59 protein-coding genes and 1 tRNA gene (2 of these 60 running past the window's edge) are annotated in these 54942 nt (G+C 64.8%); 31 read left to right on the top strand and 29 right to left on the bottom strand.

Annotated elements, in window-relative coordinates:
• The 10 genes from D7S89_RS22970 to flgL all read left to right on the top strand — a co-directional run.
• Nucleotides 1–493, top strand: partial view of a flagellar hook assembly protein FlgD gene (locus D7S89_RS22970; protein WP_121281175.1) — the 3' portion only. 248 nt of this gene lie to the left of the window's left edge; only the last 493 of its 741 coding nucleotides appear in the window; its start codon lies beyond the left edge, outside the window; the stop codon is at nt 491–493.
• Between the two features lie 37 nt (nt 494–530).
• Nucleotides 531–1799 carry a flagellar hook protein FlgE gene (gene flgE, locus D7S89_RS22965; RefSeq protein ID WP_121281174.1) on the top strand — a complete coding sequence of 423 codons (1269 nt, stop codon included), beginning with the start codon at nt 531–533 and terminating at the stop codon, nt 1797–1799.
• Between the two features lie 43 nt (nt 1800–1842).
• On the top strand, nt 1843–2601 hold the full coding sequence (flgF, locus tag D7S89_RS22960) for a flagellar basal-body rod protein FlgF (RefSeq protein ID WP_121281173.1): 759 nt from the start codon (nt 1843–1845) through the stop codon (nt 2599–2601).
• A gap of 49 nt (nt 2602–2650) precedes the next feature.
• Nucleotides 2651–3439 carry a flagellar basal-body rod protein FlgG gene (flgG, locus tag D7S89_RS22955; protein ID WP_121281172.1) on the top strand — a complete coding sequence of 263 codons (789 nt, stop codon included), beginning with the start codon at nt 2651–2653 and terminating at the stop codon, nt 3437–3439.
• 37 nt (nt 3440–3476) lie between these two features.
• On the top strand, nt 3477–4202 hold the full coding sequence (locus D7S89_RS22950; protein ID WP_121281171.1) for a flagellar basal body L-ring protein FlgH: 726 nt from the start codon (nt 3477–3479) through the stop codon (nt 4200–4202).
• Nucleotides 4203–4264: 62 nt separating this feature from the next.
• On the top strand, nt 4265–5371 hold the full coding sequence (locus tag D7S89_RS22945) for a flagellar basal body P-ring protein FlgI (protein ID WP_245983174.1): 1107 nt from the start codon (nt 4265–4267) through the stop codon (nt 5369–5371).
• Between the two features lie 46 nt (nt 5372–5417).
• Nucleotides 5418–6425, top strand: coding sequence for a flagellar assembly peptidoglycan hydrolase FlgJ (gene flgJ / locus D7S89_RS22940; RefSeq protein ID WP_121281170.1), 1008 nt, complete (start codon nt 5418–5420; stop codon nt 6423–6425).
• A 403-nt stretch (nt 6426–6828) separates the two neighbouring features.
• The gene (locus tag D7S89_RS22935; RefSeq protein ID WP_121281169.1) at nt 6829–7584 is read left to right on the top strand and encodes a flagellar brake protein; all 756 of its coding nucleotides are present in this window, start codon (nt 6829–6831) and stop codon (nt 7582–7584) included.
• Between the two features lie 131 nt (nt 7585–7715).
• On the top strand, nt 7716–9662 hold the full coding sequence (gene flgK / locus D7S89_RS22930; RefSeq protein ID WP_121281168.1) for a flagellar hook-associated protein FlgK: 1947 nt from the start codon (nt 7716–7718) through the stop codon (nt 9660–9662).
• An 11-nt stretch (nt 9663–9673) separates the two neighbouring features.
• Nucleotides 9674–10912 (top strand): flagellar hook-associated protein FlgL, encoded by a 1239-nt coding sequence (flgL, locus tag D7S89_RS22925; RefSeq protein ID WP_121281167.1) that lies wholly within the window; start codon nt 9674–9676, stop codon nt 10910–10912.
• 125 nt (nt 10913–11037) lie between these two features.
• Here flgL and fliR read toward each other — a convergent pair whose 3' ends face one another.
• The 13 genes from fliR to fliF all read right to left on the bottom strand — a co-directional run bounded on the left by fliR (nt 11038) and on the right by fliF (nt 22882).
• Nucleotides 11038–11820: a flagellar biosynthetic protein FliR gene (gene fliR / locus D7S89_RS22920; RefSeq protein WP_121281166.1), complete on the bottom strand. Its 783-nt coding sequence runs from the start codon at nt 11818–11820 to the stop codon at nt 11038–11040.
• A gap of 22 nt (nt 11821–11842) precedes the next feature.
• The gene (fliQ, locus tag D7S89_RS22915; protein ID WP_121281165.1) at nt 11843–12112 is read right to left on the bottom strand and encodes a flagellar biosynthesis protein FliQ; all 270 of its coding nucleotides are present in this window, start codon (nt 12110–12112) and stop codon (nt 11843–11845) included.
• Between the two features lie 17 nt (nt 12113–12129).
• Nucleotides 12130–12831 (bottom strand): flagellar type III secretion system pore protein FliP, encoded by a 702-nt coding sequence (gene fliP, locus D7S89_RS22910; protein WP_425470889.1) that lies wholly within the window; start codon nt 12829–12831, stop codon nt 12130–12132.
• Nucleotides 12832–12912: 81 nt separating this feature from the next.
• Nucleotides 12913–13479: a flagellar biosynthetic protein FliO gene (gene fliO / locus D7S89_RS22905; protein ID WP_121281163.1), complete on the bottom strand. Its 567-nt coding sequence runs from the start codon at nt 13477–13479 to the stop codon at nt 12913–12915.
• Entirely contained in the window at nt 13476–13952 is a 477-nt protein-coding gene (fliN, locus tag D7S89_RS22900) for a flagellar motor switch protein FliN (RefSeq protein ID WP_121281162.1), read from the bottom strand. Before fliN ends, fliO begins: the two co-directional genes overlap by 4 nt.
• Nucleotides 13945–14943 (bottom strand): flagellar motor switch protein FliM, encoded by a 999-nt coding sequence (fliM, locus tag D7S89_RS22895; RefSeq protein WP_121281161.1) that lies wholly within the window; start codon nt 14941–14943, stop codon nt 13945–13947. The genes fliN and fliM overlap by 8 nt, the downstream gene beginning before the upstream one ends.
• Nucleotides 14944–15034: 91 nt before the next feature.
• The gene (gene fliL, locus D7S89_RS22890; protein ID WP_121281160.1) at nt 15035–15529 is read right to left on the bottom strand and encodes a flagellar basal body-associated protein FliL; all 495 of its coding nucleotides are present in this window, start codon (nt 15527–15529) and stop codon (nt 15035–15037) included.
• A 284-nt stretch (nt 15530–15813) separates the two neighbouring features.
• On the bottom strand, nt 15814–17325 hold the full coding sequence (locus D7S89_RS22885; protein WP_121281159.1) for a flagellar hook-length control protein FliK: 1512 nt from the start codon (nt 17323–17325) through the stop codon (nt 15814–15816).
• 67 nt (nt 17326–17392) lie between these two features.
• Nucleotides 17393–17845 (bottom strand): flagellar export protein FliJ, encoded by a 453-nt coding sequence (fliJ, locus tag D7S89_RS22880; RefSeq protein WP_121281158.1) that lies wholly within the window; start codon nt 17843–17845, stop codon nt 17393–17395.
• Between the two features lie 20 nt (nt 17846–17865).
• Nucleotides 17866–19428 (bottom strand): flagellar protein export ATPase FliI, encoded by a 1563-nt coding sequence (gene fliI, locus D7S89_RS22875; RefSeq protein WP_121281197.1) that lies wholly within the window; start codon nt 19426–19428, stop codon nt 17866–17868.
• Nucleotides 19425–20099 (bottom strand): flagellar assembly protein FliH, encoded by a 675-nt coding sequence (gene fliH / locus D7S89_RS22870; protein WP_121281157.1) that lies wholly within the window; start codon nt 20097–20099, stop codon nt 19425–19427. Before fliH ends, fliI begins: the two co-directional genes overlap by 4 nt.
• Nucleotides 20092–21087, bottom strand: a complete 996-nt coding sequence (gene fliG, locus D7S89_RS22865) for a flagellar motor switch protein FliG (RefSeq protein WP_121281156.1) — start codon at nt 21085–21087, stop codon at nt 20092–20094. The genes fliH and fliG overlap by 8 nt, the downstream gene beginning before the upstream one ends.
• Nucleotides 21077–22882 (bottom strand): flagellar basal-body MS-ring/collar protein FliF, encoded by a 1806-nt coding sequence (gene fliF, locus D7S89_RS22860; protein ID WP_121281155.1) that lies wholly within the window; start codon nt 22880–22882, stop codon nt 21077–21079. Before fliF ends, fliG begins: the two co-directional genes overlap by 11 nt.
• A 267-nt stretch (nt 22883–23149) precedes the next feature.
• Here fliF and fliE point away from each other — a divergent pair, with 267 nt between their 5' ends.
• From fliE to D7S89_RS22835, 5 genes are all read left to right on the top strand, one after another.
• Nucleotides 23150–23491 carry a flagellar hook-basal body complex protein FliE gene (gene fliE / locus D7S89_RS22855; protein ID WP_121281154.1) on the top strand — a complete coding sequence of 114 codons (342 nt, stop codon included), beginning with the start codon at nt 23150–23152 and terminating at the stop codon, nt 23489–23491.
• 225 nt (nt 23492–23716) lie between these two features.
• A complete protein-coding gene (gene fliS, locus D7S89_RS22850) occupies nt 23717–24151 on the top strand; it encodes a flagellar export chaperone FliS (RefSeq protein ID WP_121281153.1) in 435 nt (144 codons plus the stop codon).
• Nucleotides 24148–24477 (top strand): flagellar protein FliT, encoded by a 330-nt coding sequence (locus D7S89_RS22845; protein WP_121281152.1) that lies wholly within the window; start codon nt 24148–24150, stop codon nt 24475–24477. Before fliS ends, D7S89_RS22845 begins: the two co-directional genes overlap by 4 nt.
• Nucleotides 24478–24574: 97 nt before the next feature.
• Nucleotides 24575–26110, top strand: coding sequence for a flagellar hook-length control protein FliK (gene fliK, locus D7S89_RS22840; RefSeq protein ID WP_121281151.1), 1536 nt, complete (start codon nt 24575–24577; stop codon nt 26108–26110).
• Entirely contained in the window at nt 26107–26484 is a 378-nt protein-coding gene (locus D7S89_RS22835; protein WP_245983154.1) for an EscU/YscU/HrcU family type III secretion system export apparatus switch protein, read from the top strand. Before fliK ends, D7S89_RS22835 begins: the two co-directional genes overlap by 4 nt.
• 130 nt (nt 26485–26614) lie before the next feature.
• Here D7S89_RS22835 and D7S89_RS22830 read toward each other — a convergent pair whose 3' ends face one another.
• From D7S89_RS22830 to D7S89_RS22795, 8 genes are all read right to left on the bottom strand, one after another.
• A complete protein-coding gene (locus D7S89_RS22830; RefSeq protein WP_121281150.1) occupies nt 26615–27163 on the bottom strand; it encodes an SRPBCC family protein in 549 nt (182 codons plus the stop codon).
• 225 nt (nt 27164–27388) lie between these two features.
• Complete coding sequence (bcaP, locus tag D7S89_RS22825; RefSeq protein WP_121281149.1) at nt 27389–28792, bottom strand: branched-chain amino acid transporter BcaP; 1404 nt, start codon at nt 28790–28792, stop codon at nt 27389–27391.
• A 278-nt stretch (nt 28793–29070) separates the two neighbouring features.
• Nucleotides 29071–29727, bottom strand: coding sequence for a response regulator transcription factor RqpR (gene rqpR / locus D7S89_RS22820; RefSeq protein ID WP_121281148.1), 657 nt, complete (start codon nt 29725–29727; stop codon nt 29071–29073).
• A 3-nt stretch (nt 29728–29730) separates the two neighbouring features.
• Complete coding sequence (locus tag D7S89_RS22815; RefSeq protein ID WP_121281147.1) at nt 29731–30618, bottom strand: sensor histidine kinase; 888 nt, start codon at nt 30616–30618, stop codon at nt 29731–29733.
• Nucleotides 30619–31057: 439 nt separating this feature from the next.
• Complete coding sequence (locus D7S89_RS22810; protein ID WP_121281146.1) at nt 31058–31828, bottom strand: ferredoxin--NADP reductase; 771 nt, start codon at nt 31826–31828, stop codon at nt 31058–31060.
• 180 nt (nt 31829–32008) lie between these two features.
• Nucleotides 32009–32650, bottom strand: a complete 642-nt coding sequence (locus tag D7S89_RS22805) for a LysE family translocator (RefSeq protein WP_121281145.1) — start codon at nt 32648–32650, stop codon at nt 32009–32011.
• Nucleotides 32651–32807: 157 nt separating this feature from the next.
• Nucleotides 32808–33614 (bottom strand): endonuclease/exonuclease/phosphatase family protein, encoded by an 807-nt coding sequence (locus tag D7S89_RS22800; protein ID WP_121281144.1) that lies wholly within the window; start codon nt 33612–33614, stop codon nt 32808–32810.
• Between the two features lie 30 nt (nt 33615–33644).
• Nucleotides 33645–34139 (bottom strand): hypothetical protein, encoded by a 495-nt coding sequence (locus D7S89_RS22795; protein WP_121281143.1) that lies wholly within the window; start codon nt 34137–34139, stop codon nt 33645–33647.
• A 243-nt stretch (nt 34140–34382) separates the two neighbouring features.
• On the opposite strand from D7S89_RS22795, the gene D7S89_RS22790 reads away from it, so the two are divergent.
• The 5 genes from D7S89_RS22790 to D7S89_RS22770 all read left to right on the top strand — a co-directional run bounded on the left by D7S89_RS22790 (nt 34383) and on the right by D7S89_RS22770 (nt 40185).
• Entirely contained in the window at nt 34383–35360 is a 978-nt protein-coding gene (locus D7S89_RS22790) for an AAA family ATPase (protein ID WP_121281142.1), read from the top strand.
• Between the two features lie 224 nt (nt 35361–35584).
• On the top strand, nt 35585–36694 hold the full coding sequence (locus tag D7S89_RS22785; RefSeq protein WP_121281141.1) for an NAD(P)/FAD-dependent oxidoreductase: 1110 nt from the start codon (nt 35585–35587) through the stop codon (nt 36692–36694).
• A gap of 139 nt (nt 36695–36833) precedes the next feature.
• Nucleotides 36834–37145, top strand: a complete 312-nt coding sequence (locus D7S89_RS22780; RefSeq protein ID WP_121281140.1) for a high-potential iron-sulfur protein — start codon at nt 36834–36836, stop codon at nt 37143–37145.
• Between the two features lie 328 nt (nt 37146–37473).
• Nucleotides 37474–38571, top strand: coding sequence for an NAD(P)H-dependent flavin oxidoreductase (locus tag D7S89_RS22775; RefSeq protein WP_121281139.1), 1098 nt, complete (start codon nt 37474–37476; stop codon nt 38569–38571).
• Between the two features lie 465 nt (nt 38572–39036).
• On the top strand, nt 39037–40185 hold the full coding sequence (locus tag D7S89_RS22770) for a branched-chain amino acid ABC transporter substrate-binding protein (RefSeq protein ID WP_121281196.1): 1149 nt from the start codon (nt 39037–39039) through the stop codon (nt 40183–40185).
• A gap of 135 nt (nt 40186–40320) precedes the next feature.
• On the opposite strand, the gene D7S89_RS22765 is transcribed toward D7S89_RS22770, so the two are convergent.
• Nucleotides 40321–41535, bottom strand: a complete 1215-nt coding sequence (locus D7S89_RS22765; protein WP_121281138.1) for an MFS transporter — start codon at nt 41533–41535, stop codon at nt 40321–40323.
• Nucleotides 41536–41678: 143 nt separating this feature from the next.
• Between D7S89_RS22765 and D7S89_RS22760 the strand changes: the two genes are divergently transcribed.
• The 3 genes from D7S89_RS22760 (at nt 41679) to D7S89_RS22750 (ending at nt 44568) form a co-directional block, all read left to right on the top strand.
• Nucleotides 41679–42356 carry a HugZ family pyridoxamine 5'-phosphate oxidase gene (locus D7S89_RS22760; protein WP_121281137.1) on the top strand — a complete coding sequence of 226 codons (678 nt, stop codon included), beginning with the start codon at nt 41679–41681 and terminating at the stop codon, nt 42354–42356.
• 389 nt (nt 42357–42745) lie between these two features.
• Nucleotides 42746–43045 (top strand): H-NS histone family protein, encoded by a 300-nt coding sequence (locus D7S89_RS22755; protein WP_121281136.1) that lies wholly within the window; start codon nt 42746–42748, stop codon nt 43043–43045.
• A gap of 326 nt (nt 43046–43371) precedes the next feature.
• A complete protein-coding gene (locus D7S89_RS22750) occupies nt 43372–44568 on the top strand; it encodes a cation diffusion facilitator family transporter (protein ID WP_121281135.1) in 1197 nt (398 codons plus the stop codon).
• A 14-nt stretch (nt 44569–44582) separates the two neighbouring features.
• On the opposite strand, the gene D7S89_RS22745 is transcribed toward D7S89_RS22750, so the two are convergent.
• The 3 genes from D7S89_RS22745 to D7S89_RS22735 all read right to left on the bottom strand — a co-directional run bounded on the left by D7S89_RS22745 (nt 44583) and on the right by D7S89_RS22735 (nt 46426).
• Nucleotides 44583–45041, bottom strand: a complete 459-nt coding sequence (locus D7S89_RS22745; protein ID WP_121281195.1) for an Lrp/AsnC family transcriptional regulator — start codon at nt 45039–45041, stop codon at nt 44583–44585.
• A 90-nt stretch (nt 45042–45131) separates the two neighbouring features.
• Nucleotides 45132–45785 (bottom strand): 3'-5' exonuclease family protein, encoded by a 654-nt coding sequence (locus D7S89_RS22740; protein ID WP_121281134.1) that lies wholly within the window; start codon nt 45783–45785, stop codon nt 45132–45134.
• Complete coding sequence (locus tag D7S89_RS22735) at nt 45782–46426, bottom strand: MBL fold metallo-hydrolase (RefSeq protein ID WP_121281133.1); 645 nt, start codon at nt 46424–46426, stop codon at nt 45782–45784. The genes D7S89_RS22740 and D7S89_RS22735 overlap by 4 nt, the downstream gene beginning before the upstream one ends.
• A 654-nt stretch (nt 46427–47080) precedes the next feature.
• Here D7S89_RS22735 and D7S89_RS22730 point away from each other — a divergent pair.
• Nucleotides 47081–47641, top strand: a complete 561-nt coding sequence (locus D7S89_RS22730; protein ID WP_121281194.1) for a septal ring lytic transglycosylase RlpA family protein — start codon at nt 47081–47083, stop codon at nt 47639–47641.
• A 75-nt stretch (nt 47642–47716) separates the two neighbouring features.
• Here the strand turns inward: D7S89_RS22730 and rsmI are convergent, their stop codons facing one another.
• The gene (gene rsmI / locus D7S89_RS22725; protein ID WP_121281132.1) at nt 47717–48598 is read right to left on the bottom strand and encodes a 16S rRNA (cytidine(1402)-2'-O)-methyltransferase; all 882 of its coding nucleotides are present in this window, start codon (nt 48596–48598) and stop codon (nt 47717–47719) included.
• A 37-nt stretch (nt 48599–48635) separates the two neighbouring features.
• On the opposite strand from rsmI, the gene D7S89_RS22720 reads away from it, so the two are divergent.
• The 5 genes from D7S89_RS22720 to D7S89_RS22700 all read left to right on the top strand — a co-directional run bounded on the left by D7S89_RS22720 (nt 48636) and on the right by D7S89_RS22700 (nt 51121).
• Nucleotides 48636–49076: a YraN family protein gene (locus D7S89_RS22720; protein WP_425470886.1), complete on the top strand. Its 441-nt coding sequence runs from the start codon at nt 48636–48638 to the stop codon at nt 49074–49076.
• A 147-nt stretch (nt 49077–49223) separates the two neighbouring features.
• On the top strand, nt 49224–49811 hold the full coding sequence (locus tag D7S89_RS22715) for an SIS domain-containing protein (RefSeq protein ID WP_121281130.1): 588 nt from the start codon (nt 49224–49226) through the stop codon (nt 49809–49811).
• A 20-nt stretch (nt 49812–49831) separates the two neighbouring features.
• Nucleotides 49832–50629 carry a BON domain-containing protein gene (locus D7S89_RS22710; RefSeq protein WP_121281129.1) on the top strand — a complete coding sequence of 266 codons (798 nt, stop codon included), beginning with the start codon at nt 49832–49834 and terminating at the stop codon, nt 50627–50629.
• On the top strand, nt 50629–50985 hold the full coding sequence (locus D7S89_RS22705; protein WP_183085315.1) for a c-type cytochrome: 357 nt from the start codon (nt 50629–50631) through the stop codon (nt 50983–50985). Before D7S89_RS22710 ends, D7S89_RS22705 begins: the two co-directional genes overlap by 1 nt.
• A 60-nt stretch (nt 50986–51045) precedes the next feature.
• Nucleotides 51046–51121, top strand: a tRNA-Ala gene (locus D7S89_RS22700).
• Nucleotides 51122–51261: 140 nt separating this feature from the next.
• On the opposite strand, the gene D7S89_RS22695 is transcribed toward D7S89_RS22700, so the two are convergent.
• From D7S89_RS22695 to D7S89_RS22685, 3 genes are all read right to left on the bottom strand, one after another.
• Nucleotides 51262–51705, bottom strand: a complete 444-nt coding sequence (locus D7S89_RS22695; protein WP_121281192.1) for an SRPBCC family protein — start codon at nt 51703–51705, stop codon at nt 51262–51264.
• 95 nt (nt 51706–51800) lie between these two features.
• Nucleotides 51801–52589, bottom strand: a complete 789-nt coding sequence (locus D7S89_RS22690; RefSeq protein ID WP_245983153.1) for a DUF2182 domain-containing protein — start codon at nt 52587–52589, stop codon at nt 51801–51803.
• Nucleotides 52590–52640: 51 nt separating this feature from the next.
• Nucleotides 52641–53408: a DUF899 domain-containing protein gene (locus D7S89_RS22685; protein ID WP_121281128.1), complete on the bottom strand. Its 768-nt coding sequence runs from the start codon at nt 53406–53408 to the stop codon at nt 52641–52643.
• A 130-nt stretch (nt 53409–53538) separates the two neighbouring features.
• On the opposite strand from D7S89_RS22685, the gene D7S89_RS22680 reads away from it, so the two are divergent.
• Nucleotides 53539–54756 (top strand): helix-turn-helix domain-containing protein, encoded by a 1218-nt coding sequence (locus D7S89_RS22680; protein ID WP_121281127.1) that lies wholly within the window; start codon nt 53539–53541, stop codon nt 54754–54756.
• Nucleotides 54757–54764: 8 nt separating this feature from the next.
• Nucleotides 54765–54942, top strand: partial view of a Vgb family protein gene (locus D7S89_RS22675; protein ID WP_121281126.1) — the start only. 503 nt of this gene lie beyond the right edge of the window; only the first 178 of its 681 coding nucleotides appear in the window; its start codon is at nt 54765–54767; its stop codon lies beyond the right edge, outside the window.

Raw genomic sequence — 54942 nt, 5'->3', positions numbered from 1 at the left:
GATCAACACCGTCACGGGCATCAGCCAGCTCAACACGACGCTGACGTCGCTGGCTTCGCAGCTGTCGGCGGGCCAGAACGCGCAGGCTTCGCTGCTGATCGGCCAGAACGTGCTCGTGCCGGGCTCCACCGCGACCGTCGCGAGCGGCGCTTCGCCGGGCTTCGGCGTGCAAGTGGCGTCGAACGTCTCGGATCTGACGGTTACGATCAAGAACGCTGGCGGTCAGGTCGTCAACACGGTCGATCTCGGCGCGCAGCAGGCCGGCATGGTGCCGGTCAGCTGGAAGCCGGTCGATTCGTCGGGCAACACGCTGCCCGACGGCACCTACACGATTTCGGCAGTCGGCCGGAGCGGCACCGGCTCCACCACCGCGGAAACCACGCTGACGGGCGGACAAGTGCAGAGCGTCGTTCAGCAGAGCGGCGGTGCAACCGGCCTGCTGCTCCAGAACGGCAGCACGGTGAACATGTCGAGCGTCGTCGCGATTCTCTAATTTCTCTTTCTCCAAAGAACATCGAAGGGAGACCGAAATGGGCTACCAACAAGGTTTGAGCGGTCTGGCCGCATCGTCGAACGATCTCGACGTGATCGGCAACAACATCGCGAACGCGAACACGGTCGGCTTCAAGCAAAGCCAGGCTCAGTTCGCCGACGTCTACGCGAACACGATCGCGACCTCGGTCAACGATCAGATCGGTATCGGCACGCAGCTCGCCAACGTGCAGCAGAATTTCTCGCAAGGCACGATCACGACGACGGGCCAGGCCCTGAACGTCGCGATCAACGGCACGGGCTTTTTCCAGATGTCGAACAACGGCTCGCTGACGTACTCGCGCAACGGCGTGTTCCAGCTCGACAAGAACGGCTTCATCACGAACGCGCAAGGGCTGAAGCTGATGGGCTACACGGCCAGCGCCGGTGGTGTCGTCAACACGGCCCAGACGGTGCCGATCCAGGTGCCGACGACGAACATCCCGCCCGTCACGACGCAAAACATCGTCGCGCAGATGAACCTGAACGCGCAGGATACGGTGCCGACCGTCGCGCCGTTCTCGGCCACCAACAACCTGACTTACAACTACCAGACCTCGATCCAGGTGTTCGACAGCCTCGGCGGCTCGCAGCAAGTGAACATGTACTTCGCGAAGGCCGGGGCGAACCAGTGGAACGTGTACGCCGGCACGTCGACGGGCACGATCAACCAGGTTGGTCAGGTCAACTTCAGCACGTCGGGTGCGCTCGTCGCGCCGACCACGCCGATGCCGGCGCCTGTGCCGCCGTCGACGACTCCGCAGACCACGAGCCCCTCCACGGGCGAGCTCACGTTCACGATCCCGAACACGGACGGCAGCGCGACGCCGCAGTCGATCACGCTGAACCTGAACGGCTCGACGCAATTCGGCAGCAAGGACGGCGTGACGAACCTGACGCAGGACGGCTTCGCGTCGGGCCAATTGACGAACTTCTCGATCGGCGCGGACGGTACGCTCACGGGCAACTACTCGAACGGCCAATCGCAAGCGCTGGGCCAGATCGTGCTCGCGAACTTCAACAACCCGAACGGTCTGCAAGACCTCGGCGGCAACGAGTATCAGCAGACGGCGGCCTCGGGCGTGCCGCAGATCTCGGCGCCGGGCAGCACGAACCACGGCACGCTGACGGGCGGCGCGGTCGAGCAGTCGAACGTCGACCTGACGAGCCAGCTCGTGAACCTGATCACCGCGCAGCGCAACTATCAAGCCAACGCGCAGACGATCAAGACGCAGCAGACCGTCGACCAGACGCTGATCAATCTGTAAGCGTCGGCGAGCCGACACGACGAGACTTCGAGACTAGCGAGTCATGGACCGACTGATCTATACCGCGATGACGGGCGCCGCGCAGGCGCTCGAGCAACAGGCCGTCGTCGCCAACAACTTGGCGAACGCGTCGACGACGGGCTTTCGTGCCCAGCTGGCGACGTTCCGCTCGGCGCCGATGGGTTTCGGCGATGGCACGACGATCAACAACGACACGACGCGCACGTTCGTGTTGTCGTCGACCCCGCGGGCAGACCTGACCCCCGGTCCGATCTCGCAGACGGGCAACCCGCTCGACGTCGCGATCCAGGGCCCGGGCTGGCTCAGCGTGCAGACGGCCGACGGCAACGAAGCGTATACGCGCGCCGGCAATCTGCACGTCGACGAGAACAGCCAGCTCGTGACCGCCACGAACCAACCGGTGCTCGGCAACGGCGGCCCGATCTCGGTGCCGCCCGGCGCCGAGGTGACGATCGGCAAGGACGGCACGGTTTCCGCGCTGACCCCCGGCGATCCGCCGACGGCCATCGTGGTGCTCGATCAATTGAAGCTCGTCAACCCCGAATCGAACACGATGGTGCGCGGTGACGACGGTCTGTTCCGGACCGCCGACGGCCAGCCGGCCGACGCCGACCAGACGGTCGCCGTCGCGTCGGGCGCGCTCGAGGGCAGCAACGTCAACTCGGTGGCCGCGATGGTGTCGATGATCACCAACGCGCGGCAATTCCAGATGCAGACGAAGCTGCTCGAAACCGCCAATCAGAACGAGCAGTCTGCCAACCAGCTGCTGCAGTTCAGCTGACCGGTTCGATCGACCGGCTCGCTATTTCAGGATCAGGAGAAGATTTACCGTGAATCGCTCACTTTATATTGCCGCCACCGGCATGAATGCGCAGCAGGCGCAGATGGACGTCATTTCGAACAACCTCGCGAACGTCAGCACGACGGGTTTCAAGGGCTCGCGCGCGGTGTTCCAGGACTTGATGTACCAGACGCTGCGCCAACCGGGCGCCAACTCGACGCAGCAAACCGAACTGCCCTCGGGCAGCCAGATCGGCACCGGCGTTCAGCAGATCGCGACCGAGCGCTTGTATACGCAAGGCGCCACGACGCAAACGGGCAACTCGAAGGACCTGGCGATCAACGGCAACGGCTTCCTCCAGGTGCAAATGCCCGATGGCACGACGGCCTACACGCGCGACGGCTCCCTCCAGACCAATGCGCAAGGTCAGCTCGTGACCTCGGGCGGCTACCAGATCATCCCGACGATCACGATTCCGCCCAACGCAACCGGGCTGACGATCGGCAGCGACGGCGCGGTCACCATCACGCAGGCAGGCACGTCGACGAGCACGACGATCGGCCAGTTGCAACTCGCGACGTTCATCAACCCGGCCGGTCTCGACTCGAAGGGCGAGAACCTGCTCGCCGAGACGGCTTCGTCGGGCGCGCCGAACGTGACGACGCCGGGCCTGAACGGCTCGGGCACGCTGATGCAGGGCTATATCGAAACCTCCAACGTGAACGTCGTGCAAGAGCTCGTCAACATGATCCAGACGCAGCGTGCATACGAAATCAACAGCAAGGCGGTCACGACCTCGGACCAGATGCTTCAGACCTTGAGCCAGATGCCGGTTTAAGGGCAGGTAGCAATTGAAAGACAGGCGGTAGACGAAGATGTCGCAATCGAGCCGAATCCCGTTTCGCGCGCGCACGCTGCGTGCAGCCCTCTCGCTGGTTTATGCGGGCGCTCTCGCGAGCACGCTCACGGGTACGCTCGTCGGTTGCGCGCAGATCGAGCATCGCGAGCCCATCACGCAGCAGCCGATGACGGCGGCGCCGCCGGTGCCGCCGCAGCTGCAGCCGCCGGGGTCGATCTACAACCCCGGCTACGCAGGCCATCCGTTGTTCGAGGACCAGCGTCCGCGCAATGTGGGCGACATCCTCACGGTCGTCATCGCCGAGAAGATCAACGCGACGAAGTCGTCGGCCGCCAGCGCGAGCCGCAACAGCAACATGACCAGCTCGGTACCGACGATCGGCTTCCTGCGCGGGCTGGTCAATCACTTCGACGTCAACGCCTCGGGCGCCAACGGGTTCAACGGCACGGGCGGTGCCAACGCGTCGAATACCTTCGACGGCACGATCACCGTGACGGTCACAAACGTGCTGCCGAACGGCAACCTCGTCGTCAGCGGCGAGAAGCAGATGCTGATCAACCAGGGCAACGAGTTCGTGCGCCTGTCCGGCGTCGTCAATCCGAACACGGTGTCGGGCGAAAACACGGTCTTGTCGACGCAGATCGCCGACGCGCGCATCGAATACTCGGCCAAGGGCTACATCAACGAGGCCGAGACGATGGGCTGGCTGCAACGCTTCTTCCTCAACCTCGCGCCGTGGTGATCATGCACAACGCTTTTCTTATGCGCACGGGCGCCGTGCTTCGCCGCACGCTCACGCTCGTCATGGTGCCGGCCCTGTTGGCCTGTGCCGGCGCGGCGCATGCCGAGCGCCTCAAGGACCTCGTCCAGATCCAGGGCGTGCGCGACAACCCGCTGATCGGCTATGGGCTCGTCGTCGGTCTCGACGGCACGGGTGACCAGACGATGCAGACGCCGTTCACGACGCAGACGCTCCAGAACATGCTCGCGAACCTCGGCATCTCGCTGAACAACGGGCAAGCCAGCGGCGGCTCGTCGGCCAGCAACATGCAGCTCAAGAACGTCGCGGCCGTCATGGTCACGGCAACGCTGCCGCCGTTCGCCCGGCCCGGTGAGGCGATCGACGTGACGGTGTCCTCCCTCGGCAACGCCAAGAGCCTGCGCGGCGGCACGCTCCTGATGACGCCGCTCAAGGGCGCCGACGGTCAGGTCTACGCGCTTTCCCAGGGCAACATCGCCGTGGGCGGCGCTGGGGCCAGCGCCAACGGCAGCAAGGTACAGATCAACCAGCTCGCCGCGGGCCGCATCACGGGCGGCGCCATCATCGAACGCGCGGTGCCCACGCAAGTGGCGCAGGCGGGCGGCGTGATGCAGATGGAGCTGAACGACATGGACTACGACACGACGCAGCGCATCGTGGCGGCGGTCAACAACGCGTTCGGCAGCGGCACGGCCACGCCGCTCGACGGCCGCACGATCCAGGTGCACGCGCCGGCCGATCCCGGCCAGCAGGTCGCGTTCATGGCGCAGCTCGAGAACCTCGACGTCCGTCCGGCGCAGGCTGCCGCGAAGGTGATCCTGAACGCGCGTACCGGGTCGATCGTGATGAACCAGATGGTGACGCTGCAAAGTTGCGCGGTCGCGCACGGGAATCTGTCGGTGGTCGTCAACACGCAGACCGTCGTCAGCCAGCCCAATGCCTTCTCGAACGGCTCAACCGTCGCGACGCCGCAGTCGCAGATCCAGCTGAAGCAGGACAACGGTGCGCTCAAGCTCGTGACGGCTGGGGCCAACCTGGCCGAGGTCGTGAAGGCGCTCAACGCGCTCGGGGCGACACCGGCCGATCTGATGTCGATCTTGCAGGCGATGAAGGCGGCCGGCGCGCTGCGCGCGGACCTCGAGATCATTTAAACGCCCGTCCTCATCGTCAACGTGAGCAGGGCTTGGGAGCAAACCGATGAACAACGCGAACGCACCTACCAACGCAGGCACCGGCGTCGACCTGTCGCAGCGCTTTGCGCTCGACATGTCGGGCTTCGACGCGTTGCGCGCGCAAGCGGGCACGGCACCGCAGCAGAACCTGAAGGTGGTCGCGCAGCAGTTCGACGCGGTGTTCATGCAGATGATGCTCAAGAGCATGCGCGATGCGACCCCGCAAGACGGCCCGCTCGATTCGCGTGACGGCACGCAGTTCACGTCGATGCTCGACCAGCAGCTCGCGCAACAGATGTCGTCCAAGGGCATCGGCGTGGCCAACGCCCTGATTACGCAGCTTTCGCGCAATGCGGGCCTCGCCGGCGGCGGGGCGGCCGGCTCGGCGGGTGGGGCGGCAGGTTTGACGGGCATGCTCGGCGCCGCGAATGGCGGGGCGAACAACGCCGGCAACACGGCCATGATGAACGCCTTGGCGCACGCTTATGCGAACGCCAACGCGAACGGCTCGCTCGCGTCGAGCAAGGGCTACACGGCGCAAAGCGCGCTGACTCCGCCCACGCGCGGCAACGGCGGCTCGGCGAAGGTCGACGCGTTCGTCGAAAAAATGGCCGCGCCGGCCCAGGCCGCGAGCGAGGCGACGGGTATCCCGGCGCGCTTCATCATCGGCCAGGCCGCGCTCGAGACGGGCTGGGGCAAAGGCGAGATCAAACACGCGAATGGCGCGACGAGCCATAACGTATTCGGCATCAAGGCGACCAAGGACTGGACCGGCAAGACGGTCTCGACCGTCACGACCGAATACGTGAATGGCCAGCCACACAAGGTCGTCGAGAAGTTCCGCGCCTACGACTCGTATGCCGAGGCGATGACCGACTACGCGAGCATGCTGAAGAACAACCCGCGTTACGCATCGGTGATCAACACGTCGCGCGACGCGGCGAGCTTTGCTCATGGCATGCAGCGCGCCGGCTATGCGACCGATCCGCATTACGCGAAGAAACTGATTTCGATCATGCAGCAAATGGTTTGATGCTTCGATGATTTGCCGGAAAATATCGAACGCGCAAACGTTAAAAATCGATTTTTCAGCGCCTCGACTTTTCTTTCAAATCACCAGTTTGCGTCTTTCGATTGAGATCGGCGCGCCGGATATTTTCATCCCTGCGCCAATTTAGAAGTACCCCTCCTATTTTGCGAAGTGGCATCGGCAGCGCCGCGCCACACGACGCAAACGACGCTACGACGGGCCTTAGCGGCAAACAACGGCTTGCCCGTCCCCTTGGCACGTCCAAAAAAATTTCGCGCTTACCTCTAAACTTTGCAGGTTTGTTGCCGCTAATCAGACTGTCCCAGTCCGGATCGAAAAAACGCGATCCGGACGCATGTGCGTCGGTGCCCTCTAGGCGCGACGCAACCACGCATACGCCAAGTCCATGGATACCAATCAGTCGAATGGCCCGACGGAGGATACAGCCGCACTCAACAGCGATTTCGGTCGACGCAATCCGCTCGAAGTCGGCGTTCAGCTGCGTAATTTGGCCAATCGCGGCGATTTCCTGACCATTCAATACCAGAACGGTCAGCTCGTGACGCGCATTCTCGATGTCGACGTGCGAGGTCGTACGTTCGTGTTCGACTGGGGCGCGCTGGCCGAGCAGAACAAGGGGGTGCTGTCCGCGCCCAACTGCACGTTCCGTGCGTCGCCGGACGGCGTGCGCCTCGAGTTCTCGACCGTCACGCCCACCGAGACGCGCTTCGAAGGCATGCCGGCGTTCGAAGCGCCGTTCCCCGACGTGCTGTACTACGTTCAGCGGCGCGAGTATTTCCGTGTCGATGCCCCCGTGCTCGACCCGTATTACTGCCGCGGCCGGCTGCCCGAAGGCGACGCGTTCCGCTTCGAAGTGCACGACCTGTCGCTGGGCGGCATCGGCGTGCGTACGACCGACGAGCGCGTGGCCAACCTGCCGATGGGGGCGACGCTGCACGACGTCGAGGTGCATCTGGCCGGCCATGGCATGCTGTCGCTCGATCTGGAGCTCGTGTCGATGCGGGCGACCGACCTGCCGAACGGCGGCCGGCGCTTCCAGCTCGGCATGCGCTTCGTTTCATTGCCTGGCAGCGCCGAGAACACACTGCAACGCCTGATCACGCAACTCGAGATGCGGCGCCGCTCGCTCGTGCGGGCGTAAGGCAGGCTTCGGGTTGGCGCGCGCGACCGACATTGCGCGCCAACCCTTAACTTTTTCCGCGCTCGAGCCGATATACATGTGTTCCCTCAACGCGGCGGCGGCTCTTGCCCTTCGCCCCTTCAGGAAGACGCATGTCCAACAACATCTTCAACATCGGCCTGTCCGGGCTTAGCGCCGCCCAGTGGGGCTTGACGACGGCTAGCCAGAACATCAGCAATGCGTCGACGCCGGGCTACACGGTAGAAAACCCCGTCTATTCGGAATCGAGCGGGCAATACACGGGCTCGGGTTACCTCGGCGGCGGCGTGACGACGGCCACCATCCAGCGCAATTACAGCCAATACCTGTCGACCCAGCTCAACAACGCGCAGTCGACGAACAGCGCGCTGACGGCCAACTACAACATGGCCTCGCAGCTGAACAACCTCGTCGGCAGCCCGACCGCCGGTATCTCGGCGGCGATCACTTCGTACTTCACCGGCTTGCAGAGCATCGCGAACGCGCCGTCCAACGTCGCCACGCGCCAAAGCGCGATCAGCGCAGCACAATCGCTCGCGACGCAGATCAACGCGGCCGGCGCACAGTACGATCAGATGCGTCAGAGCGTGAACCAGCAGCTGACCGCGACCGTCAACCAGATCAACGGCTACTCCACGCAGATCGCACAGCTGAACAGCCAGATCGCCGCCGCCAGCGCGCAAGGCCAGCCGCCGAACCAGCTGCTCGACCAGCGCGATCAGGCCGTCGCGAACCTCGCGCAGGACGTCGGCGTATCCGTCGTGCAGAACTCGAGCGGCTATAGCGTATTCCTCGGTAACGGACAGCCGCTCGTCGTCGCCAACGCGAGCTTCAACCTCGGCACCTCGAACTCGCCGACCGATCCCAGCGAACTGGCCGTGACCTATAACGGCATGGCGGGCGCGAAGCCGGCACCGGCACCGCAGGTCATGGCGAGCAGCGCGCTGACGGGCGGCACGCTGGGCGGCCTGCTCGCGTTCCGCAGCCAGACCCTCGATCCGGCCGAGTCGCAGCTCGGCGCGATCGCCACGAGCTTCGCCGCGCAGGTCAATTCGCAGAATGCGCTGGGCCTCGATCTGTCGGGCAACCCGGGCGCCAATCTGTTCACGGCCGGCACGCCGACCGTCTATGCGAACGCCAACAACACGAGCGCCGCGACGATGACGGTCGGGTTCGCGAACGCGGCGCAGCCGACCTCGGACGACTACGCACTGTCGTTCGACGGCACGAACTACACGCTGACCGACACGACGAGCGGTGCTGTCATCGGCTCGACGACGACCGCGCCGGCCGGCGCGACGATGGGCGGCCTCGTGCTGAACGTGGCGGGCGCGATGAATGCCGGCGATTCGTTCACGATCCAGCCCACGCGCGGTGCGCTCAACGGGTTCGGCCTCTCGACCACCAATCCGTCGGCGATCGCGGCGTCTTCGCCTGTCCTGGTGTCGGTGCCGACCACGAACACGGGCACGGCTACGGTCACGCAAGGCGTGGTCACGGCCGGCTACTCGATCGGGGGCACGACGACGCTGACCTACAACTCGGGCGCCAATACGCTGACCGGCTTTCCGGCGGGTTCGATGGTGTCCGTCAACGGTGCGGCGCCCGCAGCGCCGCCGGCCACGTACACGCCCGGCGCGACCTACACGGTCACCGGCGGTACCCTGAAGAACGTGAGCTTCACGGTCAGCGGCGCGCCGGCCAACGGCGATACGTTCACGATCGCGCCGAATACGGGTACCAACGACGGCCGTAACGCGCTGGCGATCTCCAAGCTCGTGACGAACACGTCGCTGGCGAACGGCACGTCCACGCTGACGGGCGCCTACGCAAGCTACGTGAACACGGTCGGCAATGCGGCGAGCCAGCTGAAGTCGGCACAGACCGCACAGTCGGCACTCGTCACGCAGATCACGTCCGCACAGCAATCGGTGTCGGGTGTGAACCTCGATCAAGAAGCGTCGAACCTGTTGCAGTATCAGCAGCTCTATCAGGCGAACAGCAAGGTGATTCAGACCGCTCAATCGATGTTCCAGACCCTCATGGGCATCTTCCAATAAGGGGCCAGGCGATGCGTATCTCGACTTCGCAGTTCTACAACCAGAACGTCCAGACGATGGGCAATCAGGAGAGCCAGCTCAATCAGCTGTATCAGCAGCTCTCGAGCGGGCAAGCCCTGACGACGCCCGGCGACAACCCGCTGGCCGCCGCACAGGCCGTGCAGCTGACGATGAGCACGGCTACGCTGACGCAGTACACGGCGAACCAGAATTCCGCTCTGTCGTCGCTTCAGCTCGAAGACAAGACGATCGGAACCGTGGCGAACGTGATGACGACGATCAGCTCGCTGCTGACGCAGGCCGGCGACGGCACGCTGAGCGACGCGAACCGTGCCTCGATCGCGCAGTCCCTCCAGGGTTATCGCAGCCAGCTGCTGACGCTCGCGAACACCAGCGACGGCGCCGGCAACTACATTTTCTCGGGCTTTCAGACGACCACGCAGCCGTTCGTCAACGTGACGGGCGGCGGCGTCAACTATCTGGGCGACAACGGCCAGCGCCTGGCTCAGGTCGCCGACACGCGCCAGATCACGACCAACGACAGCGGCGCGAGCGTGTTCATGACGGTTCCGTCGATCGGTACGAGCCCGGTTTCGGCTGGCGCCGCGACGAACACGGGCACGGGGACGATCGGTCGTGCGACGATCACGAACCCGGCCGTGGCGACCAACAGCCACAACTACACGGTCACGATCGGCGGCACCGCCGCAGCGCCGACGTATACGGTGACCGACAACACCGTCGCGCCGCCCACGACGACGCCGCCCGCCGCGTTTTCGTCGGCTTCGCCGATCGCGCTGGGCGCCGGCATGAGCGCGACGATCTCGGGTGCGCCGAACCCTGGCGACACGTTCTCGGTGACGCCGTCGACGACGCCCGCCAACAGCAGCTTGTTCTCGACCCTCGACTCGATCATCTCGGCGCTGAACACGCCGGCCGACGGCAACCCGGCCGCTAAAGCGACGCTCCAGAACGCGCTGACGACGGGCACGTCGCGCTTCCAGAATTCGCTGACGAACATCACCGTCGTGCAGGCGTCGGTGGGCGGCCGCGAGCAGGAGCTGCAAGCGCTGCAAACGACGACGAACAACAACTCGCTGCAAGCGCAGAACAACCTGTCGAACCTCACGAGCGTCGACATGGTGTCGACGATCAGCCAGTTCGAACTGACGCAGAACGCACTTCAAGCGGCCCAGAAGAGCTTCGTGCAGATTCAGAGCATGTCGCTGTTCCAGTACATCAGCAGCTGACGGGGACGAGTCGCGCAGCAGGTGCGCGACGCTCGGCCGGCGATCGGTTCAGACCGATCGCCGGCCGTTTTCTTTTGATCGGCGGGAAAGCGAAGCAGGGGGGAGCGCGAAGCCGTGCGATGGCTTCAATGCAAGGCAGTCGCCACGCGCCCCATCTGATCGATACCCATATCGAACAAGCGGGCGAAAAACGGAATCATGTTCGGCAGCATCAGCTGAATGAGCAGCAGGCCCACGAGCAGCGTGACCGAAAAGCCGATCTGAAAGACGCCGATCTGCGGCGCTGCGCGGTTCAGGATGCCGAGTGAGAGGTTCGCGATCAACAGCGCGATGACGACGGGCAGTGCAAGCAGCAGCCCCGCCGAGAAGATAGCGTTGCCCCAGAGGACGAGCGTCCTGAAACCCGTTGCACCAAGCAGGCCCGCACCGATCGGCACCGACTGGAACGACGCGACCAGCGCCGAGACCATTTGCAGATGCCCGTCGAACGCGAGAAACGCGAGGATTGCGATGGCGTTCAGGTAGCGCGCGAGCACTTCGGCCGAGGTGTTCGAACCCGGGTCGAAGAACGTGGCGAAGCCGAGCCCCATTTGCAGGCCGACGAGCGCGCCCGTCATTTCGATGGCCGCAAACACGAGCTGCATCGTGAGGCCGAGCGCCGCGCCGATCAGGAACTGATTGACCATGATCCAGACGCCCGCGGACGAAAACACGGTCACTTGCGGTAGCGGTCCGAGTGTCGGCGCGACGATGAGCGTCACGAACGCGGCAAGCGCGATCTTCACCCGTGCCGGAATCGCCGTATGACCGACGATGGGCCCCGTCGCGACGAGCGCCGCGATGCGCACGAACGGCCACAGAAAGGCTGTGAGCCAGGCGTTCAGCTGCGCGTAGGTGACAGTGAACATCGCGTGAGAGGTTCGCCGGACGCTATCCGGCCATCGACGGGATGCTCGTCAGCATCTGCCGCATGTAGTCGAGCACGATCGAGAGCATCCACGGCCCCGCGATCACGAGCGTGATCGTCACGGCCATCAGCTTGGGGATGAACGAGAGCGTCGCTTCGTTGATCTGCGTGGCGGCCTGGAAGAAGCTCACGAGCAGGCCGACGGCGAGCGATACGAGCAGCGGCGGCGCGGTCAGCAGCAGGGCGACGTACATCGCGCGATGCGCGAGCGTAAGGACGGATTCGGGCGTCATGGCGAGCGGTTCCTCGATCAGGCGAAGCTCTGCGCAAGCGAGCCGATCAGCAGCTGCCATCCGTCCACGAGCACGAACAGCATCAGTTTGAACGGTAGCGCGATGGTGACCGGCGAGACCATCATCATCCCCATCGACATCAGCACGCTTGCGACGACCATGTCGATGATGAGGAACGGGATGAAGATCGTGAAGCCGATCTGGAAGGCCGTCTTCAGTTCGCTCGTCACGAACGCGGGGACGAGCAGCGACAGCGGCACGTCCTCAGGGCCTTGCATGGCCGGCGCGTGCGAGATCTTCGCGAACAGGGCGAGGTCGGCCTCGCGCGTCTGGCGCAGCATGAACGTCTTGAACGGCGCCACGCCCCGCTGCACGGCCGTCTCCATCGGAATCGTGCCTTCGGAGAACGGCTTGTAGCCGTCAGTGTAGGCTTTGTCGAGCACCGGCGACATCACGAACATCGTGAGGAACAGCGCAAGGCCGACGAGGACCTGATTGGGGGGCGTCGTCGTGGTGCCCATCGCCTGGCGCAGCAGCGACAGCACGATGATGATGCGCGTGAAGCTCGTCATCATCAGCACCATCGCCGGCAGGAACGACAGCATCGTGAGCAGCAGCATCGTCTGCACGCTCAACGAGTAGGTCGTGCCGCCGTTCGGGCCGGGGCTCGTGTTGAAAGCGGGCAGCCCCGCCGCTTGCGCGAACGAGAGCGACGGCATCAAGGCGAGGACGACGAGCGGCAGCGCGGGTGCCGCGGCTCGCGCAAGACGCGCAATCCGCAGGTGGGAGCACAACGACATTTACTTGCCTCCGCCGGAGGGACGGGAAAAGCGCTTCTTCGCTTCGCCCGCGAGGGCGGCGCGAAAGCGCGTGCCGAACGTGCCGGGCGGCAATGCCGAGGCGTCCGGATCGGAAGATTGCCCGGGGCCGCCGTGGCTAGAGCCGGAGTGGCCGGTTGAGCCGGCCGGCAGGGTGTGGAGCAGGCGCACATTGCCGGGCGCGGCGCCGAGCACGAGCCACGTGTCGCCCACTTCGACGACGGCCACGCGTTCCTTGCCGCCCAACGACACACCGCCGATCGTGCGCACGAGGCCGCCGCGCGCGCCCGGCTGCAGGCCGAAGCGGCGCGCGAGCCAAGCGCATGCGAACACGAGTGCGACGACGACGGCCAGACCAACCAGGGTCTGCAGTACCGCGCCCACGCCGAGCGACGGAGCGGCCGTGCCGGCGCCGACGCCGGAGGCGATGCTGGCGGCATGGTTCACCGCGTTCATGTCGGCCGCTTGCGCGGTAAAGGGCGCGCTTGCCAGCATCGCCGCAGCCTGGACTGCGAGCGTGGCCGGCAGGCGGCGCGCTGCCGTGTTCATCGATTGAGCTTCCGGATGCGTTCGGACGGCGTGATGATGTCGGTGAGCCGGATGCCGAACTTGTCGTTGACGACGACGACTTCGCCCTGCGCGATCAGACAGCCGTTGACGAGCACGTCCATCGGTTCGCCGGCGAGGCCGTCGAGCTCGACCACCGAGCCCTGCGCGAGTTGCAGCAGGTTGCGGATGGCGATCTTCGTGCGGCCCAGCTCCACCGTCATTTGGACGGGGATGTCGAGGATCATGTCGATGTCGTTGCGCGTGGTCGTCGGCTCGACTTTCGACAGTGGCTGGAACACGCCAGCCGCGGCGGTGGGCGCCGTGTTCGTATTTTGCTCGGCCAGCGCGCTCGCCCAATCGTCGAGACTCGTCTCATCGCTGGCGGCCACCGCTGCCTTCGCGGGCGTCGCCATGGCGGCCATTTCCGCCGCGAACTCGGCGTTCTCGTCCGGCGTCGCGTTCAGGTCACTCATATCCACCTTCCTTCACTGTTTCGGCCGCGCTGATCATCTTCTGCACGCGCAGCGCGTATTGACCATTGAAAATTCCGTAGCCGCATTCCATGACCGGCACGCCGTCCACCTTCGCGACGATCGACTCGTCGATGTTGATCGGCAGCACATCGTTCACGCGCATATTCAGGATCTCCTCGAACGTCGTCGGGATCTGCGCGAGATCGGCCGTCAGCTCGACCTCGGCCGACTGCACCTGCTGCGACAGCACGCGCACCCAGCGGCGGTCGACTTCGAGCGCTTCACCCTGGATCGGAGAGGACAGCACGTCGCGGATCGGCTCGATCATCGAGTACGGCATGCAGATGTGCAGCGTGCCGCCGGTCGGGCCGAATTCGATCGAGAACTGCGTGACGATGACGATTTCGTTCGGCGTCGCGACGTTCGCGAACTGCGTGTGCATCTCCGAGCGCACGAATTCGAACTGCAGCGGGCGCACGCTTTTCCACGCCGTCGTGTAGTGCTCGAACACGAGGTTCAGCAGCTTGCCGATGATGCGCTGCTCGGTGGCCGTGAAGTCGCGCCCTTCGACGCGCGTGTGGAAGCGGCCGTCACCGCCGAACAGGTTGTCGACGACGAAGAACACGAGGTTCGGGTCGAACACGAACAGCGACGTGCCGCGCAGCGGCTTCACGTGCACGAGGTTCAGGTTCGTCGGGATCGGCAGGTTACGCGTGAACTCGCTGTACTTCTGTACCTTCACCGGCCCGACCGAGATCTCGGCCGTGCGGCGCATGAAGTTGAAGATGCCGATGCGCAGAAGACGCGCAAAACGTTCGTTGATGATTTCGAGGCCGGGCATGCGGCCGCGAACGATGCGCTCTTGCGTGGCGATGTTGTACGGGCGAACGCCCGCTTTGTCGCCATGCTCGGCGTCGCCATCGGATTCGCCGGTTACGCCCTTGAGGAGTGCATCGACTTCCTCTTGGGACATGAACTCTTCGTGGCCCATTCCTTTCCTCGTCCCTGAGTTTTCGGTTGGTAAGAAGCGGCTGTGGATCGGTCAAGTGCGAGCCCGGCCGCTGGTGCGCCTGGGCTGCTCGCTACTGGACCACGAATTCGGTAAAGAGGACCTTTTCGACGCGCACGGGCGGCGTGCCGGCATCGGTCGGCTGCTCGATCAGCGCTTCCAGTTCGTCCGCGAGCTTGCGCTTGCCGTCGAGCGTCGAGAGGTCTTCGGGATGCTTGTTCGACAGCGCGAGCAGGATACGGCTGCGGATCTCGGGCATGTGCTGCGTGAGGTGCTCCTGCATCTTCTCGTCGGCGAGCTTCAGCGACAGGCCGACGCGCAGATAGTGCTGGCCGTCGTCGGACAGCAGGTTCACGGTCATCGGCTCCAGCGCGAAGAACACCGGCGGCGGAGGCGGCGGGGCGGCGACGGTCCGCGAGACGCCCGCTTTTTGCAGGAAGAAGTACATGCCCGCCGCCGCGGCGCCGGCTGCGGCGAGCGCGATCAGCACGATGATCAGGAGGCGTTTGATACCGCCCGACTTCGTCGGCGTGGCAGTGATTTGCTGGTTTACGGTCGTGGAGGCCATGACGTTGCGTTGCGTAAGTGCGGTAGGGTGAATTGTTCGCTAAAGCCGGCCTCGGCGATAAGCCGAAAAGAGGGGGGATTGCACGCCATCTCATGCGTTTGGGGCATCGCGGGCGGAACCTGGCCTGGTGAGCCGCGAACGCAGCGTCGCCGCGCACGTCACGGGCGGCGATGAAGGTCAGGCAAGGAGAATGGGCTGGCAAGCGCGCGCTGCGGCGCGGGCCGTGGAAGGCCTCGCGTCACAGCGCGCTGCGTGTAGGGCACTGGGTGCGGGATAGGCGACGTTCAGGCGAACGTATCGACGATGCCGACTGTGCGCCGCGGCGTGGCGATGTTCGTGGCGGACACCGCTTCGCCCACCTCGTCGCCCGACGAATTGCCGCGGTTCTTGCCGCCCCCCTGGCCGCCGCCGTTTTGCTGCTGATTGGCCTGGCGGGCGAAGCCGTCGCTGACGCTTGCGCTGCCCAGGCCGAGCCCGCCTGCTTCGAGCGCGTCGCGCAGCTTCGGCAGCGCGGCCTCGATCGCTTCGCGCACTTGTGGGTGTTGCGAGACGAACAGCGCGTGCGCGTGATTTTCGGCGACTTGCAGCACCACTTGCAGCGGGCCCAGATCGGGCGGATTGAGTGTGAGCTCGGCGCTCTGCTGATGCGCGCTCGACAGGAACACGACCTTCTGGCTCAGTGCGTCTTCCCAATCGGGCGTGCCGACTGGCGGCGCCAGCGAAGCAGCGGCGTTGGCGCCGGCGGCCTGCACGTTCGGCGTGCTCGCTTGGGTCGCGGCGTTGGCGGCGTTCGAGGCGGCTGCCGCTTGCGTGGCGGCGAGCGCCGCACGTGTGGCTTCGGCCGTATCTTTGAGCGCGGCAAAGCTGCCCGCGCTGTCGTTCGTCCCGGCCGCGCCCGCTGCCAGCGCCTGGGCCGCCTCGGCAGCCGTGCCGTCCTGCGCCGCAACGGCGCCTTGCGCTGCGGCTTTGCCGGCGTCGGCGGCATTGGCTGCCAGTGCGTTGCCGTTCTTGCCTTGGCCCGTCAGCGCGCTCAGCGTCTTGTAGGCGAGCGGCGGCGCGCCGATGCCGTTGCCGAGGTTGCCGGTGTTCACGTTCCCGGTGTTGCCGAGCGCAACCGTGCCGGAGGGGGAGGCCGCTGCGCCCGTTGCCGTCGCGCCCTGCATGCCCATCTGAGCCGCGAGGGCTGCCTCGAGCGCTGCGCGCACGGTCTTGGGTTCGGCCGTCGTCTTCTGGCCGGCGTCGGTGCCGTTGGCGGATGCCACGGACGTGGTGCCCGTTGTGGCGTTTGCAGCCGTCGTGTCGGCGCTCTGTTGCGTTTGAGCCTGTGCGGCAGCAGCCGCCGCCGCGGCCGCGGCCGCAGCGGCTTGAGTGGCCGGGGAATTCGGATCGTTCGCCGCGTTCTGGGCTTGATTGGCCTGCTGGTCGTTCGACGCGGTGCCCGAGGTCTTGCCGTTCGTGCCCGCTTGCGACGTCTGGCTCGTCTGCGTGCTGCCGTTCGAGGCGCTGTTCGATGAGCCGTTCGATGCATTCGACGAGGTGTCGCCGTTTGCGCCGGAACTGGCGTTGCTCGACGCGTCTTTGCCGCTGGCCGCTTGCGAGGCGTTGCTGTCGGCTGGCGCGCTGGGCGCCGGTCCGGCATTCTTGGCGGCCGGCGGTGCCGGCGGCTGATGCGCGTCGATGCTTTGCTGCAAGGTCTGCGCAAACGGCGTCGCAGCCGCCTGGCCCGCGCTCGAAGCGGGGCTCGCGGCACTGCTGCCGACGCCGGTAATGGCGCCGAGGAAGGACAAGGGCGACATAGCTATGCCTCTTCTTTATAGGTCTCGCATTCGTGAAGCGTCCGCCATGCGGCGCTTCGACGGTCGGTTAATTCACATTTTCATGCCGCATGCGCAGCATCTTGGCGGCGTGCTCGTCGGCGTCACGTTGCTCGCGACGCGCGAGCACGCGCGCTTCGGCCGCGTCGCCGCGCGCTTGCAGGACTTCGTACGAGCCGAGCTTGCGCTTCTGGCGCTGCCACTCGGGCTTGGCCGCCTCGACACGCGAAGTCGCCGTGGCCAGCAGGCGCCGTTGCTGCTCGATCGCCATGTCGAGCGTATCGATGAACGCCTGGAAGTTGCGCCAGTTGCCCGCGGGCATGCCCGTTTGCGCCGATTGCGAAAAACTCGCGTGGTATTCGTCCCGGTAGCGAATCAGCGCCTCGAGCTGCGCCTCGACGTCCGCACGCTCGCGCTGCACGCGGCCCAACTGCTTGGCCGCGCTGTCGACATCGTTCTGTGCCAGATCGATGAGCGTCTTGATCGGAAAGTGCTTCGACATCGCCGAACTCCTTCAGCCCTTCATTCAAACAATGCATCGAGCATGGTGAGGCTCGACGAGAACGGTGCGCATTCGCGAAAACCCTGCTGCAGGAACGCTTCCATGCGCGGATACAGCGCGATCGCATGGTCGAGCAGCGCGTCGCGCCCGCTCGAATAAGCGCCCACGTTGATGAGGTCGCGATTGCGCTGGTAGCGCGAGAGCAGTTGCTTGAACGCACGCACGCGCTCCAGATGATGCTCGTCGATCAGCGCCGTCATCGCCCGGCTGATCGATTGCTCGATGTCGATCGCCGGATAGTGTCCCGATTCGGCCAGCGCGCGTGACAGCACGATGTGGCCGTCGAGAATCGCGCGCGCCGAGTCGGCGATCGGGTCCTGCTGGTCGTCGCCTTCGGTGAGCACCGTGTAGAACGCGGTAATCGAGCCGCCGCCGGCCGGGCCGTTGCCGGTCCGTTCCACGAGCGCCGGAAGCTTCGCGAAAACGGATGGCGGATAGCCCTTGGTCGCCGGGGGTTCGCCGATTGCGAGCGCGATCTCGCGCTGCGCCATCGCATAGCGTGTGAGCGAGTCCATCAGCAGCAGCACGTGCTTGCCTTGGTCGCGGAAGTATTCGGCCAGCGAGGTCGCATAGGTTGCGCCCTGCATGCGCATGAGCGGTGAGACATCGGCCGGCGCCGCGACGACGACCGAGCGCGCGAGCCCATCCTCGCCGAGGATCTGCTCGATGAATTCCTTCACTTCGCGGCCACGCTCGCCGATCAGGCCGATCACGATCACCTCGGCGCTCGTGTAGCGCGCCATGGTGCCGAGCAGCACCGACTTGCCGACCCCCGAGCCGGCGAACAGACCCATGCGCTGGCCACGTCCGACTGTCAGCAGAGCGTTGATCGCGCGCACGCCGACGTCGAGCACCTGATGGATCGGCTCGCGTTGCAGCGGGTTGATCGACGGTGCCGAGAGCGGCGCGTCGACCTCGGTGTTGAGGGGGCCGAGCCCGTCCAGCGGGCGGCCCGACGAGTCGACGACGCGCCCGAGCATGCCCCAGCCGACCGGCAGGCGCTTGGCGCCCGCCAGCGGATCGGCAAGCGGTGCGCTCTCGCGCGGATAGACACGCGCGCCGGGCAGCAGGCCCGCGACTTCGGTCGTCGGCATCAGAAACAGGCGCTCGCCGGCAAAGCCGACCACTTCGGCCTCGGCCATCTCGCGCGTGCTGCCCGGGGGCAGCTCGATCATGCATTCGGCCCCGACGGCGAGCCGCAGGCCAATGGCCTCGAGCACGAGGCCAGCCGCGCGCGTGAGGCGTCCGCAGTTCGAGAGCGGCCGCGCGAGGGCGTTGCGGCGGCGCAAGCCGTCCAGACGTGCGCGCCAGGCGTTCAGGTGCGGGTTGTTCGCGAGCGCCGGATCGTGCTGCACGGCAACGATATCGTGGGCCGAGCGCTCGGCGCTGGTGCGAGCGCCGGCAGCAGCGGCTGCCGCCTCTGCCGCTGGCGCATCTTCAGGGCCGAACGATGCGAGTGCGAGCTCGACCTCGAGCGGCGACAAGCCGTTCGCGAACAGGGCTTCGGCCGTTTGCGCGCTCACCACGGGCTCACTTTGCCGAGCGCGGCCGCCACGCGCTGCCAGCGCGTGCCGACGGTCGCGTCGATTTCACCGGTCGCCGCCTGAGCACGGCAACCGCCGCGCTCGATCGTCGAATCGGTACGTACATTCCAGCCGAGCGTCTCGAGCTCGGCTTGCAGATAGGCTTCGACGATCGGCGAATCGGCCGGGTTGACGATCAGTTGCGGTGCGCCCGAGAGTGGCGGCTCGGCCGCCAGCACTTCCCGCGCGCAGGCCACGAGGGCGGCCGGATCGTGCGCGATGTGCTGACGCACGACCTGCTGGGCGATATCGAGCGCCAGCGCGACGAGCGTCTCGGCCATTTCGTTCTGCGCGCCGTCGAGCGCGGCCTTGAAAGCATCGGCCAGCCCAGCGAGCCGTGTGGCTTCGGCATGGGCTTCCAGACGGCCCTTCTCGAGGCCTTGCGCGTGCCCCTGGTCGAAGCCGGCCTGGTAGCCGAGTGCCTGGCCCGCTACATGGCCCGAGGCGAGACCCTGTGCGTGCGCGTCGTCGCGCAGGCGCTGGAGCTCGGCTTCGAACGCGCTGTTGTCGACGGGTTCGGGCGGAGGGGGCGGTGGCGGGTCGAACGATGCCATCTCCCAGCGCTGATACGCTGTGACCGGCACCTTCGACGGACGCCCGGAATCAGACATAAGCATCTTCCGCCTTGCCGCCGATCACGATCTGGCCGCTCTCGGCCAGATTGCGCACGATCTGCAGGATACGGCGCTGTTGCGTTTCGACTTCGGACACGCGAACCGGGCCGCGCGCGTCGAGATCCTCGGCGAGCAGTTCGGCGGCACGTTGCGACATGTTCGAGAGGAACTTCTGACGCAGCGCGGGCGGCGCACCCTTGAGCGAGATGATGAGCGCCTCGGATTCGACTTCCTTGAGCAGCAGTTGGATCGCGCGGTCTTCGAGGTCGAGCAGGTTCTCGAACACGAACATCTGGTCGATGATCTTCTGCGCGAGGTCCGCGTCGTACTGCTTGACGTTCTCGAGCACCGATTCCTCGTGCACGCTCGTCATGAAGTTCAGGATTTCGGCCGCCGTGCGGATGCCGCCCATCGGGCTGCGCTTGAGGTTGTCGCTGCCCGAGAGCAAGCCTGTCAGCACGTCGTCGAGCTCGCGCAGCGCGGCCGGCTGAATGCCGTCGAGGGTCGCGATCCGCAGCAGCACGTCATTGCGTAGCCGCTCGGTGAAGCTCGCGGTGATCTCCGAGGCCTGATCGCGGTCCAGGTGCACGAGGATCGTCGCGATGATCTGCGGGTGCTCGTTCTTGATCAGCTCGGCCACGGCCGGCGAATCCATCCACTTGAGGCCTTCGATGCCGCTCGTGTCGCTGCCTTGCAGGATGCGGTCGATCAGCGCGCCGGCCTTGTCTTCGCCGAGCGCCTTCGTGAGCACCGAGCGGATGTAGTCGCCCGAATCGAGCGACATCGCCGTGTGCTGCTCGGCTTCCTTCACGAAGTCTTGCAGCACCGTCTCGACCTGCTCGCGCGTCACGTTCTTCAGCGCGGCCATCGCGGCGCCGATCTTCTGCACCTCGCGCGGCGCGAGGAACTTGAACACTTGCGCGGCCTCTTCCTCGCCGATCGACATCAGCAGGAGCGCGCTCTTCACTACGCCTTCAGCGCTCATCAGACACCCAATTCTTGACAACCGTCGCTACGATCTTCGGATCCTGACGCGCGATGGTCCGCGCGTAATCGAGGTTCCGTTCGAATTTGTGCTTCTCGTTTTCGAAGGCGAGCAGGTTGAGCTCGACATCGTCGCCTTCGAGCGCGCCAGCTGCGGCGCCTGCGGCGTTTGTCGGGATGCCGTCGAGCAGCACGGGCTCGTCGGGGCTGCCCACGCCGGCCGCAGCGCCTTCGGCAGCTTGCTCGGGCGGCGGGAACGCGCGCTTGAGTGCGGGCTTGACCATCGCCAGGTAGATGACGAGACCCACGAGACCGATGCCGAGCCACTTGGCGGCCTGGATCGCCATCGAGACGATCTCGGGCTGGCGCCACCACGGCAGGTCCGCGAGCGGATCGACGTCGGCAGAGAATGCGCTGTTGACGATGTTGACCGAGTCGCCGCGTTTGACGTCGTAGCCCATCGCGTCCTTCACGAGCTGCTCGACCTGTGCGAGCTTCTCGGGGGGGAGCGGCTGCATCGTCGCATGGCCCTTCGCATCGACGACGCGCTGGTAATTGATCACGACGGCCGCAGACAGGCGCTTGACGCCGCCCATCGACTGCTCGGTGTGCGAGACGCGCTTGTCGAGCTCGTAGTTCGTCGTGGCATCCTTGCGTTCGCTGAGCGGCGTCGTGGGCGCCGACGCCGCGCTCGCGCCGCTGGCTGCGACGATCGGCGCCGAAGCCGGCTGCGGCGGCGTGTTCGACAGCGCGCCGGGCACGCCACCGGCGGCGCTTTGCGACGTTTCGGTGGCCGAGCTCGTCTGCTGGCTGCGGATCGCCGCCTGCTGCGGGCTGCCGTTCGGGCCGTACGTTTCGGCCGTCTGCTCGTGCTGCGAAAAATCGATATCGGCGCTCACCTGCGAGTGGGCGTTGCCGCTGCCGAACAGCGGCGCGAGGATCGCGTCGATGCGTTGCTGCGTGTTGCGCTCGACCTGCTGGACATATTTGAGCTGCGTCGCGTCCAGCCCCGAGCCCGAACTCGGCTGCGTGAGCAGGTTGCCGTCCTGATCGACGATCGTGACGTTCTTGACGGGCAGGTTCGGCACGCTCGAGGACAGCATGTGGGTGATGGCGAGCACCTGTCCTTCATCGAGCGTGCGGCCGGGATACAGATTGACGAGCACCGACGCCGACGGCGCTTCGCGCTCGCGCACGAATACGGTCGGCTTCGGAATGGCCAGATGCACGCGCGCCTGGCGCACGACGGAGATCGACTGGATCGTGCGCTCGAGTTCACCTTCGAGCGCGCGCTGATAATTGACCTGTTCGGCGAACTGGCTGATGCCGAACTTCTCGTTGTCCATCAGTTCCATGCCGACCGAGCCGCTCTTGGGCAGGCCCTGCGCAGCCAGACGCAGCCGCGTTTCGTTGACCTGGTCGGCCGGAATCAGGATCGCGCCGCCGCCGTCGGAGAACTTGTAGGGAACGTTTGCTTGCTGCAATGCAGCAATGATGGCGCCCCCGTCCTGATCCGACAGGCTGCTGTAAAGGACGCGATAGTCGGGCGAGTGGGTCCACATGACGAGCGCGGCGACGACCGCGACCAGCACGGCAACAGCGAAGATCAGTGGCGCGCGCGGGTTGCTGCGCATTTGCGAAAGCGACGAAAACCGCTGCGCGAAACCGCCGAGGTCAGCTGCGCCCGTACCGGCGCCCGTGCCCTGGAGCGCGCCAGCCGGGGCGGCGCCCGGCTGTGCGCCCGCGAGGCCCATGCGGGCATCGGGGTTGATCAAAGAGTTGGCCTGCGAATCCATGCGTCGGGGTTCTCCGGGGATGCGGGGGTGTCTCGGCGGGCCATGCGGAACAGCCACTGACGGACACTTTCACGAGGGGCATTATCCATACGGGCGCGCAAGCCTATCAGTCGAATAGAAGCGGGTTTTCCCCCTAGTTTCCCGGGTTTGCAAATGGATGCGCGGGCTATGCTCCTCTCCGTGATCGGGTAGTGGTCAGACGAGCCTCTAGCGCCCGGACGCCGCCCCCCCGATCCTTGCTTTGTCCTTTTTCTCCATGGAGACACCATGACCGTGCCAGTCAATCCGCTGACGTCTGCGTTGCAGCAAATGCAGTCGATGGCGACCGAGGCAGCAGGCAGCAAGGCAGCCCCTTCGCTCGGCGAACAGACGGCGCCAGTCGGCACCGGCAGCTTCGCGCAAGCGCTCAAGCACTCGCTCGACAAGATCAGCGGCGATCAGCAAAAGGCGATCGGCGAATCGCAGGCGTTCGAACTCGGCGCGGCGAACGTGTCGCTCAACGACGTGATGGTCGACATGCAGAAAGCCAACGTCGGCTTTCAGTTCGGCTTGCAGGTGCGCAACAAGCTCGTGACCGCCTACAACGACATCATGCAGATGTCGATTTGACGCGCGAGCCGCTTGCCGCGCGATTGTCCAGAGGGTTTCGTCGAGGTGCCTAAAGCTTTGGCGCGGTAATCCGATAACCGCGTTATAAGGTGCGACGCCAACTGGCCGCACCGCCCGGCGCGGCCTCAAGGCCGCTCTGCCAGCAAGGTTGCAACCGTTGGCGGAGCGAGGTTGCACCCGTTTCGTCAACCACTGCAACCGTCCCAACAAGAAGGAGTGGCGCCAATGTTTTCCCAAGGACACGCTGGAGCGAGCGCGTACGCGCGCGTCGGCGTCGAGACAGGGGTGATGGGCGCGAATCCGCATCGTCTGATTCTCATGCTGTACCAAGGCGCGAGACAGGCGATCGCTCGCGCGCGCATGCATATGGAGCAGGGCAATATCGGCCCGCGCGGCGAAGCGATCGGCAAGGCAATCGACATCGTCACCAGCGGCTTGCAGGCATCGCTGAATCTGGAGGTGGGAGGCGAGATCGCGCAGCGACTCGACGCGCTCTACACTTACATGTCGCGACGCTTGTTGCAGGCGAACATCGAGCAGAGCGATGCGATGCTGCTCGAAGTGGACGGTTTGCTCGCGACACTCGAAGAAGCCTGGATCGGCATCGGCGCTGAAGTTGCGAAGGCGGCCATGTCAGCCCAGGCGGATAGCCAACGATGAATTCGAAATCAGACTATTTCGAGCGCTACGAAGCGATTGCGGCGATTTCGGCCAGGATGCTGGTCGCCGCCCGCGATGCGCTTTGGAACGACCTGCTCGAATTGCAGGACGAGTACCGTCGGCACGTCGATGCGCTGCTTGACGCCGATGCGGGCGTCGCGCTCGACGAAGGCGAGCGCCTGCGCAAGTACGATCTGATTCGCCAGATTCTTGCCGACGATGCCGCGATCCGCGATCTCGCCAATCCGAGCGTCGCGCGGCTCTCGGCGCTGTTTTCGGCGCAACGCCCGGCACATGTGCTGAAAGAAATGTACGGCGTGGGCTAAGCGCTCCGTCACGCACCGCGAACAGGCCGGTTTCGGCATTTTTTCTCCCATCCGCCGCGTGACGCGGCATCGAAGCAGGCCCAGTTAAGGACGCGGCATGACTGGAATCGACACGGCGATCGCCTCTGCGATCGCGAGCCGCATCGACAGCCTGCTCGACGGCGTCACCGCGGGCTCGCGCACGGCGGCTGCGCAGACGGGGACCTCCGCGCTCAGCGCCGACACGCCCCTTGATGTCGCCGGCGCCGTACCGCTCGCCGACACCGCACCACCGGCCTCCGCCCAGGCCGTACTCTCCGAAGTCGCTCTCACGCTCGACGCGATCTCGCGTTTTGGCGGCGAAGCCACGCCCGCCGTCATCGGCGAAGCGCCGATCTGGCCTGCGCCACCTGCCATCAACGTGCCGGCGGCCGCCAGCGGGCTTTTTGCCGCCGATGCCGAGGCCGCGGCCGGCAGTGCATCGACTGCGGCCGGTGCGTCTTCGGCGGCGACTGCCACGTCGGGGACCACCGCGCTTGCCGCGACGACGGCGGCCCAGCTACCCGTCGACGCGCTCGCCGCCGCGCTCGAGAAGACTGTCGCCGATACGGGCCTCTTTTACGAATCACATCTTGCCGGATGGCTAAGCGGCCGCTATTCGGCTGAGGCGCTCGCGAGCGAACCGCAGACGCGGCTGGCCGCGCAAGCCGCGCAGTTGCCGCTCGACTGGAGCGACTCGGCCGACGCGTCGCCTCTTGACGCCGCCGCTGGCAACTGGCCCGGCATGCCGCCTGGCACGAACGCGCCCGGCAGCCCGCTACCCGGCGCATTCATGCCGCCCCACGGCGGTGCCGCGCAACTGCTGGCGGCGTTTTCGCCGCCGCCAAATTTGAATCTGTCGGCGTACGCCAATCCGGCGCCTGGCTCCGCGTTCGCGCGCTCGATGGCCGATAACGCCGCGGGCGACGCGTCGTCCGGCGCTGGCGCGGCCCATGCAGGCGCTGCCTTGCCGGGCGCGCCTGCGTCGATTGCCGCCTCGATCCATCCCGCGACGATCCCACTCGTGCGCCAGCAGCTCGATCTGCTGGCGACTCAGCAATTTCGCTGGACCGGCGAGGTCTGGCCCGGCGCCAAGCTTGACTGGACCATCGAGCCCGAGCGAGACCGCGGCGCGCGCGCGGGCGAAGAGCCCGATGACGACGAGCCGGCCTGGCGGACGCGCGTCACACTGGCGTTGCCGACGCTCGGCACTGTCGATGCCGATCTCGCGTTGCGTGGCACGCAACTCGTCGTGCGCGTGCTGGCGAGTCCGGGTGGTGCGGCGCGGCTGGCCACAGGCGGAGCTGCGTTCGGCCGGCGGCTCGAGGCGGCTGGCATTCAGCTGGCCGGTCTGTCGATTCGCGAAATCGGCGGCACAGCGCCGGCTGCGGGTGGCGCCGCCCAGGCGGCGACTTCGGCCTATGCCCGCGCCGCAGCCGAGGCGGCGGATGCCGATGCGCGCGATGCCGTCGAGCCGCAGCAGACGGGCTCGGCTGAGCCGGCCCGCTCGGCTGAGCCGGCTCGCACAGCCGACGCGGGCAACCCCACGCGTAGCACTGCGCGCTCGCCGCTCGACCGCCTGTTCGACGATCCTTTCGACTGGAGCGCTCCATGAGCCCCGCTCGCCGCATGAGCGCCGCCGCGCTCGCCTACGACGACAAGGGCGGCGGCGACGCTCCGCGCGTCATCGCCAAGGGCTATGGCCTGGTGGCCGAGATGATCGTGCAGCGCGCGCAGGAAGCGGGGCTTTATGTGCATCGGGCGCCGGAGATGGTGTCGCTGCTGATGCAGGTCGATCTCGATTCGCGCATTCCGCCGCAGCTGTATCAGGCCGTCGCGGAACTGCTGGCCTGGCTGTATCGGCTCGAAAGCGGTGCCGCCGACGATGAGCAGGGCGCGCAGTCGGACGAGGCGACACCGACGGTGAACGGCGGCGGGCCCGCATCGAGCGGCCCCGAGGCGCCGTATCCACTGTTGCCTTCTTCTTGATTTAGGGATTTCTTAGGGGCTTTGACGGCGCGCCCCCGGGGATGGTTGGCGGATGGCCGAAGAAGAACGAAAAAGCGCGGGATTTAGCGGCGCGCCGTCCAAGCGGCACCCCACCCTCCCGCGCTCGTGCTCAGAACCGGGCGGTCCAGGCCTTTTGCGACTTCTCACCGCGGCCGGCCGGGGCCGACTCGGCGACGGCCGCATGCTGCACCGACGGTTCAGGCGGTTGCGGTGCCTCCCTATCTTCGCCTGTGATGTGCGCGGCGAAGCATCGCACGAACTCGTCTGCAATCGCACGCACCGTGCCGTCGGCTTCGCTCGCGGCATCGGGACCGTTCAAGCCGACTTTCGCCTGCGTCGTGCACGAGAGCGTCGTAGAAGCGCTGCCCTCGGGTTCAAGCCTTAGTTGCGCGCTGCCGCTGCCCACGCTTGCCGGCTCGCCCTCGAAGAGCAGCGTGCAGGCGCGCGGCGCGTCGATATCCGTCATGCGCATGTGTCCCTTGAACCGTGCCTTGACCCCACCCAGCGAAACGTCCATCGCCAAGGCATAGGCGTGCTCGCCGTTGGCCTCCATGCGCTCGCAGCCGGGAATCGACGCACGCAGGACTGCGGCATCGGTAAGCGCTTCCCATGCACGCTGCGGCGGCACGGGCAACGTGTAGCTTTCCGTCAATTCCATTGCGTTGCTCCTCTCAGAAGGACGGCCGGTGCGCGCCGGCGTAACCGGCCATCTGCCATTATGAACCGTGCGGCTACCGACGGGTCCGTGCGTCGGCGCACGTGATGCGTTGCGACCCGTGTTCGTCGAGGGGCGAAAAAAAACGGCATCTCCGATCGTGATCGAAGATGCCGTTGGGAGCCTGCCGTGCCGCGGCCGCCAGGCGCCGCACGGTGGCGGTACGACTTAGCGCTGCGTCTGGCCGTGCGCGAGCAGCGAGCGGCGGCGCGAGTAACCGAAGTAGACGAGCATGCCGATCACGAGCCAGACGCCGAACGCGATCCACGTGACCGGTTGCAGATTGACCATCAGGAACACGCATGCAGCGACGGCCAGAATCGGCACGACGGGCACGCCGGGGCAGCGGAACGCGCGCGGCAGCTCGGGGTGCGTGCGACGCAGCACCAGCACGGCGATCGACACCATCGAGAACGCGGCCAGCGTGCCGATGTTGATGAGCTCGGCGAGCACGTTCAGCGGCACGAGTGCGCCGATGAGGCCGAAGAAGAGGCCGACCATCCAGGTCGTCTTGAACGGCGTCGCAAAGCGCGGATGCACGCTCGAGAGCGTTTTCGGCAGCAGGCCGTCGCGCGACATCGCGAAGATGATGCGGGTCTGGCCGTAGCTCATCACGAGGATGACGGTCAGCATGCCGAGGACGGCGCCGAGATCGATGAAGCCGGCGACCCAGTTCTCGCCGGCCACTTGCAGTGCGTACGACACCGGGTGCGAGATCGAAGCGAATTGCGCCGCGGGTACGATGCCCGTGACGACGGCCGCGACGGCCACGTACAGCACGGCGCAGACGGCCAGCGAGGCGATGATGCCGATCGGCAGATCCCGCTTCGGGTTCTTCACTTCTTCAGCGGCAGAGGAGACCGAGTCGAAGCCGATGAACGCGAAGAACATCACGGCGGCCGCGCCGAACACACCGTGCCAGCCGTTCGGCATGAACGGGTGCCAGTTGGCCGGACGCACGTGGAACACGCCGACCGCGATCACGGCCAGCACGACCGCGACCTTGATTGCCACCATCAAATTGTTGACGCGCGTCGATTCGCGCACGCCGACCGACAGCAGCGTCGTGATGACCATCACCACGAGAAAAGCGGGCAGGTTGAACAGCGTGAAGGCGCCGGGCACTGCGCCGGGCGCGGCCGTCAGCAAGACGGGCAGCTTCAGGCCGAAGCCCGCGAGCAGCGACTGCAGGTAGCCGGACCAGCCGACCGCGACAGCCGAGGTGGCGAGGCCGTACTCGAGCATGAGATCCCAACCGATCACCCAGGCCGCCAGTTCGCCGAGCGTCGCATACGAGTAGGTGTAGATCGAGCCGGCAACGGGAATCGTCGACGCGAATTCGGCATAGGCCAGACCGGACAACGCGCAGGCGATGGCGGCGATCACGAACGCGATCATCAAAGCCGGGCCCGCTTGCACGGCGCCGGTGCCGGTCAGCACGAAAATACCCGTGCCGATGATGGCGCCGATGCCAAGGAACGTCAGATCGAGCGCGCCGAGCGCCTTCTTCAAGCCGGTGCCTTGGGCACTGGCGATCATCTGTTCGACGTTTTTCTTGCGAAAGAGGGACATACGATGGGGGTCTCCTATGAAGCGCACCTTCTTGGTGCGTGGCGGCTATGTGCGAACCTTTGATTTTAGCGGATACGGCTTGCCCGACTTGCGGCTCCGAAAGGTCTGAGGCAATTTCAGACCGAATGAAGTGGCGCGGCGGGGCGAGGGACGCAAATGCGGTAAAGCGCAGAGGTTCGGCGGGTGGTGAAACGAAGCATGAAGCGAGGCATGAAGCGAAAAGCAGGCCGCGGCAAGCGATACCGGGCCTGCGGCAAAACGGGGTTCTTGCGTAATGGTCAGGCCGTCATGGCCGGGTTCAGGTCGACGAGCCGGTTGCTCATCACGTAGAACGTGAGCTCCGCGTTGTTGCGCAGTTTCATCTTCTCGAGCAGCCGCGAGCGGTAGACGCTGACCGTTTTGACCGACAGCGACAGCGCATGCGCGATGTCGGTCAGCCGTTTGCCGGAGGCCAGCATGCACAGCGTCTGGTACTCGCGGTCGGACAGCTTCTCGTGCGGCATCTGCTCGTTGTCGAACGACACGTAATCGGCCAGCGCTTCGGCCAGCGCGGGGCTCACATATTTGCGGCCGGTGGCGACCTGACGGATTGCGTCGATCATCTGCGCGGCCGTCACCGTCTTCGACAGATATCCGGCCGCGCCAGCCTTCAGCGAGCGCACCGCGTACTGATCTTCCGGATACATCGAGAACATCATGATCGGCGTGCGCGGCGCCTTGCGCTTGGCGCGCTTGAGCACTTCGACGCCGTTCACGTCGGGCAGCGAGATGTCGAGCAGGATCACGTCGAAGGCCTGGTCGTCGAGGCTCGCGAGCGCTTGCGCACCAGTCTCGGCTTCGACGACTTCGCGTGCGACGCCACTGGTCAACAGCAACTGCCGGACTGCCTGACGCACGATGGCGTGATCGTCCACGAGCAGGATACGAAACGACATGGCTTACCTCACTGCTGCCACATTGGACGGCATCGCGCCTTGCGTCGCTGCCGTCTTCAAAAGGGATGTCCAGCTAAAGCGTGCGCGCACCGTCGTGCCGTGCGCCGTGCGCGCGCGCTTACCCCCTGCGTCGGCAGGGGGCTGCCCGTTGCGGGAGACGAGGCGCAGCGTGCCGCCGAACGCCGCGCAGCGTGCACGCATGCCGGCCAGGCCGAAACCGCGGCGCGAGCGGCGCGCATGCTTGGTCAGGCCGCAGCCGTCGTCTTCGACGATCAACGTGAGGTAGTGCGCATCGGCTTGAATTCGTACGTCGGCCCGCGTGGCGCCGGCGTGCTTGGCGATGTTGTTCAGGGCTTCCTGGGCGGCGCGGAACACGGCGAGTGCCGCATCGTGGGGCAGTTGCGTCAGGCGCACGTCGGCCGGACACACGAAACTCGTGCGCAGCGCCGTGCGCTCGGCAAAGCCCTGCGTCCACTGGGCGAGCGTCGCGACGACACCGCCGCCCTCGAGGCCTGGCGCGTGCATGTCTGCCACGACGCGCGCGGTCGCATCGCTGGCGGCGTCGAGCGAACGCGTCGCGACGGCCAGCGCATCGGCGCAGGCGGTGCCCGCTTCCGCCGGCAGCCGCAGCGCGAGATTCGCAAGTGCAAAGCGGGCGGCGGTCAGCTCGGCGCCGACGCTGTCGTGCAGCTCCCGCGCAAGCGAAAGGCGGGCGGCCTCACGCACGCCGACGAGTTCGGCCGCGAGCTCGCGCAGTTGCTTTCGCAGGCGCTCGGCCTCACGCGCGTCGCCGGACGCGGCCTTGCGGCGCGGTGCCGCGATGCCACCGACATCCTGCTCCGCAGCGGGTAAGCCGTTTGCATTGAGCAAGACGACCATCGACGTGTCCATGTTCTTCCTTGTTCCCTTTCTCGGAGGAAATCGGCCAGACGCCTTACGCATCGCGGGCAAGCCAGCCCGGCAAATTCGACGCTGCCGAAACGGCAAAACGACTACAGTTCGGCGTAACGTTATTTACATCTGGTAACAATTCGTTCGTATAGATTGAATCGTTTTCATTCGATTTACCTACGGGCCGGATGATATCTCAAATTTAGGAAAATATCAGACACAGCAAGGCTTACAACGTTTCGCGAAGCACCGATTGACAAGTGCCGATTGTTACGCTGTAGGAAAAAGTCTTACGACGAAAGGTAGCAGGCGTCCCATGGAAATGTAACAGGCGCTGGCGAATCAGACGGGACGAAAAAAAACCGGAGCCCAAGGGCTCCGGTTCATAGGCGGGGGGACTGCCTGGCCCGCACAAGCGGCGCGGGCCTTTGCGACGGAATCAGCCGACGAATGCCTTCTCCACGACGTAGTGCCCCGGCTCGTTGTTGCTGCCTTCCTGGAAGCCCATCGAGTCGAGCAGTTCACGCGTGTCGCGCAGCATGTGCGGGCTGCCGCACAGCATGACGCGGTCGTTTTCGAGCGAGAACGGCGGTACGTTCAGATCCGAGAACAGCTTCTGCGTATCGATGAGCTCGGTGATGCGGCCACGGTTGTGGAACGTTTCACGCGTGACCGTCGGGTAGTAGATGAGCTTTTCGCGCACGATCTCGCCGATGTGCTCGTGGGCCGGCAGGTGGTCGGTGATGTATTCCTTGTACGCGAGCTCGTCGACGAAGCGGCAGGTATGCGTGAGCACGACCTTTTCATAGCGGTCGTAGACGTCCGGGTCCTTGATGATGGACATGAACGGCGCGAGGCCCGTGCCCGTCGAGAGCAGCCACAGCGTCTTGCCGGGCAGCAGGTTGTCGGCCATCAGCGTGCCGGTCGGCTTCTTGCCGATCAGCACCTGGTCGCCCACCTTCAGGTGTTGCAGGCGGGACGTCAGCGGGCCGTCTTGCACCTTGATGCTGAGGAATTCGAGATTCTCTTCATAGTTCGCGCTCGCCATGCTGTAGGCGCGAATGAGCGGCTTGCCGTCCACTTCCAGGCCCACCATCGTGAATTGGCCGTTTTCGAAGCGGAACGACGCGTCGCGGGTGCAGGTGAAGCTGAAGAGCGTGTCGGTCCAGTGATGGACGGAGAGGACGGTTTGTGAATTCAGGTTGCTCATGGCTAGGGTTGAGTGCGAGGAGAGAGCGCCGAGGCGCCTTGCTGACGAGCGCCCGGGTTGCCGAGGGCTCGCGCGCAGCGCTTACCAGGTCGCGTCGCAACGACGCGCAATCGCGCTATTTTAACGCGCCCGCCGCATCATCGCCCGGGACGGGGTCACACCGGCCTGCCGCGCGCGATTTCAGCGCTCCGCAAACAGCTTGGCGCCGAACCCGACCAGCGCTGCACCGCACAGTGCATCGATGGGCCGGCGCAACCGGCGGTAGCCGCGTTGCGTGCGCTCGGTCGCGAACATCAGCGCGACGCCGACGTACCAGCCGGCGGCCAGCAGGCCGATCAGCGCGAGCACGGCGCCGTAGAACCAAAGCGGCGGATGCGTGGGAAACATCGCGGCGAATACGCTGGTCCAGAACGCGCACGATTTGGGATTCGTCACGCAGGTCAGCAGCCCCGTGCGGTACGCCCGCAGGTAGGCGGCCGCATCGTGCGGCACCGTTTCGGGCGCCCGAACCTGCGAGTTTGCCGCATCGGGCCGCGTGCTCGCGCGCAGCAGCTTGATGCCGAAGTAGACGATATAAATGGCGCCGCCGATGCGAATGCCCGCGTAGAGCCATTCGACGCGTTGCAAGAGTGCCGAGACGCCGGCCATGGCCAGCGTCGCCCACATCATCGACGCCGTGCTGACGCCGAGCGCCGACGCCGCCCCGAGCCCGCGCCGTCCGGCCAGCGACAGCTGCGTGACCATGAAGAAGTTGGGTCCGGGCGTCGCGGCTGCGACGAGATAGACGATGGCGAGCTGCAGCAGGATCGGCAGATAGTGCATGGCGAAGTAGCGGGGCAAGGGTGCACTGAACGAAATCCGGCTGCTCAATGATGACGAAGCGATGACGAGCGGCGACGACACGGGAGAGCAGGCCGGGCACGAGATCGTTACTGTATCCGCCTGTCGCCCATCACGTGCAGTTGTGCGCGGCGTTCGCTCACTCGAGTTCGAGCCGCGCCATGTACGGCAGGTGATCGGACAGCCAGGCGGTCTCCTGGGTCGGGGGCATCCATTCGACGGGGCGCAGGCCGCGCACGAACATCTTGTCGAGCGCAAGCGCTGGCGAGAACGCCGGGAACGTGCGTGCAGGCTCGCCCAGCATGGTCGCCACTTCGTTCAGGCCAATGTCGCCGAACAGCGGGATCGAATCATTGCGCCAGTCGTTGAAGTCGCCGGCGAGTACGAGCGGGCCCATTGGCGCCTCGCGCGCGATCCAGTGCGCGATCCAGTTCATTTGCCGCAGCCGCGCTGCACGCGTCAGTGCAAGATGGGCGCACAGCAGCGTGACGGACCGGCCCCCGAACGCGGCGCGCGCGACGAGCAGCCCACGACGTTCGAAGCGGTGTGCCGAGATGTCCCAGCGTCCGCCGAGGTCGAGCGGGTGCGGCGAGAGGATCGCGTTGCCGTGACGCCACGACGGCTTGAACACGTTGGGCCCGAGCGCGATGTCGAGTTCGAGCGAATGCGCGATCTCGGTCGCTTGACACTGCCAGACGTCGGCAAGCGGCTCGTGCACCGGCGTGCCGAAGCTCGTCGCGAGCATGGGGCCCGGCATGCGTCGTGCCATGGCTTCCTGTAGGAAATAGGCGTCGGCATGCGTCGATTCGACCCAGCGCTGCATGGCCTTCCAGGCCGTGAAGCCCAGCGGCGAGCGGCCCTTGTGCAGGTTCCAACTGACCGCGACGAAGTCCTTCTTGTGCGGACTGACTACGCTTTCGTGCAAGCGCTCTTCGGGGTTTCGCATGCCGCGCCGTTCCCGCGTGTTCGACTGTTGTTAATGAGGGGCGACACCGGCGCGGACGCGATAGATCAGCGTCGGGCGAGCGTCGACGATGGTCCAGCTTGCCCACTGGCCGGCAGGCACCTCGAGGCCCGGGTGCGTGGCCGTCACGTGGCGCGGCTGCGGCGGCAGCGCGCAGCCCTCGATCGTGCGCTGGCTGACATCGTCTTCGATGGTTTCTTGCGCGTCGATCGCGAGCGTGACGCTGCTCGCGTCGGCATACATGGGTGAGATCGTCAGCGTGCGGGCCAGATCGATCTGCGCGGCGGGCGTGTTCTTGCAGCCTACATCGTGCACGGTTTCGTGGTGGTGCGTTGCGGTCACGGCCTGACCGATCGCCGTGCTGCCGTCGAACGTGTCGATCGTGCGCCCGTCGCGCACGACTTGCAGCTGCCATTGGACGTTCTGTGCGGCGGGTGCCTGAGCCTGCGCCTGCGCCACGAACGCCGCACACATCAGGACGGCTGCGAGGCCGGCTTGGCACGTCATCCGAAATATCTCCTCCGCGCCGTATCACCGTGACGCAAGCGCCCATCTTACGCCTATCGACGCGGCCTGGCCGAGGCCTGCCTGTTAGCAGCACAAGCGCGGCGCTGCTCGTTTCTCGCATGGAAATTGCGTGACTAAACTGAAATCGAACTGAAGCGAAGCGCGTGCCGTCCCGGGCGCAACGCATGGGGATGAGCCCTCGACCGACGGTGGTGCGCTGTAATTCGCAACGTGAGGTGTGCGATGACGACAGCCATGGTCAAACAGGAAATCGCGGTTGCGTCGTTCAGCAAGCTCTACGATCTCGATCAGGTCGGGGCCGCGCTGAGCGAACTCGGGGAGGGCGCCAACGAAGCGCTGCGCAGCACCTACGAAAAAATGCTGAAAGTCGGCAACCTGCGCTTTTGCGTGAAGCCGAACCGGATGCCCTCGATCGACGCGCTGCTCGATGCGCTCCCCAACTTCGGCGAGCCGCTCGAGGATGTGCGGCGTCAGGTTGCACTGTGCGTCGGGACGGAGGATCGTCTCGAACTCATGCCGATGCTGCTGCTCGGTGCGCCCGGCATCGGCAAGACGCATTTCGCCAAGGCCGTCGCGCGATTGCTTGGCACGTCTTATCAATACATCGCCATGAGCTCGCTGACGGCCGGCTGGATCCTCTCGGGCGCATCGTCGCAATGGAAGAACTCGAAGCCGGGCAAGGTCTTCGACACGCTCGTGAACGGCAGCTATGCGAACCCCGTGATCGTCGTCGACGAGATCGACAAGGCGAGCGGCGATTCGCAATACGATCCGCTCGGCGCGCTCTATGCCCTGCTCGAGCATGAAACGGCACAGGCCTTCATCGACGAATTCGCCGAAGTGCCGATCAACGCCGGCCAGGTGATCTGGGTCGCCACGGCCAACGACGAGCGCGCGATTCCCGAGCCGATCCTGAGCCGCATGAGCGTCTATGAGATCGTGGCGCCCGATCGTGAAGGCGCGCGGCGTATCGCGCAAGCGATCTACGACGAGATCCGCTTGGCGCATATCTGGGGCCAGCGCTTTCCCGCCGAGCTCGGTGGCGATGCACTCGATGCGCTGGCCGAAGCGTCGCCACGCGACATGCGCCGTGCGATCCTGCACGCTTTCGGTGCCGCGCGTCTCGCGGGGCGCGACGAGGTGCGCGCGGAGGACATCTGCCTCGAACGCGGTTCGCGGCGCCGGCCCATCGGGTTCTGATCCGCATCCGCCGCGCCCGCCGTCTGCTGCCTGACTGACGCTTGGCACTTGTCAGGCTGGGACGTGCCGGCGACGTGTGCGCGTGCGTCGTACAATTGCCGGTAGGCACCCGCGGCTTTGCCGCTCGATGCGAGACAGGGCGTTCTGGGCGCTCTCGGGCGCTTATTCCATCGAACTCCCACGTGAGCGGAGAAGCGCGGCGAAGGGAAGCTGCGACGACAAACATGGATCAAATCGAATGCGTTGTGATCGGCGCTGGCGTTGTCGGTCTGGCGGTGGCGCGGGAACTGGCCGAGCGCGGGCGCGAAGTGATCGTGCTCGAGGCGACCGAGGCGATCGGCACGGGCACGAGCTCGCGTAACAGCGAGGTCATTCACGCGGGTCTGTACTATCCGCGCGGCTCGCTCAAGGCGACGCTCTGCGTGCGTGGCCGCGAGATGCTCTACGAATACTGTGCGGCACGCGGTGTGCCGCATCAGCGCTGTGGCAAGCTGCTGGTCGCAACGGCACGTAACCAGCTGCCCCAGCTTCAGGCGATCGAGGCGCGCGGCAAGGAAAACGGCGTGCTCGATCTGATCCGCATGACCGGTGCCGAGGCTCAGGAACTCGAGCCTGCGCTTCAGTGCGTGTCCGCGGTGTTCTCGCCGCAAACGGGCATCGTCGACAGCCATCAGCTGCTGCTGGCGCTGCAAGGCGATGCGGAGCGCGCGGGCGCCGTGTGCGCATTCCATTCGCCCGTCGAATCGATCGAGTCGCGCAACGGGCGCTTCACCGTCAACGTGGGCGGGGCGGCGCCGATGGCGCTGAGCGCTGCTTGCGTGATCAACAGCGCGGGGCTGCACGCGAACGCGCTCGCGCGCAAGATTCGCGGCCTCGATGCGCGTCACGTGCCGCCGCTCTACTTTGCGCGCGGCAACTACTTCGGCACTTCGGGGCGTGCGCCGTTTGCGCGTCTCATTTACCCGATGCCGAACGAGGCCGGGCTCGGTGTGCATCTGACGATCGATCTGGGCGGCCAAGCGCGCTTCGGACCCGACGTCGAATGGATCGATACGATCAACTACGACGTCGATCCGCGCCGTGCCGACTCCTTCTATGCGGCCATTCGCGAGTATTGGCCGGCGCTGCCCGACGGTGCGCTACAGCCAGCCTATGCGGGCATTCGGCCGAAATTGTCGGGGCCCGGCGAGCCGGCGGCCGATTTCGTCATTCAAGGCCCCGCGGCACATGGCGTGCGCGGGCTCGTGAACCTGTTCGGCATCGAGTCGCCGGGCCTCACGGCATCGCTTGCGATTGCGCAGCGCGTGTGCGAGCTCGTCGGCCACGCTGCTTGAGCACCGGCCGCTGACCGGGCGCGGCGACGGCGCGCTTATCTCCGTCATTTGAGGACGGTGCTGCGTCGCGCCGGCTTCGTTGCTATGCTCTGTCCCTGCTGTCGGAAGAGCAGCGCATACAACACCTGGAGAGTCCCCTATGAAATCGTCCCGTCGCACGTTTCTGATTACGAGCCTCGGCGTTGCTTCGACGTTCGCCCTGTCGCGCCAAGGGTTCGCCGAGGCGCCCAAGCTTTCCGAAAGCGATCCCACTGCCGTCGCGCTGGGCTACAAGATGGACGCGACCAAGGTCGACAAGACCAAGTACGCGAAGTACGCGGCAGGTCAGACGTGCAGCAACTGCCAGTTCTACCAAGGCAAGCCCACCGACGCCTTTGCGCCGTGCCCGATGTTCGGCGGCAAGCAGGTCGATGGCCACGGCTGGTGCAGCGCCTACAACAAGAAGGCTTGAAGACGCGGGCGTGCCGCGCGGCATTTGGCCGCGGCACGCATGCTTCGATTGGCGGGCGCCTGGTGGGCGCCCGCTGCTTTTGGGCGCTGGGCGTCGCCCGCTGCTTTTCCCGCTCATAGATTTCGCATAGGCGGCGTAAGTGCGCCGCGCCGCGCAGCAGGCGTGCCTCGGCACTTGCGCCGAACCGTTCGCCTGGCCCATCCGTTCTCCAAGACGGATCGAATCGATCTCGATTATTCATTTTTCGTAGACGGCGCGCACGCGTAGAGTGGCCGCATGAGCCGGCGCCCATGCCGGTGCCACGCAATCTGCCGCGAGAGGGATTCCGATGCCGATGAACCGCCATGCCTCACCGTTTGCCGAACGTTTCGACCTGCGCTTGCCCGTCGTACAGGCGCCGATGGCCGGCGCGACGCCGCCTGCGCTGGTAGCCGCCGCCAGCAATGCCGGTGTGCTGGGCAGCCTGGGTGCGGCCAGCCTCACGCCCGAGAAGCTGGTGGCCGACGTCGCGGCGATCCGCTCGGCCACTTCGCGGCCGTTCGCCGTGAATCTGTTCGTACTGCCGCCCGCGGCGCCCGACGAAACGACCGTACGCCGCGCGCTCGAAGCGATCGATCCGATACGCGCCGAGCTCGGCCTGCCGGCCGGCCAGCCGCTCGAGCGCTACGCCCCGGATTTTCGGCAACAGCTCGACGCGCTGATCGAATTGCGCGTGCCCGTCGCGAGCTTCACGTTCGACGTGCTGTCCAAGGAGGACGTGGCGCGTCTGAAGGCAGCCGGGTGCTACGTGATCGGCACGGCCACCCACGTCGCGGAAGCGATTGCGTGGCGCGCTGCGGGGGCCGATGCCATATCGGCGCAAGGCGCCGAGGCGGGTGGGCACCGCGGCACGTTCATCGGCGAGTTCGAGCATGCGCTCGTCGGCACGATGGCGCTCGTGCCGCAGATCGTCGATGCGGTCGATATCCCGGTGCTCGCGGCGGGCGGGATCATGGACGGACGCGGCATTGCCGCAGCGCTTGCGCTCGGTGCGCAAGCCGCGCAACTGGGCACCGCGTTCCTCACTTGCGCCGAGAGCCCGATCCCCGAGGCCTGGAAGGCGCAATTGCTGGCGAGCGCCGATAACGCCACGGTCGTCACGCGAGCGATCACGGGCCGCTATGCGCGCGGCATCCGCAACGCGCTGATGGATCGGCTTGCCGCGCAGCCCGAGCGTATCGCCCCGTACCCGGTGCAGAACGCGCTCACGCAGGAGCTGCGGCAGGCGGCAGGGCGGGCTGGCCGTGGCGATTGCCTGTCGCTGTGGTCCGGGCAGGCCGCGCCGATTACTCGCAAGCGCGCAAACCCGACCACGACGGCCGAGCTCATCGACGCGCTCGATCGCGAATGGCGGGCCGCCACTGCACGTTTCGCCCCCCTCGCATGACACACCCGAACGTGACAGCCGACACGCCGCGCGCGTGCCACGCACGGGCATCAAGACAGCCTACCCTGGTCAAATAAATGGCCGCCATGGCAATGTCGGCTATTCGATCTATCGGGTAGCGGCCATCGGCGTGACAAGAAAACGACGCCCCATCAAATTAGTTCATTTCCCGGAAAGGCCCGCCAGACGGGCGTTTCCGGGAAACGGGATGCCTCTCTGCCGGTATTGCCGAGCATCCGACTATTAGTAGTCATCCCACTATCCCGAAAAAAAACCTAACTTTAATTTGTTGACCTACACTTGGGCGCAGCACGGGGCGCGGTTTGATACAACCTTGCCGTTTCGCGTGCGATACCAAGTGCACAACGATGCATCCGGCGTAGTCGTCCCCCGGATCGACACTACAAGACGAAAGCGGGGTAAATGGCGATGACGTCGTTTTTGGGACCGAAACTGGAGACTTATATGAATATCAAGATGCAAAAGCTGTTGCCGATCAGCGCGGCTGCAATGTTGTTCGCCACGATGGCAACGGGCGCCTTGGCCGACCAAGTCGTCAAGATCGGTCATGTCGCACCGTTGACGGGGGCCATCGCTCACCTCGGTAAGGACAACGAAAACGGCGCGCGCCTTGCCGTCGAAGAGATCAACAAGAAGGGTCTCACGATCGGCGGTCAGAAGATTACGCTGGAGCTCGACGCACAAGACGACGCGGCCGACCCGCGCCAAGCGACGCAAGTGGCGCAGAAGCTCGTCGACGACAAGGTCGTTGCGGTCGTGGGCCACTTGAATTCGGGTACGTCGATCCCGGCATCGAAGATTTATAGCGACGCGGGCATCGTGCAGATCTCGCCGTCGGCCACGAACCCGGCCTATACGCTGCAAGGCTTCAAGACGACGTTCCGCGTCGTGGCGACCGATGCGCAGCAAGGCCCGGCGCTGGCGAACTACGCTGTGAAGACCATGAAGATCAAGAGCGTGGCTGTCGTCGATGACGCGACCGCTTATGGTCAGGGTCTGGCGAACGAATTCGAAAAGACGGCCAAGTCGCTGGGCGTGAACGTCCTCTCGCACGACGCAACGAATGACAAGGCCGTGGACTTCCGCGCCATTCTGACGAAGATCAAGGGTGAGAATCCCGACGCGATCATGTACGGCGGCATGGACGCCACGGGCGGCCCGTTCGCCAAGCAGGCGAAGCAGCTGGGTGTGCGTGCGAAGATTCTCGCGGGTGATGGTGTTTGTACCGATCAGCTTGCCACGCTGGCTGGCGACGCTACCGACAATGTCGTCTGCTCGGAAGCGGGCCGCTCGCTCGAGAAGATGGGCAAGGCGGGTGAAGAGTTCCAGACGAAGTACAAGACGCGCTTCGGTGTGCCGATCCAGATCTACGCGCCGTTCACGTACGATGCCGTGTACATCATCGTCGACGCGATGAAGCGTGCGAACTCGACCGATCCGGCGAAGATCGTGGCTACGATGCCGAGCACGGACTACAAGGGCGTGATCGGCGAGACGACGTTCGACGAACATGGCGACCTGAAGCACGGCGTCATCTCGCTGTATAACTACAAGGCCGGCAAGAAATCGCTCCTCAACGAAGTCAGCATGTAAGAAGCAGGATTGCCTGCCGCCTCAGGCAGGTAGAGACCACGCGGCCGCTCCGGCAGCCGCGTGGCAGTGAAGGCGCGTACGCTTGTTTGTACAAGGCGTGCGCGCCTTTGTCATTTGGGGCGCCGTGTGTCCCTATCAAATCCCCAGCCGCTTCAATACCTTCGGCCCGATGATGGCCACGAGCGCGGCGCAAACGGCTACGACCGACAATCCGATCGGCAGATTCGTGGCTTGGGCGACACCGCCGATCATGACGGGCCCGAATAGCAGACCGACATAAGCGACGCCGGCCACGTGGGCGAGCCCCTCGGCCGCATGGATGCCCTTGACGCGCATGGCGGCCGCGAACAGCACCGGCATCATGTTCGCGAGACCGAGGCCCATCAGCGCGAAGCCGGCCAATGCGGTGAGCGAAAACGGCAGCGCGAGCGCGCCGATCATGCCGGCACACGCGATCGACGCACTGACGAACACGAGCTGCGCGGCGCCGAAGCGGGCCCGCACGGCGTCGCCGCCAAAACGGCCGGCCGCCATTGCGCCCGAGAACGCCGCATAGCCGGCGCTGGCGAATGCCGGCGTTGCCCGGACGACGTCGCGCATATAGACGGTTGCCCAGTCGTACATGGCGCCTTCCGCGATGAGCGCGATCAGCGCCACCGCACCGAGCGCCCACAGCACCGGCGAGCGCCAGCGGCTCGTGTTGGCATGCTGCGTCTGCGGATGTTCGTGGTGGGCAACGTGCGGCAGCACGGCAGGACAGGCGAAGGCCAGCACGAGCGCACTGACGACGGCCACGAGCGCGAGGTGCAGCGCCGGCGCCATGCCGTGCGACAACAGCAGGCCGCCAGCCGCCGCACCGGCCATGCCGCCGAGGCTGAACATGCCGTGCAGCGACGACATGATGGGGCGTCCCATCGCTTCCTCGACGGCGCTCGCCTCAGCGTTCATCGCGACATCGAGCGTGGCCATCCCGACGCCGAACGTCGCGAGCACGAGCAGCAACAGCCAATAGGTCGGCACGACGAGGATCAGCGTCGTACAGACCGACATGACGAGTCCGCCGACGAGACAGGCGCGCCGCGTGCCGACGCGCGCGATCCATTTCGCGTTGGTCGTCATCGCGGTGATCGAGCCGACCGTCATGGCGAACAGCGCGACCGACAGCCAGGCCGAATCGAGATGAAACTTGTCGCGCACCGTGGGTACGTGAACGCCCCATGTGGCGTAGGCCATCCCGGCCACGAAAAACAGCGCCATCGTGGCGTAGCGCGCACGTTGGCGCGCGTAAGCGGGCAAATCGCGATGGGCAGGGGGCACGAGCGAGGGCTCGGAGGACGAGGTATCTGACACGGAGGCGAAGCGAAAAGAGGGGGCGGAAGGCGCTGCGACGAACGGCGAACCGTTACGATTGAGCCAAAGCGCCGATTTTAGCGGAGCCGCTGGAGCGTTGCTCACGAGCTTGCCGAGCGCTTAAATCGGAGGATACGAAGCTCATGAATATTTCCGCGCAAGCGCCGCTTCATCTGTTGCACCGCAGCCCGGTCGGTACGCTGGCCACCCATTCGCGCGAGCCGCAAGGGTTTCCTTACCCAACCCTATTGCCGTTCGCGCCCGACGAGCGGCATCGACCGGTCATTCTCGTGAGCCGGCTGGCCGAACATACGCGCAACCTCGAAGCCGACTCGCGTGCGGGATTTCTCGTTGGGCACACGCAAGGCGACGAAGACGTGTTAAGTGGTGAACGTGTCACGATAATCGGACGCTTTACGTCCATCGAACCCGAACCGGCGCTTGTACGGCGCTATTTGCGGTATCACCCGGAAGCTGAACGTTATCTGGCGCTCGGCGATTTCTCGTTTCGCGTCATGCAATTAGAGCGGCTGCGTTATATCGGCGGCTTCGGCGCAATGGGCTGGATCGAGGGCAGCGAGCTCGATATGCTCGAACCGCTTGCGGAACAGGACGAACTGGCCGCGCTCGATTACTTCGCGCGGCATCCCGATCGCCCGGCCGACGTCGAGTTGGTTGGCGTCGATCGCTTCGGCGCCGATTTGAGACGGGGCATGGCACGTTTTCGTTGCATGTTTGAGGCACCCCAAGCCGATGTGACCGAATTGCTACACTCGCTCGGCGATTGCATTGTCCGACATGCCGATTGGCATTTCGGCTAACCGGGGTGGGAAAATACTGATTCAGTATCTACTTGCATCAACCCGGAGGGGGCCAATTGTCGTACCCGGCGCACAAACTTGTCACCGAATGAAAACTTCAATCGCGTGCGGACTTTTGGGTTTCATCGTTTGGCAGTTGCGGTGCGGCTATGCCGAGTGGTCTATGTCCAAATAGGGGCGGCCACGTAGATTGGGTAAATTGCCCTGGGGCATCGGTCACACTGAATGAACAAAGAATATCAAAGGCGCCGGGTTTAAAAATTTGTTATCGGGCTTTTCGTTCTCTTGGCTTTTGTGCTAACCTCGCTTCGAAATATCCGAGGCACCACGCATTCAAATGGCAAACCGGCATCAGACCAGTGCCATTTATCGAAACCACAAGGGAACGTATGTCTTCTTACAAGGAACTTCTCGCGCAACGAGAAAAGCTGGAGAAGCAGATCGAAGAGGCGAAGGCGCGCGAATACGCCGAAGTGCTGAACGAGATCAAACAAAAAATGGCCGACTACGGCATTACGCTGGCCGAGCTCGGCGGCGGCCGTGGCAAGCATGGCAAGGTAGGTCGTCCGCGCGCTGGCGTGGCGCCGAAATATCGCGATCCCGCGAGCGGTAATACCTGGTCGGGCCGCGGCAAGCCGCCGAAGTGGATTGCCGGTCAGAACCGCGATCAATTCCTGATTCAGAAGTAACGGCAATAGCGTGCATAGCAGCCCGCCACCGAGCGGGTTGCCGTAGCCCATGCCGACAAAAGCCGCGCACCCGAAAGGAGGCGCGGTTTTTATTTGTCTAATGAATATGCTGATTTGATCGGCTCGTAATAATGCGATGCGCGGGTCGATGTGCTGCGCTTAGTGCTCGGCCAGTGGGGTGCAGCGCCGCCAGGTAAGTGAAACGCGAATAGTTTGCGTTCTCATAACGCACTGATTTCAAAGAGAAAATTGTCTGATTCCGCAGCGCGGTTGCGACCGGCTTGGTAGAATCGAAGCATCCGAATTTCCACTCGAAGCGCTTCCCGATGCAATCCTCACTGAACGCCGAATCGGCCGAAAAACAGGCCGTCGCGCGCAAAACCACATTTGCCAGCGTCGTGCTGAACCTGCTGCTGATGACGCTGCAAATCGCCATCGGTCTATTCGCGAATTCGCAAGCCCTCGTGGCCGATGGCGTGCATTCACTTGCCGACCTCGTGTCGGATTTCATCGTGCTCGTTGCGAATCGCGCGAGCGCCGAGAAACCCGACGCCGATCACAATTACGGCCATCACCGCTACGAAACGGTCGCTTCGCTATTTCTCGGTGCGTTGCTCGTCCTCGTCGGCGTCGGCATGCTTTGGCGCGCCGGCATGCGTCTGGCTGACCTGGGCGGAATTCCTGCCGTGCACACGAGCGCGCTCGTGGTTGCCGTGCTCGTGCTCGTGTCCAAGGAGGCGCTGTTCCGCTATATGCTGCGCGAGGCGCAACGCGTTCGCTCGGCCATGTTGATTGCCAACGCATGGCATGCGCGTTCGGATGCGGCATCCTCGCTCGTGGTCGCGCTCGGTATCATCGGTAGTCTGGCCGGCGTGCGCCTGCTCGACCCGATCGCCGCTGCCATCGTGGGCTTTCTCGTGGCGCGGATGGGCTGGGTGTTCGGCTGGAATGCGCTGCAGGATCTCTCCGACCGCGCGCTCGACGAGGCCGCCACAGCCGACATCCGCACGCTGCTGCTGGCGACGCCGGGCGTGCGCGACGTGCACGAGTTGCGCACGCGCAAGATGGGCGACTTCGCGCTCGTCGACGCCCATATCCTCGTCGATTCGCTCATCTCGGTGTCGGAGGGGCACTACATCGCCGAGTCGGCACGCGCCCGCGTGTTGACCGACAAGCGCGTGCTCGATGCGCTGATTCACGTCGATCCCGAGAACGATGCTGTCGCGCATCCGCCTGCCCGTTTGCCGACGCGCTCTGCCGTCATCGCGCTCGTCGATGCCGAACTCGCCAAATACGGTCTGCGCTCGGCGGCGCTGAACGTGCATTACCTGAGTACCGGGCTCGACGTCGACATCACGCTGGCGGCCGATCCGCTTGCCGACCGCGAGCATGACGCCAATCTGGCGGGCCGTATCGATCTGGATGGATTGAGAGCGCGGCTCGGTGCGCGCAAGATTTCGCTGCAGCGCCTCGTCGATCCGGCCGGGGTTCGGGTGTCGGGGCACGCGACGCGTGCAGACTGACTGGGCTGGACGAATTACAGCGGCAGTTGTGTATCGAACTTGATCTCGCGCAGGACGACGCTCGTACGGACCTGCGCCACGGCGGGAATCTTGAAGATGCGCTCGTGCAGGAACGCATCGTAGGCCTTGATGTCGGGGGCGACGATCTTGAGGATGTAATCGGCCTCGCCGGTCGTGCTGTAGCACTCCGTCACTTCAGGACACGTGGCGATCTCACGTTCGAATTGTTCGACACCGCCTTCGGTGTGGCGCGTCAAATGGATGTGCGCCAGTGCGCAAACGTGCAGGCCAAGCTTTTCGCGGTCGAGCAGCGCGGTGTAGCGCTGGATCACCCCTGACTGCTCCATGTCCTTGATGCGACGCCAACAAGGCGTGCTAGACAGCCCGACCTGATCGGAAATCTCCTGCACCGAGCGGCGCGCGTCGAGCTGCAACAGGCGCAGGATTTTTTGAGAAAAGGTGTCGAGTGTCATCCGCGCCTCCGTTTCGGCCGCAACGTTTTTCAATATTAGTGGCGGAAGAAACAAAAGGCAATCGAACGGCCGTTCCGTGAGGGAGATTGCCTAATTTGGCGGGCTCTCGGCGTCGTTTCGTCCTGTGCCGTCTGCCTCAGCGTTTTCAGCCTTGGCGAGCGTCGCTGCCGTTTCGGCATAGGCCTTCTGCCGCTCGCGCAGATCTACGAGCATGTTGCAAAAGAGCGCGCCTTGTTCGATCGCGTCGTCGAGCGCGACGTGCGTATGCGGGTGATCGTCGAACCAGTGTTTCGGCAGGCGCGGCTTGATGCACTTGCGATAGGGCAGGCCTGTCATCGCGAACGCCAGCGTCTTGATGTCGAGCGCCGACCACGAGAACGGACAGCGGCCCGCGAAGCGCATCATGTACCAGAACATGAACGTGAAATCGAAGCCGGCCGGCATGCCTACGAAGACAGGTTTGCCGGGCAGGGCCTCGACCCACGCGACGTAGGCGACGAGCGCCTCTTCGGGCTTGCGCAAATCGGTGCGACAGGCGGCCCATGCTTCGGGCTGCGTTTTCCACCACGCTTCCTGCACCGGATGCGCCTGCGCGCCCGGCAGCGTGTCGAGGTTGGCCGAAAACGTGCCGATCAGCTTTTTATCCTCGGTGTAGGCCGCCGACGCGAAGCTCAGCATCGAGTGCGGGCCCGGGATGGGGCCATCGGCCTCGATGTCGGTGCTGACATAGATTTCGGCCGTCACGCGTCGACTCCATCTGATACATAAGGATTGGTACGCCGCTCTTCGCCGAATGTCGAAGTGGGGCCGTGGCCCGGCACGAACGTGATGTCGTCGCCGAGCGGCCACAGCTTTTCGCGGATCGAGCGGATCAGGTCGGCGTGGTTACCGCGCGGGAAGTCGGTGCGACCGATCGAGCCCGCGAACAGCACATCGCCCACGATCGCGAGCCGATGGCGCGTGCTCACGAACACGACGTGGCCCGGCGTATGACCCGGGCAGTGGTAGACGTCGAGTGTCTCCTCCCCGAATTGCACGGTGTCGCCGTCCTCGAGCCAGCGGTCGGGCTCGAATGCTTGCGCCGGCGGAAAGCCGAAGCGCGTGCTTTGCGTGGGCAACTGGTCGATCCAGAAGCGCTCGTCGCGGTGCGGGCCTTCGATCGGCACGCCGTAGCGCTCGGCGAGCGTCTTGGCGCCCGCACAGTGATCGATGTGACCGTGCGTGAGCAAAATCTTCTCGACGGTAACGGATTCATTTGCAACGGCGCGCTCGATCAGCTCGAGGTCGCCGCCGGGATCGGTGATGGCCGCCCGGCGCGTCGCTTCGCAGATGAGCAGCGAGCAGTTTTGCTGGAACGGCGTAACGGGAATGATGAATGCTTTCATCGCTGTACAGCGCTGGAAAAACGTTGATTGTACCGGTGGCCTGGAAGCCGCGCCGCTCTGCCGTTTGGCTAGGCAAGAGCCCATGTAATCGTCTAACCAATGCGCATTGTTGCGTTCATAGTGAGAAACAATGGCAAATCCGAGGTGGCGGGCGGGATTGCCACGCGACTTTGCTATAATGCGCGACACTGTGCGCGGTGAGACCGCGCCGCCAATTGATGATCCTGCCGCTCACGTCCTTGCGGCTCGATCGTTGTCTTGATGACGGCCGGTTGTTTGGCGGTCATTTTCCGCGTCGATGCCGTTCGACGCACACGTCTTGCCCAGCCAGGCGCCGCGCGCCTGTCATGCTGCCGCCGGCAGCTGCTGCTGGGTGAGCCAACGCCGCCGTTCCTCGTGCCTTCGGGCGCGCAAGAACGTGTTTTGTTGCCATGTTCGATGGCGGCGTGTGGGGTCTGGCCAAACTGACGGGGCAGTTACGCCAGACGTGAATACCAACCGGGCTGAATGCGACCGAGTGTGGTCGCACCCGAGTGCCGCTTCGTGCCGTTCGCTTGCTGCGAACGAAAGCGCGTGACGCTGCTCGGTAGCCAGAGTCGTACGTCCATGTTGTTGCTTGAACGTCGCGGCTCGACACTGTGGCATGCACGTCATATGAACAAACGATTCCGTCGATATCTCGGAACTTTCTTTACCGTCGCCGTGCTCGGAGGTTGTGCGCTGCCGTCGACGCAGACGAACACCGCCAGCGCGGTACCTGCTAATGCGGCGGGTGCGCCGCTGGGCTTCGAGGTCGCGAACAAGCCGCTCGCGAACGCCGAGCCGATCGACCCGAAGATTCCCGATGTCTCGAATTTCAAGCAGACGGGGCGGGCATCGTGGTACGGCAAGCGCTTCGCCGGCCGTCGCACCGCCAACGGCGAGCGCTTCGACATGAACGCGATGACGGCCGCGCACAAGACGCTGCCGCTCGCGTCGTACGTGCGCGTGACGAACACGACCAACCAGAAGTCTGTGATCGTGCGGGTCAACGATCGGGGGCCGTACGTGCGTGGGCGCGTGATCGACCTGTCCTACGCCGCGGGGCGCAAGCTCGGCCTGCAACATGTGGGCACGGCGCGCGTGCGCATCGAGGGCCTCACACCGCAGGAAGCGATGGCCGCGCGTGCGGAACTGGTGGCTGACGCCAACTTGCCGAAAACGTCGCAGCCTTGACCCGTTGACCGCGACGAGGCGTATCGCTGAATGAAGAAGGGCTGCCAGTGTGAACTGAGCAGCCCTTTTGCTTTTTTAGGCGTCCTTCTTTAGCGTGAGCGCTCGCGCATAAAGCGCATCGCGCGCTACGCCGGTGATTGCGGCGGCCACGCGTGCCGTCGCGCTGACCGGCATCTCCTCCAGCAGCATCGACAGCAGTGCGTCGTGCGCGCTCGCATCTCCGCCGGCCTCAGCCGGTGCTGCCCCTTCAACGACAAGCACGAACTCCCCACGCTGACGGTTCGCGTCTTCGGCGAGCCACGTTGGCCCTTCGGCCAGGGTGCAGCGGTGCACGCTCTCATGTAGCTTCGTCAGTTCGCGTGCGATCAGCAGATGTCGTGTGTTGCCGAGCGCATCGGCGAGTGCTTGCACCGTCTCGATGATGCGATGAGGCGCCTCGTAGAACACCATTGCATGCGGATGGGCGGCGAGCGACTGCAGATAGGTCGCGCGTTGCTTGGTCTTGGTCGGCAAGAAGCCGAGGAACGTGAACGTGCTCGCCCAGTCACCGGCGATCGATAGCGCCGTCGTGGCCGCACTTGCACCCGGCAGTGCAATGACCGGCAGGCCCGCGTCGCGCACGGCATCGACGAGTTTGGCGCCAGGGTCGGAGATGCCGGGTGTGCCGGCGTCCGACACGTAAGCGATGCGTTCGCCAGCTTGCAAGTGCTCGACGATGCGCGCGGCGGCCGTGCGTTCGTTGTGTTCGTGCACGGCCACGAGCGGCTTCGAAATGCCGTAGCGGCTCAGCAGTTGCGAGGTGTTGCGCGTGTCCTCGGCGGCGATGCGCTCGACGAGGCCCAGCACGTGCAGCGCGCGCAGCGTGATGTCGGCGGTGTTGCCGATCGGCGTCGCCACGATGTATAGCGCGCCGGTCGGATAGTGCTGCTTGTGCGCGAGTTCGAGGAGGTCGGACATGAAGCGAAAGATGCGGGCTGCGAAAGCAAGGGTGCCATTGTGCCATGCGCCGGGTAGCGCGCTGTCGGCGGCGGTTAAGCGCACGGCAGGTGCGGACAACCTTTTGGGGCGCGTTGCGTCGAAGCGTGTCGTCGGGGCCGCTTTCGAGGCGAGGGCGCTCGATTTCTTGAGGCGGCAACGCCTGCGGTTCGTTGCCCGCAACGTCGTGTGCCGCGGCGGCGAGATCGATCTTGTCATGCGCGATTGCGACGGTGCGCTCGTCTTCGTCGAGGTGCGTGCACGCGCAGCGGGTCGCTTTGGGGGAGCGCTCGCGAGCATCGGCGCACACAAGCAGGCGCGGCTCGTGCGGGCTGCGCTCGAGTTTCTCGTGAGGTGTGGCGATGGGGCGAGTCCGTGCCGCTTTGACGTCATCGCCTTCGACGGCGTGCATGTCGTGTGGCTGCGCGACGCGTTTCGCGCCGACGACGTCTACGTTTAGTGAAGCAGCAGCAACAACCTGTAGCAAAAGTGCCGTGCTGCGCGAAGCGAGTACGGTAAACTTGCGCGCTAAACGTAATAGCAGCAATCACGGCGGCAACGGCGCTCGCTCGCTTGCTTGCTGCGAGGCCGATCCAGTAGAGACCCGATGTCAGTCGAACGTATTCAACAGCATTTCCGCGATAGCGCCGCGCTTCAGCTCGAAGTGCTCGATGCGTTGTCGATGCCGATCGCCGCGGCCGTCGATACGATGTTCGGCGCGCTGGCGAACGGCAACAAGATCCTCGCGTGCGGCAACGGCGCTTCGGCTGCCGACGCGCAGCGCTTCGCCGCGCAGCTGATCTCGCGGTTCGAGCGCGAGAGGCCGGGCTTGCCGGCTATCGCGTTGTCGGCCGATGCGGCTGTGCTGACGGCGTTCGGCGAAGACGGCGGCTTCGACGAGATCTACGCGAAGCAGGTCCGCGCGCTCGGTCATGCCGGTGACGTGCTGTTCGCCGTGACGGCCTCGGGCGAATCGCCCAATGTGCTCGCGGCGATCCTCGAAGCGCACGAGCGCGAGATGATCGTCATTGCCTTGACGGGCAATGGTGGCGGCAGCGCGAATGACGCGCTGTCCGATACCGACATCCATATCAGTGTGCCGTCGGGACGCGTGGCGCGTATCCATGAAGTGCACTTGCTGACCATTCATTGTCTGTGCGACGGCATCGATGCCATGTTGCTTGGTGAAGATTGACTTCAAAAGGGAGTTCGTTGATGAGGGCAAATCGCGTCATGAAGACGTTTGTGCGGGCAACGTTCTTGACCGCATCGGCGGCGACCTTGGTCGTATCGCTGCAAGGCTGTGTGTTGGCGTTGGCCGGGGCGGCCGGTGGCGGCGCGCTGATCGCGACCGATCGACGCACGATCGGCACGCAAACGGAAGATCGCGAGATTCAGGTCAAGGCGTTTTCGCAGATCGCCAATGAGATTCCCGACTCCCACGTTAACGTGACGGTGTTCAACCGGCGCGTTCTGCTGACGGGTGAGGTGGCTGATGCGGCGAAGCGGCAGCGTGCGGAAGACATCACGCGCGGTATCAATAACGTCAACGTGATCGTCAATGAGATCGCCGTGCAGTCGCAGTCGGATTTCTCTTCGCGCGCGAATGACTCTTATCTTCTTGGTCGTGTGAAGACCGCGCTGATCGCGGAGAAGGGGATTTCGGCGAACGACTTCAAGGTTGTTGCCGAGCGCGGGAATATCTATTTGATGGGGCTCGTGACGGTTGATGAGGGTGGTCGTGGGACGGATGTGGCTAGCCGCGTGCCGGGTGTTGTGCAGGTTGTGAAGGTGTTTGAATATATTCAGCCGGAAGCTGCGCAGGCGTTGCAGGCTTCGGCTACGGCGGCGGCTGGTGCGCCAGCGGTGCAGGGTGAGCAGGTTGAGCCGACTGTGGGGGCGGTGCCTTCTTCGTCGATTAATGCGCAGCCGTTGGAGCAGCAAGCGCCGGCGCCGGTGTCGAATGCGACGCAGGTGCGGCCCGGGAATCCTAATTCGAAGACGGGGCAGTGATGGTGGGTCGTCGTTTGATGAGGGGCCCGCTGGCGGTTGGGGGCGTGGTGCTGGTTTGGGCGTTGGCTGGTGGGCAGGCGTTTGCGGCTGAGCAGCCTAAGGGGCTTTCGGTTGCTCAGGCTAATGCTTGTCTTGGGTGTCATGCCGTCGATCGTAAGCTCGTGGGGCCTTCGTTTCAGCAGATCGCTGCTAAGTACAAGGGTGATGGCCTGGCCCAAGGGAAGCTTGAGAAGAAGGTGCGTGATGGTGGTTCCGGCGTTTGGGGTGTGATTCCTATGCCGGCTCACCCGCGTATGAGCAACGCCGATATCAAGGACGTCGTGCAGTGGGTGCTGGCAAGGGCTCCGTCGAAATAACCGTCGGCGAGGGGCCTTGTCAGAGGGAAGAAACGCTGTGCTAGAATCAAAACTTCGGTTGGGGCGGTAGCTCAGCTGGGAGAGCGTCGCGTTCGCAATGCGAAGGTCGGGAGTTCGATCCTCCTCCGCTCCACCAATGAATTCAAAGGGTTACAGGTGATTTGCCTGTAACCTTTTTGCGTTTCTGCGGGCCTGGGCCGCAGATTGCCCTCTCCGAGCCATCTCGCATTTTCTCCCGAGGTACCAACCTTGGAGGAGGCACGCGCTCCTGTCCCCCTACCGAATCTCTGCCTCCACAAGCGAGACCAGCAACCGAAGCGACTCCTGCCACCCGAGATAGCATCCTTCGACAGGAATCGCTTCAGGAATCCCTTCCTGCACGACATTCAGCTCAGTCCCGCAAAACACAGCCCGCAGAGACGCCGTCGTCCGCATGACACCGGGCAAGTTCGGATCCTCGAACCTCCCCGTGTACCGAATACGCTCATTGGGCACCAACTCGAGATACTCCCCACCGAACGCGTGACTGTCCCCGGTGGTGAAGTTCGTGAACGACATCCGATAGGCACCGCCCACCTTTGCGTCCAGCTCATAAACCTTGCCGATAAAACCATTGGGTGGAAGCCACTTAGTCAAGGCATCGGCATCAAGGAACGCACGATAAATCCGCTCAGGCGTGGAACGAATGACGCGATGAAGCCGGACGGTGTTTGTAGACATGATCAACTCCGAAAGCGGAGGAAAAGCCCCCCGATCCCACACGACGAACGAGGCTCGGCGGAATCGACATGCCGAAGCGACGTCGATCCCCCGAGCTAGAGTCCAACAGCCCGCCCAATCAAAAACACACCGGCCGTAACAACAACAGCGCCAATCACTCGCGCAACACGCTCACCGTGCGGCGCGAGACGTTCTACGGTAATGGCCGTTGTCACGACCGCCATCGCACGTAAGTCCATGACTCCGATGGCGAGCAGGATCGTTGTCAACCCGGCACAGCAATGGACGCAGTGTAGGCCGAGTCGCAGGCCATATCGCCACGCCGCGCCCGCATCAGCTGACGAGGCTGACAACATACGGCCGCAACCTAGCGCTTCCCTGCAACACGCAAGGTGACGAGCCTTCCACGACGTGAACTGCAGTGCGCCGCTGATCAGCACGACCACGCCCGTCACAACAGGAACGGCACGCGCGAACGCCTCTACCTGCATCTCGACGGCTGCGAGCGCGACACCCAGCGCAAAGACCGCGAGGCCGAACACGGCCCACACGAAGAAGTACCCCGCGCCCACGAGCGCCGTTAGCTGACTCAGACGAGGCTCACCCACCCGACCAACGGCAAGCCGGTAACGCCACAGCATAGGCACTAACGATGGCAACATCATCGCGACCATCATTACGACCCACATGCCAAGGAACACCCCTGCAGCATCGGGCCATGTCTGTCCGGGCATCCGCATCCATGCCATCGACATCGTCCAGCCGCCGGGCATTGGCATCGCGCCCATCGCTGACATGGACGCGCACCACACAATCGTGCCCGCCGCACTCGCGGCAAAAAGCAGCACCGAGACACCGAGGAAGGCTCGCTGCGAAGTCAGCATAGAAACCCCCATCGAAAGTTGCACATACCAGTGCACACAACGCAGCTAAGCTCAGCGCTTGTCGTATTCATCGTGGCGAAGCCACCAAGGGCCTGTCTCGTTGCGGCCCCGCGGCGCCCGGTCGAGCCATTGATACATGCCCCAGAGACCATCGAGCCCCCGCGCGTAGGTGGAGTAGGTGTGATAGACGACGCCGTCCTCGAGCACAAACGCACTCATACCCGGCCTTTCCCGCACATACGTAGGCGCATCGGTCCCGCATGCCGCAGCGAACTGCGCGACGGGTTGGGGCGGCGACGTCATGTCCATCGCGTGCCCTTGACGTTCGTAGTTGTACTCAACTTCCCCCGCGCGTTGCTGCTCCGTAGTGAACGAGATGTTGAAGTCGAAGTTGAAGTCGCTGCCGAGCGACGAGGCCCACGGAAACGTCCATCCCATCCGTCGCTTGTACGCTTGCAGCTTCGCGAACGGCGCTAGCGACACGGCCGAAAGCGTGACGTCGTGATGCGCTAAATGGATGGCAAAGCCGTCGAACCCATCCGCGATCGCCGAACACGCCGGGCACCCTGCGGCGTACTCGGGCCCGAACATGAAGTGATAGACGAGCAGTTGCGAGCGCCCTCTGAAGAGATCCACCAGCGTGGCGTCCCCTTCGTCGGTCTCGAATCGATACGCCTTGTCGACCCGAACCCACGGCAATGCTTGACGCTGCCGCGCCAGCTCGTCGCTGCGCCGCGTGAGCTCCTTTTCCGCTTTGAGTAGTTCGAGCCGGGCCGAAAGCCAATCTTCGCGTGTCCCGGTGATGTGTTTGGTGCTCATCGTTCCCTCCGTCAGATGTTCAGATGTCCGTCGTCGTTCGGTCCCCGATACGACGTCTTGGTAGGCAGCCGTGTGCTAGATTAGGTCCGGGGCATCGAACGGTGGGAGTGACAAGTTTGGCGGGATTCCGATGGACTCGATGATCACGGCCGCGGCGCGTGCACTCGCGGCTGGTGATCCCCTCGGCGCGCTGAACCGGGTCGCCTTGCGCGACGACGCGCCTGCGCTCGCGCTTCGAGGCATCGCGATGGCTCAGCTGGGCGACTTCCTGAGAGCAAAGGCACTCGTGCGAAGGGCCGCCCGCGCGTTCGGTCCGAAAGAGCCCTTAGCCCGTGCAAGATGTGTCGTCGCTGAAGCGGAGATTGCGCTCGCATCGCGCGACTTGGGCTGGCCGGCAAAGTCGCTCGATACCGCGCGCGCCACGCTCGACGCGCATGGCGACCGGGTGAACGCCGCCTATGCGCAGTATCTGGAGGCCCGGCGTTTGCTACTGATCGGTCGCCTCGACGAAGCCGAGTGCACGCTCGCAGAACCCCATCCCGTTCCCCTCCCACCTGCGATCCGTGCCGCCCGTGAACTACTCGTAGCGGGAATAGCGATACGTCGTCTGCGAACGAACGTGGCGCGCGCGGCGCTCGCCCGGGCCGAGCAGGCCGCGCGCCACGCTGGTATCCCAGCATTAATGGCGGAAGTCGAAAACGCCTCACTTGTCTTGAACACGCCAGCGGCTCGCCTGATTGCTCGTGGCGAGCAGCGACTCCTGCTGCTCGACGACGTCGAGGCATTATTGGCGTCTGAGGTGCTCGTGATCGACGCGCGTCGTTATGCCGTGTGTGCCGCTAGCACGGTGGTCTCGCTTGCCAGACGTCCGGTGCTATTCGAGCTCGCACGCTTGCTGGCGCAAGCGTGGCCCGAAGACGTGCCCAGGAGCACACTCATTGAGCAGGCCTTCCGCACCAAGCACGCCGATGAGTCGCATCGCGCGAGATTGCGAGTCGAAGTCGGGCGCCTTCGCACGATGCTTGGCACGCTGGCCGACGTAAGCGCGACGAAGCAGGGGTTCGCGCTGGCACCGCGCGGCACACGCGAGATCGCCGTGCTGACACGCCCCGTCGAAGAACGACATGCTGATATGCTGGCCTTCCTTTCCGACGGCGAGTCCTGGTCGAGCTCGGCCCTGGCGCTTGCACTGGGTGCCAGTCAGCGTACGGTGCAGAGGGCACTCGACTCGCTCGCCGCAGCGGGCAAGGTACAGTCATTCGGTCGCGGACGCGCGCGTCGTTGGGTGACCCAGCGAGTGCCCGGATTCACGACAACGTTATTACTCCCCATGCCACTACCGAGCTAAGAGGAAAGATGAATCGCTCACCTGCCGAAATCGTTCGCGAGTACGGACCTTTTGCCGGTGCCGACCAGGTGCATGGGGTCACCTACGACGGTCAGCAAGTATGGTTCGCCGCCGGCGACAAACTGACCGCCTTCGATCCGACGACCGGCAAGACACAGCGCTCGCTCGACGTTGCCGCGCAAGCGG

Source organism: Trinickia fusca (assembly GCF_003628145.1).
GTDB classification, from domain to species: domain Bacteria; phylum Pseudomonadota; class Gammaproteobacteria; order Burkholderiales; family Burkholderiaceae; genus Trinickia; species Trinickia fusca.
This window is presented reverse-complemented; position numbering and strand designations above follow the sequence as displayed.

What these genes read in the sequence shown, in the direction of transcription:
- flgE (WP_121281174.1), top strand. Translation starts at nt 531, where the DNA reads ATGGGCTACCAACAAGGTTTGAGCGGTCTGGCCGCATCGTCGAACGAT.
- flgF (WP_121281173.1), top strand. Translation starts at nt 1,843, where the DNA reads ATGGACCGACTGATCTATACCGCGATGACGGGCGCCGCGCAGGCGCTC.
- D7S89_RS22950 (WP_121281171.1), top strand. Translation starts at nt 3,477, where the DNA reads ATGTCGCAATCGAGCCGAATCCCGTTTCGCGCGCGCACGCTGCGTGCA.
- D7S89_RS22945 (WP_245983174.1), top strand. Translation starts at nt 4,265, where the DNA reads ATGGTGCCGGCCCTGTTGGCCTGTGCCGGCGCGGCGCATGCCGAGCGC.
- flgJ (WP_121281170.1), top strand. Translation starts at nt 5,418, where the DNA reads ATGAACAACGCGAACGCACCTACCAACGCAGGCACCGGCGTCGACCTG.
- D7S89_RS22935 (WP_121281169.1), top strand. Translation starts at nt 6,829, where the DNA reads ATGGATACCAATCAGTCGAATGGCCCGACGGAGGATACAGCCGCACTC.
- flgK (WP_121281168.1), top strand. Translation starts at nt 7,716, where the DNA reads ATGTCCAACAACATCTTCAACATCGGCCTGTCCGGGCTTAGCGCCGCC.
- flgL (WP_121281167.1), top strand. Translation starts at nt 9,674, where the DNA reads ATGCGTATCTCGACTTCGCAGTTCTACAACCAGAACGTCCAGACGATG.
- fliR (WP_121281166.1), bottom strand. Translation starts at nt 11,820, where the DNA reads ATGTTCACTGTCACCTACGCGCAGCTGAACGCCTGGCTCACAGCCTTT.
- fliQ (WP_121281165.1), bottom strand. Translation starts at nt 12,112, where the DNA reads ATGACGCCCGAATCCGTCCTTACGCTCGCGCATCGCGCGATGTACGTC.
- fliP (WP_425470889.1), bottom strand. Translation starts at nt 12,831, where the DNA reads ATGCCGTCGCTCTCGTTCGCGCAAGCGGCGGGGCTGCCCGCTTTCAAC.
- fliO (WP_121281163.1), bottom strand. Translation starts at nt 13,479, where the DNA reads ATGAACACGGCAGCGCGCCGCCTGCCGGCCACGCTCGCAGTCCAGGCT.
- fliN (WP_121281162.1), bottom strand. Translation starts at nt 13,952, where the DNA reads ATGAGTGACCTGAACGCGACGCCGGACGAGAACGCCGAGTTCGCGGCG.
- fliM (WP_121281161.1), bottom strand. Translation starts at nt 14,943, where the DNA reads ATGGGCCACGAAGAGTTCATGTCCCAAGAGGAAGTCGATGCACTCCTC.
- fliL (WP_121281160.1), bottom strand. Translation starts at nt 15,529, where the DNA reads ATGGCCTCCACGACCGTAAACCAGCAAATCACTGCCACGCCGACGAAG.
- D7S89_RS22885 (WP_121281159.1), bottom strand. Translation starts at nt 17,325, where the DNA reads ATGTCGCCCTTGTCCTTCCTCGGCGCCATTACCGGCGTCGGCAGCAGT.
- fliJ (WP_121281158.1), bottom strand. Translation starts at nt 17,845, where the DNA reads ATGTCGAAGCACTTTCCGATCAAGACGCTCATCGATCTGGCACAGAAC.
- fliH (WP_121281157.1), bottom strand. Translation starts at nt 20,099, where the DNA reads ATGTCTGATTCCGGGCGTCCGTCGAAGGTGCCGGTCACAGCGTATCAG.
- fliG (WP_121281156.1), bottom strand. Translation starts at nt 21,087, where the DNA reads ATGAGCGCTGAAGGCGTAGTGAAGAGCGCGCTCCTGCTGATGTCGATC.
- fliF (WP_121281155.1), bottom strand. Translation starts at nt 22,882, where the DNA reads ATGGATTCGCAGGCCAACTCTTTGATCAACCCCGATGCCCGCATGGGC.
- fliE (WP_121281154.1), top strand. Translation starts at nt 23,150, where the DNA reads ATGACCGTGCCAGTCAATCCGCTGACGTCTGCGTTGCAGCAAATGCAG.
- fliS (WP_121281153.1), top strand. Translation starts at nt 23,717, where the DNA reads ATGTTTTCCCAAGGACACGCTGGAGCGAGCGCGTACGCGCGCGTCGGC.
- D7S89_RS22845 (WP_121281152.1), top strand. Translation starts at nt 24,148, where the DNA reads ATGAATTCGAAATCAGACTATTTCGAGCGCTACGAAGCGATTGCGGCG.
- fliK (WP_121281151.1), top strand. Translation starts at nt 24,575, where the DNA reads ATGACTGGAATCGACACGGCGATCGCCTCTGCGATCGCGAGCCGCATC.
- D7S89_RS22835 (WP_245983154.1), top strand. Translation starts at nt 26,107, where the DNA reads ATGAGCCCCGCTCGCCGCATGAGCGCCGCCGCGCTCGCCTACGACGAC.
- D7S89_RS22830 (WP_121281150.1), bottom strand. Translation starts at nt 27,163, where the DNA reads ATGGAATTGACGGAAAGCTACACGTTGCCCGTGCCGCCGCAGCGTGCA.
- bcaP (WP_121281149.1), bottom strand. Translation starts at nt 28,792, where the DNA reads ATGTCCCTCTTTCGCAAGAAAAACGTCGAACAGATGATCGCCAGTGCC.
- rqpR (WP_121281148.1), bottom strand. Translation starts at nt 29,727, where the DNA reads ATGTCGTTTCGTATCCTGCTCGTGGACGATCACGCCATCGTGCGTCAG.
- D7S89_RS22815 (WP_121281147.1), bottom strand. Translation starts at nt 30,618, where the DNA reads ATGGACACGTCGATGGTCGTCTTGCTCAATGCAAACGGCTTACCCGCT.
- D7S89_RS22810 (WP_121281146.1), bottom strand. Translation starts at nt 31,828, where the DNA reads ATGAGCAACCTGAATTCACAAACCGTCCTCTCCGTCCATCACTGGACC.
- D7S89_RS22805 (WP_121281145.1), bottom strand. Translation starts at nt 32,650, where the DNA reads ATGCACTATCTGCCGATCCTGCTGCAGCTCGCCATCGTCTATCTCGTC.
- D7S89_RS22800 (WP_121281144.1), bottom strand. Translation starts at nt 33,614, where the DNA reads ATGCGAAACCCCGAAGAGCGCTTGCACGAAAGCGTAGTCAGTCCGCAC.
- D7S89_RS22795 (WP_121281143.1), bottom strand. Translation starts at nt 34,139, where the DNA reads ATGACGTGCCAAGCCGGCCTCGCAGCCGTCCTGATGTGTGCGGCGTTC.
- D7S89_RS22790 (WP_121281142.1), top strand. Translation starts at nt 34,383, where the DNA reads ATGACGACAGCCATGGTCAAACAGGAAATCGCGGTTGCGTCGTTCAGC.
- D7S89_RS22785 (WP_121281141.1), top strand. Translation starts at nt 35,585, where the DNA reads ATGGATCAAATCGAATGCGTTGTGATCGGCGCTGGCGTTGTCGGTCTG.
- D7S89_RS22780 (WP_121281140.1), top strand. Translation starts at nt 36,834, where the DNA reads ATGAAATCGTCCCGTCGCACGTTTCTGATTACGAGCCTCGGCGTTGCT.
- D7S89_RS22775 (WP_121281139.1), top strand. Translation starts at nt 37,474, where the DNA reads ATGCCGATGAACCGCCATGCCTCACCGTTTGCCGAACGTTTCGACCTG.
- D7S89_RS22770 (WP_121281196.1), top strand. Translation starts at nt 39,037, where the DNA reads ATGAATATCAAGATGCAAAAGCTGTTGCCGATCAGCGCGGCTGCAATG.
- D7S89_RS22760 (WP_121281137.1), top strand. Translation starts at nt 41,679, where the DNA reads ATGAATATTTCCGCGCAAGCGCCGCTTCATCTGTTGCACCGCAGCCCG.
- D7S89_RS22755 (WP_121281136.1), top strand. Translation starts at nt 42,746, where the DNA reads ATGTCTTCTTACAAGGAACTTCTCGCGCAACGAGAAAAGCTGGAGAAG.
- D7S89_RS22750 (WP_121281135.1), top strand. Translation starts at nt 43,372, where the DNA reads ATGCAATCCTCACTGAACGCCGAATCGGCCGAAAAACAGGCCGTCGCG.
- D7S89_RS22745 (WP_121281195.1), bottom strand. Translation starts at nt 45,041, where the DNA reads ATGACACTCGACACCTTTTCTCAAAAAATCCTGCGCCTGTTGCAGCTC.
- D7S89_RS22735 (WP_121281133.1), bottom strand. Translation starts at nt 46,426, where the DNA reads ATGAAAGCATTCATCATTCCCGTTACGCCGTTCCAGCAAAACTGCTCG.
- D7S89_RS22730 (WP_121281194.1), top strand. Translation starts at nt 47,081, where the DNA reads ATGAACAAACGATTCCGTCGATATCTCGGAACTTTCTTTACCGTCGCC.
- rsmI (WP_121281132.1), bottom strand. Translation starts at nt 48,598, where the DNA reads ATGTCCGACCTCCTCGAACTCGCGCACAAGCAGCACTATCCGACCGGC.
- D7S89_RS22715 (WP_121281130.1), top strand. Translation starts at nt 49,224, where the DNA reads ATGTCAGTCGAACGTATTCAACAGCATTTCCGCGATAGCGCCGCGCTT.
- D7S89_RS22710 (WP_121281129.1), top strand. Translation starts at nt 49,832, where the DNA reads ATGAGGGCAAATCGCGTCATGAAGACGTTTGTGCGGGCAACGTTCTTG.
- D7S89_RS22705 (WP_183085315.1), top strand. Translation starts at nt 50,629, where the DNA reads ATGGTGGGTCGTCGTTTGATGAGGGGCCCGCTGGCGGTTGGGGGCGTG.
- D7S89_RS22695 (WP_121281192.1), bottom strand. Translation starts at nt 51,705, where the DNA reads ATGTCTACAAACACCGTCCGGCTTCATCGCGTCATTCGTTCCACGCCT.
- D7S89_RS22690 (WP_245983153.1), bottom strand. Translation starts at nt 52,589, where the DNA reads ATGCTGACTTCGCAGCGAGCCTTCCTCGGTGTCTCGGTGCTGCTTTTT.
- D7S89_RS22685 (WP_121281128.1), bottom strand. Translation starts at nt 53,408, where the DNA reads ATGAGCACCAAACACATCACCGGGACACGCGAAGATTGGCTTTCGGCC.
- D7S89_RS22680 (WP_121281127.1), top strand. Translation starts at nt 53,539, where the DNA reads ATGGACTCGATGATCACGGCCGCGGCGCGTGCACTCGCGGCTGGTGAT.